The following is a 57,671-nucleotide window of genomic DNA, read 5'->3' as shown; positions in this document are numbered from 1 at the left end:
CACGCTGATTGGCGGCGAAGTCACCGGCGCCCTCTACGACTACGCCATCCCGGCCCTGATCATCACCGTCGCCGTGATCCAGGTCGGAGCGATCGCTCTCTTGGTGGCCGCCAACAGAAGCGCCGATTCGTGATCGAGGCCGCTCTGTCAGCCGTTGGTTGTCGTGAACGCGCACGGGACGACTTTCCCGCAGGCCGCAACGATGCTGACCGCCTCTTATGGACAGTCAGGAGCCGTCACAGTTGCCCACCCCACACAGCAGTCACGATGGCGGCCCGTCAGTGGCATTGCGGCTAGGCCCGCGGGACGTCCCGGCAACGGAAGGCGAGGAACCCGACCAGCACGAGCGCGATTGCGACGATCGCCAGCCCGACAACACTGCCGGGGTCGGCCGTTCCCAGCGGAGGATTCCCGACATGCGTTGTGGGGGCGATGTCGAGCACCCATGGCGGGAGTTTCAGGCCGCGACCGAGGAAGGCGATGAACGTCGCCACGCCATATCCGGCCCACGCGAACCCGAAGCCACGCGGCCACAGGCCGAACAGCGCCAGCGCGAGACCGGCGAGCACCAGTTCCGGAAGCAGGTAGTCCAGGCCGGCGGTCATGATTGCGCCGAATTCGCCGGTGTTGCCTACCGACCACGCGGTCGACAACGCGAGGACCAACGACGAGCCGACGACGATGAGCACCAGCCCGGCAGCGATGACCGCGCCATGGGCGGCCAGCCAGCGGACCCGGAAGAGTGTGCCGGCGAGCCGGGCCTCCAGGCGCTCCTCAGTCTCCTCGACACGAAGGGTGCCGATCGCCTGGACGACGTAGCCGGCGCCGATGACCGCCAGGTAGAGCTGAGTCGCGGCGACGAAGCCGTCCAGCGGCCGGCCGCCTTCGATGCCCATGGCGTCGGCCAGCGCGGGATTGCCTGCCATCGCGTCGAGAAACTGCCGCGCCAGCGCGCCCATCATCCCGGTGAGCAGGAGCCCGCCCGCCAGCCAGCCCGCGGTCGCCGGACGGTGGATCCACACCGCGAAGCCGATCGGCGATCGCCGGAACCGGGTCGCGCGCGCCGGACCCGCGCCGCCACGCAACAGGGCGCTGCCGACGTCACGGCGACCCGCCAGCCACACGGCGGCACCGCCCGAAGCAAGGCCGACGGCGACCGGGACGGCGAGCACCCACCACCGCTGGTCGCCAAACGGTGCCGTCTTTTCCGCCCACCCCAACGGAGACAGCCACGTCAACCAGGTCTTGGTCGTGTCGCCGACCCCGCGCAGGACGTACGCCACGGCCAGCACGATCAGGCTCCACACGTACACCCCGCGAGCGTGCAGCACGAGTTGCGCCAGCAGGGCCGCGAATCCGGCGAACGCGAAGGCCAGCGCACCGAGCGCCGCGCCGTAGAGGATCGCCCCGGACATCGGTACCCCCGAGAAGGCCAGCCCCGCGACGAACAGAACGGACACTGCGAGTATCGCCTCGGTCGCCACGACGAGAGCAGCCAGTGCCGGCTGGTGCCGGGCGATCCGGCCACCGAGGATCGTCTCGAGCCGGCCCGACTCCTCCTCACGTCGCGTCGAGCCGGCGATCAGCGCGATGCCCAGCAGCGGAAGCAGGAACGAGGCCAGGAACCCGAACTCGTCCTGGATCACCCCGCCCAGGCTGTCGATGCCCTCGACGTGGCCGTTGATCGCGGCCAGCGCGCTACCCGAGGTGACCGCGTCCGCGTAGCTGCGGATCTTGGCCGGAGTGTCGTAGAGGCCCGCGATGGCGGCGGCGGTCCCGATCATGCTCGTGGCGAGGACGACCACCCAGACAAGGATGCCGCGGCGGCGCGTACGCCAGACGATCCCGGCCATGGTGGCCAGTCCCGCGCTCACCGCGCGGCCTCGGCAGGCACGTCGGCGGATTCCCTGGCGTCGAGGGCTTCCCCGTAGTTGCGCAGAAACAGCGCATCGAGGCTCGGCGGGGTGACGGTCAGGGTGTGGATCCGCGCGGCGTGCAGCCTGCCGATCACCGCGTCGAGGTGGTCGGCGTCGATCGTGAACCTGGTGTCAACATGTCCGTCGAGCCGCTCGCAGACCCAGTCGGCCACCCCCGCGGCGCGGGCCAGGCCTTCGGATTCCTGGACGGTGACCGCGTGCACCGACGACCGGGTGTGCCGGCGCAGGTCGGCGAGGCTGCCGGTGGTGACGGTCCGGCCTCGGCGAATGATGCTCACCCGGTCGGCCAATACCTCGACCTCACCGAGGATGTGGCTGGACAGCAGCACCGTGACGCCGTCCTCCCGTCGCTCACGCACGCACTGCTGGAATGCCTGCTCCATCAACGGATCGAGCCCGGAGGTGGGCTCGTCCAGGACGAGCAGGTCCGCCTCCGCGGCCAGCGCGGCCACCAGCGCGACCTTCTGGCGGTTGCCCTTGGAATAGTCACGGATCCGCTTCGTCGGATCGAGATCGAAGCGTTCGATCAGGCACCGCCGGCGTTTCTCGTCGACCCCGCCGTGTGTCGCACCGATCACGTCGAGGCACTGCCCGCCGGTCAGGCCCGGCCACAACGCGACATCTCCGGCGACGTAGGCAAGGCGCCCGTGGAGCCTTGCCGCCGCCCGCCAGGGGTCGGCGCCGAACAGTTCGACGTGACCGCTGGTGGCCCGCATCAGCCCGAGCAAGATGCGGATGGTGGTGGACTTACCCGCCCCGTTGGGACCGAGGAAACCGTGCACCTCGCCCGGACACACCGTGAGGTCCAGGCCATCGAGGGCGCGAACCTTTCCGAATGTCTTGGTGAGTTCCCGGATACGGATGACCTGACTCACGACGACTCCTCCCCGGGCGCGGCCACGAACGCACCCCTCGTGTAGACGGCGCTGACCTCTTTGGCCCAGCGGGTGATGCCCTCCGGCGTGAGCGGGTCCACCCCGATCGCGGCGGCGATCTGGTTGCGCAGCAAGACCAGCGCCAGATCGTTGACCAGCAGGAACGCCGCACGAACCGCCGGATCCTCGCCCGGCGTGACGGCGCCGATCTCGGCCATCGCGTCGAGCAGTCGACGAGTGAGGGCGTACCAACGACCGAACAGCGCCGCGCCCGCCGGATCGTTGACCAGCAACAGGCGGCGCAGGTACGCGGGCAACGGCGAGCCATGCGGGAAGGCACGCGCGAACAATTCGGCGAGGGACACGACGTTTCCCCCGGTCAGCGCCTCGGCCAGATCCTGCCCGTCCATCTCGAAGAGCGAATCGAAAGCCTGCGCGGCATAGCTGTCCACCGCAGCCCGCAACCCGTCCTTGCTGCCGAAGTGATGCACCACGAGCGCCGGCGACACGCCAGCCGCCGCAGCGATCTCCCGCACCGTGACGGCGTCGTGCCCGCGCTCGGCGAACAGGCGCAGCGCCGCGTTGCGGACGTTGGCCTTGGCCGTGAGATCACCCTCATCAGCGACTGAACGCATGTTCAGGATATTAAACACTTGAACAGCGTGGGGCAAGCGGATCGCCGAGGTCTCCTTCATCGGGATGACCTGGGCCACCGATGAACCGCTGAGGACCCGGTGCCCTTCCGACCGTCGCGCCGGAAGGGCCACTCCGCCGCGCAAGGGAAACGTGACGATGGCCGAGACGACGACGAGCGCACGGAGAAGTCCCGAATCAAGCCTGCACAAGTGGCCGCGTCGGTGCTGGCCGCCGTCACCACTGCCCTCCTGGGCTCCGCTCTCGGTATCACAGGCACGTGGGTGGGCGCGGCGCTCGCCAGGATCGCGACAACGGTCGGCAGGAGCTGTACCTGCGGGGGCTACGCAAGACGAAGAACCGCTGGCGCACAACAACCGTCAGAAACCCAGCCAGCAGCCACGCGGCCCGCCTCCCTCCGCCCGGCGGTTGACCCGCCCCCGCGCCCGTGGTGGAAAACACGTGGGTCCTGACCGCCGCCGTCAGCGTGTTCGCCTTCGTGATCGGGATGGTGGCCGTCACCGGGTTCGAAGCCCTGACAGGACACGCCCTTTCCGGTGATTCGGGCACCACCGCCGGGTGCCTGTTCGGCGGGACACGGGCCGCCCCGCCGACGACGACGCAGGAGACCGTCACCGTCACGCAGACACCGAGCCCGCCGAGCTCGGCGACGAACCCGACCACCACGCAGCGCGGGACGCCAACCGTCCCCTCACCGGCCTCACCGGCACCGAGCTCCGGCGGCACACCGTCACCGCGCGCGGAACCGCCGCGCCAGGAGTATCGCTGGCACGACTACGACGAACAGCGCACCGACGGCGAGCACGACGGGCGGCGCGAAGTGCGCCCCGAGCGCGAGCAGCAGGCCCGCGGCGAAGGATGCGAGCACGCTGCCGAGTACGACCACGAAACCGGCGGAGGCGGACGGTCTGCCGGTCGCCAGCACCCGGGCCAGGCCTGGATCGTCCCGGGCCAAGCGCTGCTGGATCTCGGCCAGCCTCCGTGTCTCGCCCAAGCGGTCCATGATCAGCGCCCGTCGCGATGCGGCCGGAGGCGTCCCCTGCAACGAGCACATAAGTGCGGGCATCCTCGACGGAGCGCTCAGGCAACCCGAGGTTCGCCGGGGGTACGGGAGGGTCTGGTCGATACCCCGGCCGGTCATGACGTCGCCGCATAAGAAGACCCGCACGGGGCGTTGCTACCCGGGTAGCGGTAATCACCACAGGAAACAGGGCAAAAAATTGTGGGGCGAACGGCTGTCGCCTCCGCGGCACAGCGTCGCTGTCGCAGCGCGGCCGGAGGTCCCCAGGCACGCGACGCCAGGGCCCGGGATGTCGGCACCAGCAACGCGGCCCGCTCCCGCGCGCCGCGCCAACTCCCGGTTCCGGGCGGCGGCCGACGCGTCGTGCGCTTCTGTGGCGAGATGCTCGTGCAGGTCGCACTTGGCCGGGTACCAGGCGGCGATATCGGCCGCCGAAGCGGTCGCGGACGGACGCAGCGTGGCCAAGTGCTGTAGCTCGAGCAGTGTGTTGATCACGGCGTTCTCCCTGGGGTATCTCGCCATCCCATCCGATCACGGCCACGGACGGACAAGGCAGAGCACAAAGCGGGCTCTGCCGCTCCCACGAGAACAGCATTAGGAGGGCCTGCCCGTCCCCGCTCAACCGGGGCGAGGGGGCCGAGCATCCCCGCCTAGGCTTGTCGCCCATGCGGGTCCGTGTGTTGCTTGTCGAGGACGACGAGTTGATCGGCCAGGCGCTGAGCCTGGCCCTCGGCGACGAGGGCTTCGACGTATTCCCGGTGGCCACCGGGGAGGAAGCGCTCAAGCAGGTGGAGGCGACTCCCGTCGATGTCGTGCTCCTCGATCTGATGCTGCCCGGCATGGACGGCCTCACCGTCTGCCGGACGCTGCGGTCACGCGGTGATCTTCCGATCGTCGTGATCACCGCGCGGACCAGTACGGATGACGTCATCGAGGGTCTGGAGGCGGGCGCCGACGACTATGTCACCAAGCCGCTCGTGGCCCGCGAACTTGCCGCCCGGATGCGGGCTCTGCTGCGCCGTCGAGGTCCCGCGCGGGCGACGAGCTTCGAGATCGGCGATCTGCGGGTCGTGCCCGATAAGAACGAGGTGCTGCGCGCGGGAGAGCCGCTCCATCTTACCCGAACCGAGCTCAGCCTGTTGGTCGAGCTCGCGACGGCGGATGGCCGGGTCGTGACCCGGGAGGAGCTGCTGCAGCGTGTGTGGGGGCATGACTATTTCGGCGACACCCGGTTGCTCGACGTCCACATTCGCCGGCTGCGTCGGAAAATCGAACGCAACCCGGACGAGCCTGTCGTGGTGCTGACGGTCCGGGGGCGGGGTTATCGGATCGGCCGGCCGACATGACCAGGTGGCGCCGGGTCTCGCTGCGCTGGCGGGTCGCTGCCGCGTTCGGGTTGGGCTTGCTGGTTCTGGTGAGTGCGCTCGCGGCCGCGACCTGGAAGCTGAGCACGGGCTACATGCTCAGCCAGCGGGAACAGAGCGCGACCTGGCAGGCCGAGGTGAACGTCCGCCTGGTCGATGAGGCGCTTCGCGCCGGCTCGGGTGGGCTCGACGAGCTGCTGACCGGGTTCAGCACCGGCCCGGACTCCACGATCCTGCTGTTCCAGTCCGGTCGCTGGCTCACCAGCGGCCGCCAGGTCGAGCCGTCCGCGCTGCCTGCGGCATTGGTAGCCGAGGCGCGGAAGGGGAGAGCGCTCCGGCAACGGGTCCGAGTCGGTGGGATCCCGGTCCTCGCGGTCGCGCTACCGGTCGCTACGGCGCGCGGGTTCTACGTGGAGCTGTTTCCCCTCACCGAACTCGACCGGACTTTCAAGTTCCTCAGCAGCTTGCTCATCGGTGGCACCCTCGCGTGCGTCGTGCTCGCCGCGGTGCTCGGCTGGTGGACCAGCCGACGGGCGCTGCGCCCGCTGATCGCGCTTACCGCCGCCGCGTCCCGCGTCGCCGCTGGTGACCTGACGGCGCGACTCCCGGACCAGGCCGACCCCGATCTCGCCCCGCTGGCGACCACGTTCAACGCCACGGCCCAGGCGTTGGAGCAGCGAGTGGGGCGGGACGCGCGGTTCGCCGGGGACGTGAGCCATGAGCTGCGTTCCCCGTTAACCACTATGGTCAACGCCGCCGAGGTGCTGGAGCGGCGGCGTGGCGGGCTACCGCCGACCGCTGGGCAGGCGCTGGATCTGCTGTTGGCGGAGGTGCACCGATTTCACCGCATGGTCCTCGACCTGCTGGAGATCTCCCGCGCCCACGAAGAGGACGACGCGCGCAGCCGCGAACTGGTCGATCTGGCCGAATTGGTGCGCCACGTTGTTGATCGCGCGTCCGCGGCCCTGCCGATCGATGTCGACCTGCCGCCGCCACTGGTGTGGGCGGACCGGCGTCGGTTGGACCGCGTCGTAGCCAACCTGCTCGACAACGCCGAGCGCTACGGAGACGGGCCGGTCCGGGTGGCGGTCGCCCGCCGGGACAGCCGGGTACGGATCGAGGTCGACGACGCCGGCCCCGGGGTGCCGCCGGAGCTGCGGGAACGCATCTTCGAGCGGTTCGCCCGCGGAGAACACGCCGGACGCCGGGGTGCGAGCACCGGCAGCGGGCTCGGCCTGGCCATCGTCGCCGAGCACGTGCGACGCGACGACGGCATCGTGTGGGTCGAAGACCGCCCAGGCGGCGGCGCGCGGTTCGTGGTAGAGCTACCGGAGGCAAAGACATGAGACGCTGGATCGCGTTCATCCTGCTCGTCAGTGCCGCGCTGGTGGCCGGGTGCGGGGTGACCACCGAAGACGAGCCAGAGCAGCTGACGGTCTCCCCGCCCGCACCGGCCACCACGCCGACGATCGCCCAACAGCCCGACACCTCCACCACCCCGGTCAACCCGGTCACCCCGACGACCATGGAACCACCCGTCCCCACCGGCCGGTGAACATCGTCAGGCAGTCGTCAGGTTCACCCACCCGGTTATCCACCAAGATGGTCAGCAACGTGGAGTTACCCAGGGGGTTGAGGCGCATGCCCGAAGCGCACCGTCAGGAACAGTTCGTCGCCGAGATCGTGGAGCGGCTCTCGCGTGAGTTCGCCGGAGCCGTGCCGCACGGCCACGTCGAGTCGACGGTGCGCGCGGCGAGACGCGATCTCGAGGGCCAGATCGTCCCTGAGGCGCTCGAAGAAATGCTGCACCATCTGGCTCGCTATCGGCTCTCCCGGATGACGCTCGCCGACGTTTGATCGTGCGCTACGAACAACACTGCCCGGTGGCCAGAGCCACCGAGATTCTCGGCGACTCCTGGACCTTTCTCGTCGTGCACGAACTGTTGTACGGGGACCGGACCGCAGCCGACCTGCAGCAGGCATTACCCGGTCTGGCCGCCGGCGTGCTGTCCACCCGGCTACGCCGGTTGCGCGCCGCGGGTCTGGTCGACGACTCCGTCGAGGCGTCGCGGCACACCCGCTACGCGCTCACCAGCGCCGGCCGCGACCTCGCACCGATCATCGACCACCTGGGCCACTGGGGACGCCGATGGCTGCCCTCGCCCGGATCGCGCGACCTCAAACCCCAACTGCTGGTCCACGACATCTGCCGGCAGATCGAACGATCCCGGTTACCGCCACAGCCAGCAGCCGTCCGGGTCCGGTTCGCCGAGGTGCCACCACCACGCCAATGGTGGATCGTCCTCTCCACCGAGCACGTGTCTGCGCGGCACAGCAAACCTGGGCTTCCCGACGCGATCCGCATCGACTGCACCCTCACCGCGCTGGCCCAGATATGGCTGGGCCACACGAGCTGGCTCGACGCGGTCCGGGAACAGACCGTCCGGTTCACCGGCCCACGCGAGATGGTGCACCAAGCGATCCACTGGATCGGCACAAGCAGATTCTCGCCGGGACGACCGTCGACCGCCGCAGACTGAAAGGCCCGGCGTGCCCACCTTGCTGTCCTGGCTCCTGCCGCGGTTCCTCGGCGCAAGCACTCACGTCCCGCCGCGGCGGTGCTCGCGTTCGTCTTCATCACCAGCTGGCCGTTGATGCTGTTCACCGAACCCGCCAGCGTGATCGTCCGCGCCTCAAACTAGTGGCGGTAGTGTCCCGTGACCGCCTCCACGGTGGGCTACGGCGACCTGTTCCAACATGCGGCGGTGGACGAGCCGTCGCCGGTTGCGTCATCGTGGCCTTGACCACGTTGTTCAGCCGGATCACCACCAAGATCGAAAAGGCTGCGGGACGGCGCATGAGGAGGAGTCACGGTGAGCAGTTACGGGCAACTGTGCCCGGTGGCGAAGGCAGCCGAGCTTCTGGATCAGCGTTGGATGCTGTTGGTGGTCCGTGAACTGGTGGCGGGCAGCACCCGGTTCAACGAGATCCACCGGGGGGTCCCGCAGATGTCGCGCACGCTGCTGTCGCGACGGCTCAGCCAGTTGCGGCAGCACGACGTGGTCAGTCGCCAGGAGACTCCGGACGGCCCGGTGTATCAGCTCACTGACGCCGGCGAGGAGCTGCGCCCGGTCGTGGAGGCGCTCGGCACCTGGGGGGTCCGGTGGCTGCGCTCGCTCGCCGAGGAGGACCGCGACCCGGCATTCCTGGTGTGGGACATGAGCCGCAACGTCAACACGGACGCGCTCCCTGATCACAAGACGGTGCTGGCGTTGACCTTTCCCGACGCCACCGTCTCGTTGCGACACTGGTGGCTGATCCTCTCTCGCGCGGAAGTCGATATCTGTGACGAAGATCCGGGCCTGGACACCGACGTCCACCTGACCGCGCCGCTACGAGTTTTCGTGCCCGTGTGGCGCGGCGATCTGCCCTGGCACGAGGCGGTCGTCGGCGGCGAGCTGGAGCTACAGGGCGCCGGTCCGCTGGTGCGTGCCGTGCCCAGATGGTTCCGGCTCGGCCACTTCGCCGCGATCCCCCGCCCGTAGTGGTCGGGCGCACTAATGCGCATCTACGACCGCTGAGCCGGGGCCTGGGTACAGATTGTTTACTAGTAGCAGCTCTTGCCCGGAGCGCACCGTTGCTAGGACGAGACGCCGACCGGCCCAGCCGTAGGCGCCCGATGACCCTAGCCGCCGCATCTGAGAGTGCTCATCATGGCCGAGTTCGAATCCACCATCACCGTCGACAGACCTGTGGGTGAGGTCTTCGACCTGGTGCGGGATCTGGAGAACGCGCGGTACTTCGATCCCCAGTGCGTGTCCGTGCACCGGACGACGTCCGGCACCATCGGAGTCGGAACCAGCTTCGAGTTCCGCGAACCGGTGCCACCGTTCGGCCGGATCGGGCGCACGGTCTGCACCTACACCGCCCTTGAGGCTCCCGAACGGATCGTGGTCGAGTTCTGTCTCGGCGCGTTCCGGGGAAGCGAGTGCTACCTGCTATCGCCGGATGGCGCAGGTACCCGGCTCACCACCCGGGGGACGGTCCGTGTCCCGCTCCTGCTGCGCCCGTTGTCCTTTGTGGTCGCCAGTCACGGCAAACGGGTCTGGCACGCCCGGTTGCGCTGGATCAAGAACTGGATCGAGGCCGGCGCACCCCGTGACGGCTCCTGGCAACCCCGCGCAGCCACACCCCCGAAGACCACCAGGACCAAGCTGAGGATCGAACAATGACAACCTACGACGTCATCATTGTCGGCGCCCGGTGCGCCGGCTCAGCCACCGCGATGCTGCTGGCCCGCCAGGGTCACCGAGTGCTGCTGGTGGACCGGAGCCGATTCCCCGCAGACACAGTGTCCACACACCTCATCCACTCCCCAGGCGTGGCCGCACTGCACCGCTGGGGGCTGCGGGACAGACTGGTCGCCACCGGCTGCCCACCGATCACGAGATACTCCTTCGACTTCGGCCCGTTCACGCTCTGCGGCACGCCACCCACAAGCAACGGTGCGGCCGCGGCGTACTGCCCGCGCCGAACCGTGCTCGACACACTGCTGATCGAGGCTGCCGCACAGGCAGGGGTGCACGTGCGCGAGGGGTTCACCGTGCACGACCTGATCGTCGAGGACGACCGGGTGGTCGGCGTCCGTGGGGGCGACACTGCCGCCCCAGTCACCGAACGGGCCACCGTCGTGGTCGGTGCCGACGGCGCGCATTCGAGAGTCGCCGAGGCGGTGGGTGCCCCGGCCTACCGCACAGCACCGCAGGCGAGCGTCGCCTACTACGCCTACTGGAGTGGCTTCGACACCGACGCTGCGCAGTGGATGATCAAGCCGGGCAACGGTTTCGCCGCATTCCCCACCCATGACGACCTGACCCTGCTGCTGGTCGCGTGGCCGCACGCCGTGCGCACTCGGGTCAAGCACGACCTGGACTGCAACTACCTGCGAGCACTCAAAGAGATCCACGGCGACCGGCTCGACGGAGCCCGCCGCGAGACGCGCCTCGTCGGCAGCGGCGTCGCGAACCACTTCCGGCGGCCGTTCGGCCCCGGCTGGGCACTGGTGGGTGATGCCGGATACCTGCTGGACCCGGTGACCGCCCAGGGCATGACCGACGCCTTTCTCGACGCCGAACTGTGCGCCGGTGCCATCCACGCCGCGCTCACCAGCGCCCGGCCCTACGACGAGGCGATGACCCACTACCAGCAGCAGCGCGACACCCGCGTCTTCCCCATGTATGAATTCACCGCGGCACTGGCCAGCCTGCAACCACCACCACCGCAACTCGGCCGGCTACTCGCCGGGATGGCAGGCGACCAACAGGCCATGGACAAGTTCGGGGGAGTGTTCGCCGGCACCGTGTCACCCGCAGTCGTCCTCGGCCCACCACCACCGTGACCCGATCAGCGGGATGAAACCCGAGGCCAACCAGAGTCTGACGATAGAGTGCGGGATTCGCGTGACCGTTGTCTCCACGGCGGTGAATGCTCTGTGGTGCGGGCAGCGGCGGACGGGCAGTTCTGCCGGTCTCGTTCACCGGCTGGGCGGGACGGTGGTAGGGGAGTCTTCTCGATCCCCGTTCACGTCCAGACCTCGCCGGTTCCGCGTCGTGGGAGACCGGCATCGACGCTAGAGTCGAAACAGGGTGAGTCCACACATCTCGTGTATACAGCAAAATTTGCTCCATGCAAATATAACCTTTGCAGAATCTGCGCAGTACGGAGCCCGGCCGGGCGACCAGCATCCGGCCGGACTCCTATAGCAGGTCCTGCGGCAGAGTTAGGGAGCAGGACCGGGGACCATCGGGGCCCACGCACAGCATTACCGAGGCCCGGGCCAAGGAACCTTGCGACTACCTTGCGATTCCCGGGCTGGCCGGGGTGCGTGCCCGCGAGCAACGGCGGCGCGATCCGGGGCGCTCGCTGTCGTCGGTCTGCCGCCCGTCGCCGTCGCGGGCCCAGGCACTCAACTGATCCAACATCGCGTGCCCGGCGGACGTCGGTGCCAAATGGGAGAATCGCCCACCGAGGGCGAGGTCGACACTGGTGTCGGAGCGGTCGTCGCGCACCAGCTCGGCGCACGGCACCAGAAAGCTGAGCCTGCGCGCCGCCCGAGGCACCACGGGATCTGACCGACGCAGGCAGCGTTCCGGCCGGGTACAGTGGGTCGTCGCTGGGCAGAGCCGCCTCACCGAATCCCTGGACCGCAACTCGGCCGCGATCCCAGCGGGCTGCATCGGCCGGGAGGTGCCGTTGAGCACATGCACCCGCACGCGTTCGGGCGGCGCCGGGGTGACCTGGTCCAGCGCGGCGTAGCCCAACGGTGCCGTCATGCAGTCGTCGGCTGGTACAACAACGGCCGGCCGCACAGAGCTAACCGGGCGGAGGCAGCTGCACTACAGTCGATCACGGTGCGAGTCGCTGTTCGCGAGCAGCAACATTCGGTTATCAACGATGCGGATTGCGTAACGCCTGGACGGGGAAAGTAACAGCGTTTGCAGCTCTGGCGACGTCCAAGGCAACAACTCAAGCTAGGGCCTCGCGCTCGCGACAGCACGATTTACCATTTTCCGGACGGTTGTCCGGATCGGTGAATGTGTTGGTTGACGGCCCCGTACTGCGGGAGCTGCCGATGCCTGCCATGCGTACCCATGCACCGCTCGCCTTGTGTCTCATATTGGTGGCGGTCGTTTCGCTCGCTGCATGTTCGGAGGGGTTGGCCGACCGTCCGGTGGGAACGAACACGCGAACCAGTGCGCCCGCTACGGGCGGAGTCGTCGGTGACAGCACCGTGCCGGACGCTGTGCCCGTCGTCACGGCGCCGGTGACTGTCGACAACGGCGGGTCCGTCTCGGCCGATGGCGTCACCCTCGCCGTCCCGGCAGGCGTCCTCACGACTGATGGCACGGCCAGCATCGCGGAGACCAGTGGCGGGCAATACGACCTGTCGATCAACGTGCCGTGGTCGGGTCAGGTGCAGGCCACGATCCCCTTGACCAGCCCGGATGATTTGGTCGTACACAACGTGGACGGCGCATGGACGGTCGAAAGCGCTGACTTCGGAGATCAGACGGTTTGGGTCACCCATCTGTCGCCCTTCACATCGCTGTACAACCTCGGGAAGAAGGCAGTCTGTCTGAAGTCTGTGAGCTGGAAGTCGATCGTTTCCTGCCTGATCGGCAAGGGCATCAAGTTTGTGAGCGCGAAGTTTGTCAAGCCCCGGGTTTCGTGGAGACTGGATTAGCTGGTTTCCAGGGTTGCGGTGACCGGGTGGGTCATCGCGTGTAGTGCTTCGTACTCGGCGGGTGGCACGTGCCCGAGCTCGCCGTGCAGGCGCCGGTTGTTGTACCAGTCGATGTACTCGACGGTGGCGATCTCGACGTCGTCGATCCCGCGCCATGGTCCTCGGTTGCGGACGAGTTCGGCCTTGTACAAGGAGTTGAACGCCTCGGCCATGGCATTGTCGTAGGAATCTCCTTTGCTGCCAACGGATGCGACCGCGCTGGCCTCGGCGAGGCGCTGGGTGTAGCGCACCGCCCGGTACTGCACGCCGCGGTCGCTGTGATGAACAAGCCCGGCCAGGCCGGTACCGGCGGCCTGGCGGCGCCAGAGCGCCATCTGCAGCGCGTCCAGCACCAGATCCGTGTAGAGGCTGGTGGCGACCTGCCAGCCCACGATCAAGCGGGAGAAGACATCGAGCACGAACGCCGCGTAGACCCAGCCGGCGGCGGTGCGCACGTAGGTGATGTCGGCTACCCACAGCTCGTTCACGCGCGTGGCCGTGAAGTCACGTTTCACCAGATCACCTGGCCTGCCGGTCTCCGCCGCCGGTCGTGTCGTACGTGGGGAGGTGTCCCGCAGCAGGCCACGCAACCCGATCTCGCGCATGAGCCGTTGGTTCGCCCGGCGCAGCTCACGCACCTCACGTTCCAGCTCGGCGACCCTGGCCGCCTCGGTCGTGGTCGTTCCCGGCCGCGTTCCCTCGTCGGTCTCCGCCTGCTTCACCCACGTCCGCAACGCCTCCGGATGCACGCCGAGCTGGTCGGCGATCCGCTTGATCGCCCCACTCGCTGACGCCGGGTCTCGCCTGGCCTCAACCGCCAAACGCGTCGCCCGCTCACGCAACTCATCCGGGTACTTCCGTGGTGCCGCCATGACTGTGAATCCTCCGGGCGTTCGATTTCTCCATCAAACCCGGGGCGGGACAGTTCGCTCGGCGATTGGCCGGGCTGACGAACGACCCCTGCTTCCAGCACCTCATCGGCGCCAGCGTCGGCAGTGTCGCGCTCAGTATGTTCACCGGGCCCTGCGTCGGGCACGCGGGTGATCCCAGCTACACCTCCGCCGCTGCGCCACCGAACACGGGCAGTCCTGGCGTAAGCCCGACGAGCCGGCCGAATTCCGGTTCGTCCGCGAACGAGCTTCCGCAGACCTCACAGCAACGCCCGGCGCCGCAGAATCCTGTGTTTACGGTCATGAATACCAGCGAAACCCCACCGGACGGCGTGTGGTTCCGGGACAGCCCACACACGGCAGACACCGACCGCGTGACTGGCCACGGTGTATACATGAACGAGCAAGTACGGCTACGGTGCTACGGCTGGGGCGATAGCGTCGGAAAATACAACGACACGCTCTGGTATCGAGCCGACAATGTCACGCGCCCAACCAACGATGGTGTAGCGAATACTGGCTGGCTGAATGCTCATTACGTCAACGATGGTCAAAATGCGAACGTCGTTGATGTAGGGGTGCCACCGTGCTAATCGGAATCCGCACGGCTCAGTCTCAGATCGGAGGGCTCCATTGAAATACGTGAGGACGCTCCTTCCTCGCTGGGTTTCCGTTATGCCGCAAGGTATGTAAGGTTCCAGTACGTCAGCTCGAGCACATCGCGAACAGCCTGCTCGTTCGCTGGCGTCTGTGGCGCGTCCGATGTCGCGCCCACGGACACGAAGTAGCCGTTCGGCGTCTTGGCCATGTAGAGCAGGTTGTTTGTTCCAGCCACCATGACGTCCGCGGTGAGCGGCTTGCCACCGGCGTTGCCGGTAAGCGACGGGTCGAACGTGTCGGTCGGGTTGCTGAACGTGATGGTGCGGCGTGTGATATTCGGGTACTGCTGTGGTAGCGCGCCAAGCACCTGATCGGCATCGCTGCCAGCCGCGAACTCGACGGTCAGGACCGCACCCAGTTGATCGCCGGTGCCGTCCGACGTGGTGACCTCGTAACGGCAGGTCGCCAAGCCCGTACCAGGCTCGATCTCGGTGGCAACGTTCATTTCGGAGAGCTGACCGCCCCCGTAGACGTGCTGGAAGATTCCCGCTACAGTGCCGCGATCGGCCGGATCGCACGCCTTCAGGTTGCCGTACGACTTCTCGGTGGGCACTGGCGCAGCAGACAGCGTATCGGTCTGTTGCTGAGGTGCGGGCGAAGGCACCGGCGGCGCGGCCACAGGAGGCTGCGACTGCAGCAAGTTGCCATGACCGGTTACCCGGATGACGATGATGACGATCAGGCCGACGGTCAGGATGGCCAGCAGCAGCGCGATGCGCCGAACGTATGCACGACCGAGGAACTTTGCCACTTGCCAGCCGAACCGCCCGGTTTGCTTGCCTGCCTGCCTCAGCGCATCCTTTTGGTGCTCGTCCATCGCGGGATGCCCTTTCCATGTTCTGGTGGTGAACGCTACGGTAAACGCGCAGCCGCAGGAGTTTCACCGCGCACGGCAGCGGTGGGAATCCGGTTAGTCGGGGCATCGGGTGAATTTTCCGGGCACTCGTTCCGTCGAAGAAGTCGCCCGATCAAGTGCAAATATTAGCCTGTGCAAGATTACGAATTGGTGTCGAACCGTGGAGATGTCACGAACCATGAATTAGGCCGTAAAAACACCAACGAGAATCATGGTGTGGAGTTTTTGCCTTGACGGCGACCCGACGGCATCTGTGCTTGTCAGAGCGGCTTCGATTGATCGGAAAGGTCAGGGGAGCACGCGTAGGCGGTAGCGTCCGCGCGATCGAAGCGGTACAGGCCGTGAGCGCCGGATGGGCAGCGCTTGTGCTTCACGTCACGTGTCGGCGGTGGTCAGTCCCTCGCATGAGCGGTCGCACCCGTTAGCTCGTCGGGTTGTTCGTGCTGCCAGTGGTTGCGGTGCGGGTGTCGATCACGATGGCCGATCCGGGTGAGCAACTGGTTGAGGTCGTGCCTGGTGGACATTCCAGTCGAATGGGCTTGCCGTGGAGTGGTAGCGGGTACTGAAAGCATGCGTTCGGCGACGGAGAAGTAGATCTCAATCTGGTTCGCCCGCGAGGAGTGTACCGGCAAGTGGACCATGTGGACACTGGAAAACGCGCCGTTCATTCAGGCTGCGGCACCCCGTTGTGACGCGAGGCGCCGTCGTCTACGCCCCAGAACAGCGCGGGCGTCGGCCTAGGGCCCTCGCAGCGGCCGAGCACACGGGCTCTGTGTAGGCGGTAGGCGGCGAGGCAGGCCAGTGTGCGGACACGAGTATATTCGGATTCCACCCGCATCGCCCGGCCCGGACCTGCAGGAAGACGGCGCACGACGGATGTCGGCATTACATTGCCCGTTGGCGGCGAACAGCACGACCCGCGCCCGTAACACCTGCCGATGCTTGGCACGACTGCGTCGCGACAGTGCCTCCAGTGTCTGTCGATCCGCCGGGCATGATCACATACGGGCTCGCGGCCGCCAACTCGCTCATTTCAAGATCGGCCATGGGACCAAGACGGTATCGGGGCAGGATCGTGCTCATGGCCTCCCCACCCGAGTCGACCAAGACGTCGCTACGTCAACGCCTGCTGGCCCGCGCTTGGGAACGCTGGCCGCAACTCGCCACTGTCCACGTGCGTCAACACGGCGCGTACGCTTACATCGCAGGAGAACTCGCCGACGGCACCGCGCTGCCGCTGTTCCGATTGCACAACAACGCATCCGCAAGCAGCTGGAGGTTCGCCATCTACCGCGCCAGCTACCCCTTCGGTACACACCACACGACTTGGGACCCCTTACTGGGCCTGCCATCGAAGGTCTTGTCAGGTTTCTTATTCGAGAACGTAGCCGGAGTCCGAGGTGAGTAACCGGCGGAGAGTCTTGAGGGCGCGATGCTGGGCAACGCGAACGGCGCCAGCGCTTGTACCCATCGCCAGTGCAGTCTCGCCGGGAGAAAGGCCGACGATCAGCCGGAGGACGAGGGCCTCACGCTGGATCTCAGTCAGCACGTTGAGGTGTCGGGCCAGCGTGGACCGCAGCTCGTCGCGCAGGACGCGCTCGTCCGGGCTGGTCGCGCGGTCGGCGGTTTCCGGTAGTGATTCGACTGGTGTCGACTTGTCCCGGTTGCGCGCACGGTAGGCATCAGTGACCTTGTTCCTGGCGATGCCGAACAGGAACCCAGCGAACGCCTGGGCACCGCCGTCGTATCGATGCAAAGCGGCGAACACCGCCAGCAGGATCTCTTGGGCGACGTCGTCTGCCGACTGCACGGCGCTCGTGGTGGCGAGCCGTCCACGGCAGTAGCGGATGATTGCCGGCTGGACGAGGGCAAGTAGCCGTTCGACCGCACGGCGGTCGCCTGTGACGGCGTCGGCCAGCAGGCCATCGTCGATGGCCAGGCGGGGGCGGTTGTTGGCGCTCACTTCAAGGTCACAACTCCCTACCGACCATATGTTGACAGCCAATGCTAAGCATGCGAGCAATTCACAGTCAACACGATTTGATCCTGATGTGCTAGTCTCCCCATGTAAGGATGTGAGGTGGGGATGTCAGGCGAATCGTTGATGACCGCGTCCGATGTCGCGGAGCTCGCTGGTGTGGGTCGCGCGGCGGTCAGCAACTGGCGACGTCGTTACCCCGACTTTCCCGAGCCGGTGAGCGGGGCGGGGGCGAGCCCGAGGTTCTTGTATACCGATGTCGAGCGGTGGCTTCGTCAACGGGGTAGGTTCACGGCGTCGCCTGCGGAGTCGTTGTGGCGGGTGCTGGATGCCGGCAGTGGTGACGCGAACGTACCGGGTGTGGTCGCGCGCCTGGCAGCGTACGTCGCGGGGTTGACAGACGGCGCTGACCTGGGGCCACGGGTGCGGGAGCATGTCGATCGGCTTGACCGGTCGGCGCGCGCCGACGCCGTCGAGCACCTGGTTTCGCGGGTGTTCGAGCGGCAGCAGCGCCAGCATCTCGTGACTCCCCAAGGCCTGGCCGACCTGGTTGTGGCGTTGGCGGGCCCGCTGTCCGGAAGCGTGTTCGACCCCGCATGCGGTCCGGCCACAGTGCTGCGTACTGCGGCGCGACATGGCGCGCGGGTCATCTACGGTCAGGAGATCGACTCGGAGGTGGCCCTGCTCGCCCGTGCGCGCCTGGCGTTCACCTCGTCCAGCGTGGAGTCGCTCGATACTGGGGATTCGCTGCGGACCGACGCTCACCCCGACCTGCAGGCGGACGTGGTGTTGTGCGATCCGCCTTTCGGTTACCGGGACTGGGGACACGACGACCTCGTGATCGACCCGCGCTGGGAATACGGAGTGCCGCCGAAATCCGAGCCGGAACTGGGCTGGCTGCAACACTGTCTCGCGCACACGGCACCGGGTGGCACCGCCGTAATGGTCATGCCGGCCGGTGTCGCCAGCCGCCGGTCTGGGCGCTCGATCCGCAAGGCGCTGTTACGTGCCGGCGCGGTACGGGCGGTGCTGGCACTACCCGCCGGCCTGCTCATGTCGACTGGTATCCCGCTGCACGTGTGGGTGCTGCGCCGCCCTGCGGCGCCGGGCGTGGATCCGGTGCTGCTGGTCGATGCCGGCCACCTAGCGCCGGAACGACGTGGCCGCGCCGACTGGCGGGCGCTCCGCAGCGCCATCCTTGAGCCGTGGCGGGAGTTCTGCCGCACCGGCGTGGTGGACGATGTCGCGGGCAGGCGACGGACCATCGAGGTGATCGACCTCCTCGACGATGACGTCGACCTCACCCCCTCGCGGCATCTACTCCTATCTCCAGTGCCACTCGACGCCGATGATCTGCAGCGGCAGAGCAGCGAGCTGGCCGCCGACCTGCATGTGCTGGCCACGGGTCTACCGGACTCGGTCTGGGCAGGTCGACGCACGACGAGGAGCACCACGACGATCGGTGCTCTCGCGCGCACGGGCGCGGTCGCCCTGCGGCAGGCGACTGGCCGGTTGGAGATCACCGACGACCCTGAGGCAGTGGGGCCGATCGTCGTGACCGGCCGGGACCTCGCCACCGGAGCCGAGCCCTCCACCCGGCTCCTCGAACCCGCGGAGGATGTGATCGAACTGCGCCCGGGTGACGTCGTCGCACCGGCGATCATCGCCGGTGACACGCCGCGTGCGGAGGTGATCGACACCGAGGGGTGGGTGCTCGGCCGCAATGTGTACCTGCTTCGCGTCGACGACGACCGTGTCGATCCGCACTTCCTGGCCGGGCTCCTGCGCACGCGATCCCTGCTCCGCAGCGCGTCGACGTCGTCCGGCTCGCACCGCATCGATGTCCGCCGAGTCGAGGTCCCGGTGCTCGACATTGGCGCCCAGCGCAGCATCGGTGAGCAGCTCCGGCGTGTCCATGCCTTCGGGACGGGCCTCCGGCACCTCGCGACACGCGGCGAGGCCCTCGCCCAGCACCTGACCGACGGTCTCGTAGATGGTGTGGTGGATTGCTCCTCGATCACGAAACCCGGCTGAGCCGTTACAGCGACGGCTCGATAACGACACCATCAGTGACAGGATGACAGCGCAGGAGGTCGCTAGTGCCAGGGAAGTTGGAGGTCGTAGCGGACCGGTTCCGGCTGCTCGGCCCCATCGGCAAGGGCAACATGGGCGAGGTCTACCGGGCCGAGGACCTGCACGCGGCCGTGGACTCGGCGGATCGCGTGGTGGCAGTGAAGCTCATCCTGCGCACCCGCTCCGGGGCGCTGGTCGATTCGCTCGCGGACGACAAGGCCGTGCAGCGGTTCGACCGCGAGGTGCGCATCATGCGCAAACTCGCCCACCCCAACCTGCCCCGCCTCATCGACGGGGGCGGGGATAAGGCCGATCTGCCGTATCTGGCGATGGAGTTCCTCGACGGGCGGACGCTGCGGGACCTGACCGGTGAGCATCCCCAGCTGCCGGCCGCCTGGGTCGCAGCGCTCGGCGCGCAGATCGCGGACGGTCTCGCAGCCGCCCACACCGAGAAGGTCGTGCACCGGGACCTGAAACCGTCGAATGTGATGCTGCTACGTGGCGGACTGGTCAAGATCCTCGACTTCGGTATGGGCCGGATCATCGACGACCGCGAGGGCGGCAAGGTTACCAGTTCGGGGGTCACCGTGGGCACGGCCCGCTACATGGCTCCCGAGCAGTTCCACGTCGCGGCGGTGACCCAGGCAGCGGATCTGTACGCCCTCGGCTGCGTGCTGTTCGAGCTTCTCGCCGGAGTGCCGCCGTTTCACAGCGAGTCTGCCCACGAGTTGGGTTACAAGCACCTCCACGAGGACCCGCCACCGGTGCGTCTGCTTCGTACCGATGTCCCGGAGGGCGTGGCGCGGCTCATCGAACAGCTCCTTGCCAAGGACCCGGCGGATCGGCCGGTCGATGCTGTCGCCGTCCGTGACGCGCTGGTGCCGCTGGCGGTAGGTGAGGCGCGTGTCTCGGGCTGGGAGGAGTTCGATCCCCTGCGGACTCTGGCGAGCCGGCGTTCGCAGGCTCGGGTCCCTGCGGGGGTTGCCGACGAACCGGATGTTTCGACGCGCCGGGCGGGATCCGGTATGGACGTCTTCGCGGTGCATCAGCAGCTCATCGACGACTACCGGTCGTTCACCGAAGGCAGCATGATCATCCGCGACGACCGGATCAGTGCCTTTGTGGACAACGACTTGGACGCGAAGTCCCAGTGGCCTGACCCGTGGGTGTCGCTCAACCCGTTCTTCGCGTCGGGTGGCAGCGTGCTCGAACTGGTCCACGAGGGCGTCTTGCATCCGGAGTGTGCCCGGATCTTCCAGGCGCGCAAGAGCGAAGGCGGCGTGGTCTGTGACGGCCGTCCGCTCACCCTGCACCGGCACCAGCGCGAGGCGATCGCCGTCGCGCACTCTGGTGCGTCCTATGTGCTCACCACGGGCACGGGGTCGGGCAAGTCGCTGTCCTACATCGTGCCGATCGTCGACAAGGTGCTCAAGGACCGTCAACACGAGCCGGCGCGGAAGCGGGTTCGGGCGATCATCGTGTATCCGATGAATGCGCTGGCCAACAGCCAGCTCAAGGAACTGGACAAGTTCCTGCTGGATGGCTACGGCAAGGGACACGAGCCGGTCACCTACGCCCGGTACACCGGACAGGAGAGCGACGAGCGGCGCAAGGAGATCCGGGACAATCCGCCGGACATCCTGCTCACCAACTACGTGATGTTGGAGCTGATGCTGACTCGGCCCGATGACCGTCGCTCCCTGATCAGGATGGCGCAGGGACTGGAGTTCCTCGTTTTTGACGAGTTGCACACCTACCGTGGACGACAGGGCGCCGACGTCGCGCTGCTCATCCGGCGTGTGCGCGAAGCGTGCCGGGCCGAGCGCCTGCAGTGTGTCGGCACGTCCGCCACGATCGCGAGCGAAGGCACCGCCGACGATCAGCGGGCCGTCGTGGCCGACCTCGCGACCACCCTCTTCGGTACCGAGGTCAGTCCGGACAACGTCATCGGCGAGACCCTGGTCCGTGCCACAGAGGAGGCACCAGAGACGGTGCCGGTCGAGCGCCTACGGGCGGCCGAGCCGCCACGAGCCTACGCGGATCTGGTGCAAGACCCCCTCGCCCGCTGGATCGAGACACGCTTCGGTCTGAAGAACGAGTCGGGCCAGTTGAGCCGCCAGCAGCCCGCGAAGATCGAAGAGGCAGTGGTCGAGCTGGCCAAGGACAGTGGACTGTCCGAAGCGGAGTGCGCGGAAGCGATCCGCCGCACGCTGAAGGCTGGTTCGGAGGCCAGGCATCCGGTCACCGAGCGTCCGCTTTTCGCGTTCCGGCTGCACCAGTTCCTGTCCAAAGGTGACACCGTGTACGTGACCTTGGAGGACAAGGCGACACGCCACCGGACCCGGGACTACCAGCGGGTGCAGCCTGGTTCGGACGGCAAGATCCTGCTGCCGCTCGCGTTCTGCCGCGAGTGTGGCCAGGAATACCTGACCGTGTGGCGTACCCAAACCGACGACGGGGTGGTCTATGAGCCACGGCGGGACACGGTCGCCACCGCCGGGCGCGCGGGGGACGGCTACCTGTACCTCGATCCGGACCATCCGTGGCCGCGCCGGTTGGAGGAGGCCATCGACGATCGCCGGTTGCCCGAGTCGTGGCTGGAGTTCGACGACAGCGGGCAGGCATTCGTCCGTAGTTCGTATCAAGCACGGTTGCCCCGGGTCATCACGGTGGACCCGTACGGGCGCGAAGGCCGCGGCGAGCTTCAGGCGGCGTTCGTGCCCTCCCCGTTCCTGTTCTGCCTGCACTGCGGCGTCAGCTACGAGCAGGTGCGAGGCAAGGACTTCGCCAAACTCGCGACCTTGGATCAGGAGGGCCGGTCGTCGGCGACCTCGCTGATCTCGGCCTCGATCGTCCGCTCGCTGAAGGAGGTTCCCCCAGAGGCGCTCGATGCGAAGGCCCGCAAGCTTCTCACGTTTGTCGACAACCGGCAGGACGCGTCGCTGCAGGCCGGGCATTTCAACGATTTCGTCCAGGTCACCCAACTGCGGGGCGCTCTCTACCGGGCCGCCGTCGACGCGGGGGACGAGGGCATCAGCCACGAGGAGCTGGCCTCCCGCGTCAGCGAGGCGCTTGGGCTGGAGCTCGGCGACTACGCTCGAGGCGCAGACCTGGCTCCGTCACTGGCGCGCAATGCCGCCAAGACCCTGCGCGACGTCGTCGCGTTCCGTCTCTACCTGGATCTGCAGCGGGGCTGGCGCGTCACGATGCCCAACCTGGAGCAGACCGGCCTACTGGTGATCGACTACGCCGACCTCGACTGGCTCTCCGGACAGCAGGATCGGTGGTCGGGCGCCCAGCCGGAGGTGGCCGACGCCGACCCGGGCCAGCGGGTGGAGATCATGCGCGTGCTGCTGGATGAGATGCGTCGCGCCCTGGCCATTGATGTGCAGTACTTCCGCGAGGACTTCGACACGCTGCAGCGTGCCAGCGAGGAACGTCTCATCGACCCGTGGGTGCTGTCCCAGAGCGACCGTCCGCGGGTCGGCACGGCCTATCCTCGCCCCTCGCGCCCGGGTGTGGACCGCTCCGGACTGTTCCTCTCCGGCCGCGGCAAGTTCGCCAAGTACTTGCGGCGCCAGCATTTCCGGTCGGGTTTGTCGGTTGACGACACCCAGCAGATCATCGTGGACCTGCTCAAGGTGCTCGCGGCCGCGGGTCTGATCACCGAGGTCGCCGCCACGCCGCAGCGGGCTGGCTGGTCCCGTGGCCCGGTCGGCCCGGCGATCACGGGGTACCGGCTGTCGGCCGCGTCCCTGGTGTGGCGTGCCGGAACGGGTGAGACCGGCTACCACGACCCGCTGAGCCGCACCTATGCCAGCGGCGATGGCCCGCGCGTCAATCCCTTCTTCCGGGACCTCTACCGGAATGCGGCCGGTGCGCTCGGTGGGCTCGCGGCGCGCGAGCATACCGCGCAAGTTCCCCCCGAAGAGCGGGAGAAGCGTGAGGAGGACTTCCGCAACGCCGAGCTGAAACTGCTCTACTGTTCGCCGACGATGGAGCTGGGCGTCGACATCTCCGAACTCAACGCCGTGCTCCTGCGCAACGTGCCCCCGACACCCGCCAACTACGCGCAGCGCAGCGGGCGCGCCGGCCGGTCCGGGCAGCCGGCGCTGGTCACCACGTACTGCGCCACCGGCAACAGCCACGACCAGTACTATTTCCGTCGCTCCGACCGCATGGTCGCGGGCGCGGTCACACCGCCGCGCCTGGACCTGGCCAACGAGGACCTCGTGCGCTCCCACATCCACGCGATCTGGCTCGCCGAGGCCGGGCTCAAGCTCGGCCGCGCGGTCCCGGAGACCGTCGACATTTCCTACGACGAGCAGGCCCGCCGCCCTGATCCCGACCTTCCCCTGCACGACCACATCACCGCGGCACTCGGCGACACCACCGCCCAGCAGCGAGCCGTGACCGCGGCACGAACCGTCTTCTCCGGGCTTCTCGCCGAGTTCGAGAAAACCACGTGGTGGGATGAGGCGTGGATCGAGGACACGATGCGGGCTGCGCCGGAGCGGTTCAACCGGGCGTTCGACCGCTGGCGGGACCTGTTCCGGGCGGCCCTCGCCGACCAGGCTGAACAGAACCGGCGCGTCCTGGACCACACGCTGTCCGAAAAGGACCGGCGTGCCGCGGTCGGGCGCCGCAGAGAGGCCGAGACGCAACTCAACCTGCTGAAGAACGACAGCGTTGACAGCAAGTCGGTGCTGTCGGACTTCAACCCCTACCGCTATCTCGCGAGCGAGGGCTTCCTGCCTGGCTACTCCTTCCCCCGGCTGCCGCTGGCCGCCTACATCCCGACAAGCGCACGCCGGTTCGGCGACGGTGACTACCTGCAGCGGCCCCGGTTCCTCGCCATCCGCGAGTTCGGGCCGGGTGCGCTCATCTACCACGAGGGCGCGCGGTATCAGGTCAAACGGATCCAGCTGCCGCCGGATGTGACCGGTGATGTCGTCACCGCCGACGCCCGCCGGTGTACCCGCTGCGGCTATCACCACGACACGCGGCAGCGGGCGGACCGTTGCGAGGTGTGCGACGAACCGCTGCGCGATACCACCCACGGGTTGCTCCAGCTGCACACCGTCTACACCACGCGCCGCGAACGGATCTCCTCCGACGAGGAGGAGCGCCGCAGGGCGGGCTTCCGGCTCGAAGTCTCCTATCGGTTCCGGGACCACGGGGCGCGCTCCGGCCGCCAGGACGCCCTCGTGGCCGAAGCCGGTGGCGTGCTCGCGACGGTGTCCTATGGCGACTCCGCGACGGTGCGCATCACCAACAAGGGGCGGCTGCGCGCCAACCCGGATGAACCAGACGGGTTCTGGCTCGACCCCACCGACGGGACGTGGATGACCGAACGCGAGGCCGCCGAAGCCTCCGGCGACTCGAGTGAGATGCCGGTGGTCGACGCCGACGGCAACGACAAGCGCCGGAAGAAACGCGTGATCCCGTATGTCGAAGACCGGCGCAACATCCTCGTCCTCACACTCGCCGAACCCGTCGACGAATCCGTCGCGCGCTCATTGATGTATGCGCTGGAACGCGGTATCGAGGCAGCCTTCGAGCTCGAGGACTCCGAGCTGACCAGCGAACTGCTGCCGCCGGACGACGGCCCCCGCGACCGCATGCTGTTCACCGAAGCCGCTGAAGGCGGCGCCGGTGTCCTGCGCCGGATGCAGGCCGAACCGGGTGCGCTTGCCCGTGCCGCCGCGGAGGCCCTGGCGATCTGCCATTTCGACACCGACGGCACCGATCTCGGCGGCCCCCACCCTGATCGCCCCTGCGCCCACGGCTGCTACGACTGCCTGCTCACCTACGGCAACCAGCTGGACCACGGGGTCATCAACCGGCACCTGGTGCGTGACCTGCTGCTGCGCTTCGCCGCGGCACCGACCCGCACCACCGGGCCCGGCGAAACCCGCACCGAGCAACTCGCGCGGCTGACCGCCCAGTCGGACACCCGTCTGGAGGGCAGGCTCATCAGCTGGCTGAAGGAGCACGGCTTGCGGTTGCCCGACGAAGCCCAGACCCTCGTGCGCGAGGCGTACGCCCGACCGGACTTCGTGTACCGGCTGCCCGGCGTCAACGTCGCGGTCTTCGTCGACGGACCCGTTCACGAGCACTCGGCTGTCGCCGAGCGTGACCGTGAAGCGGAGGAACGGCTGCTGGACAGCGGGTGGGACGTTGTCCGATTCCCGCACGACGCCGACTGGTCGGGCATCGTCGAGCAGTTCCAGCGGTACTTCGGGCCCAGCGTGGGCATCTGACAAGGAAAGAGATCACCACAGCGATGCCGACCACCTTCACCCCTGGCTCCCTGGTCTCCGCACGCGGGCGCGACTGGGTCGTCCTGCCCGACAGCGCCGATGACATGCTCGTGCTGCGCCCGCTGGGCGGCGCCGACGACGACATCGCGGCCGTATTCCCGGCCCTCGAAGAAGTACAAGGCGCCGAGTTCGCACGCCCGTCGGCTGATGACCTCGGCGATGCGCTCGCTGCGGGCCTGCTGCGCTCGGCACTGCGGATCGGATTCCGCTCCGGTGCAGGGCCGTTCCGCTCCCTCGCCGGGATCGCCGTCGAACCCCGCGCCTACCAGCTCGTCCCGCTGATGATGGCGTTGCGGCAGCAGACCGTGCGGATGCTGATCTCCGACGACGTCGGCATCGGCAAGACCGTCGAGGCCGGTCTCATCGCGAGCGAACTACTCGCCCAAGGCAGCGCTAGCCGGCTGGCGGTGCTGTGCGCGCCCGCCCTGGCCGAGCAATGGCAGCAGGAGCTACGGACCAAGTTCGGCCTCGACGCGGAACTGGTCCTAGCTTCTACGGTGTCCAAACTGGAGCGAAACCTCGACCTGGGGCAATCACTGTTCGACCGGCACCCGCACGTCGTGGTCTCCACCGACTACATCAAATCCACCCGCCACCGCGACGACTTCGTCAAGCACTGCCCCGACCTGGTCATCGTGGACGAAGCCCACACCTGCGTCGTCGCAGACGAGGGCTCATCGGCACAGAGCCAACTGCGGCACGAGCTGCTCGACCGCATCGCCGCGGACGCCGACCGGCACCTGCTGCTGGTGACCGCGACCCCACACAGCGGCAAGGAGAGTGCCTTCCGCACGCTACTCGGCCTAATCAAACCGGAGCTGGCCACCGCCGACCTCGACTCCGACGCGGGCCGGCGCCTCCTCGCCGCCCATTTCGTCCACCGCCGGCGCGCCGATGTGCGGCAGTTCCTCACCAAGGAGGACGGGCTGCCCGACGACAGCCTGCGCGAGGACACCGTCTTCCCCGCCGACCGCTACTTCAAGGACGAGACCTACCAACTCTCACCCGCCTACCGGGCCCTGCTCGACGACGCCATCGCCTACGCCGGCGAGCGGGTAACCCGAGCGGGCGACCGCGGCAAGCGAGAGGCCCGTATCGCCTGGTGGTCCGCGATCGCGCTGCTGCGTTCCCTGGTCTCCTCGCCGCGAGCCGCGGCGCAGACACTGCGCACCCGGTCCGCCGCGGCTACCGCCGCCACGGTAGAGGAAGCCGACCGGTTGGCTGCCCCTTTGGTCAGGGACTCCACCGACAGCGACACGTTGGAAGGCCTCGATGTCGCCCCGGGTGCGGAGACCGAGGACGTGGGTGCACGGCTCGCCGACCTCGCCGAGCGGGCGGAGCAGCTGGAGGGCACCACCGAGGACCGCAAGCTCGCTGCCCTGATCAAACACCTCAAGACCTTGCTCACGAAGGGCTATCACCCCATCGTGTTCTGCCGCTACATCCCTACCGCCGAGTACGTCGCCGAGCACCTGGATGGTGCACTGGGCAAGAACACCGTCGTCCGAGCGGTTACCGGCACGCTCTCCCCGCAGCAACGCCTGCAACGTATCGAGGAACTCGCCCAGGACGCGGGTGAAGACGCCGCGGCCCGGCACGTGCTCGTAGCCACCGACTGCCTGTCCGAGGGCGTCAACCTCCAGCACCATTTCGACGCGGTCATCCACTACGACCTCGCCTGGAACCCCACCCGGCACGACCAGCGCGAGGGCCGTGTCGACCGGTACGGCCAGAAACGCGACACCGTCCGGGTAGTCACGCTCTACGGCAGCGACAACGGCATCGACGGCAAAGTCCTCGAGGTGCTGATCAAGAAACACCGCCAAATCCGCAAGGATCTGGGCATCTCCGTCTCGGTACCCGACGCCGACTCCGCCGGGGTGACTGATGCGATCGTCGAGTGGCTGCTGATGCGCAACCAGCGTCCGGAGCAAGCCGGCCTCTTCGAGCTGGAGGCGCTCAACCCCCAGGAAGCCGCGCTAGAAGCCGAGTGGAAGTCGGCCGCCGAGCGGGAAAAGACCTCCCGGTCGCGGTTCGCCCAGCGCGCCATCCATCCCGAGGAGGTCGCCCGCGAGGTCGCGGCAGTGCGCGACGTCCTCGGCCGCGCAGGCGAGGTCCGCACCTTCGTCCAGCGCGCGCTCGCCTCGCTGGAGGCCGTCCTGCGCGACGACGGCGCGGGTGGGTTCACCGCGGACCTGAGCGGCACGCCCAGTGGGCTCCGTGACGCGCTCGCCCCGGCCCTTGGAGGCGAGGCTGTCGAAGCCGGGCGCCAGGTGCCACTCCGCAACACGGCCGCGGTGGCGCGCGGTGAGTCCGCTCTGGTCCGCACGGACCCCGTCGTCAGCACCATCGCCGGATACGTCCTCAACGCCGCGCTCGACGGCAAAGCGGACGGGCCGCGCCCGGCCCGCCGCTGTGGCGTCATCCGAACCCGCGGGGTCACTACCCGCACGACCCTGCTGCTGGTCCGCTACCGCTTCCACCTCACCCTGCCCTCCCGCGCGGGAGAACGGCAACTGGTGGCCGAGGACGCGCGGCTGCTCGCCTTCCAGGGCTCGCCCACCGACGCCACCTGGCTGACCTCCGACGAAGCCCTGGCGCTGCCGGACCTGACCGCCGACGAAAACACCGACCCGGCATTCGGCGAACGCACCCTGCGTCGTGTGCTGGACGCGCTGGACGCCACCGGCACGCACCTGGAGTCCTACGGTGAGCAGCTCGCCGTGGAACTCCTGGAGTCCCACCGCCGGGTGCGCAGCGCCTCAGGAGAGATCGTCCGAGGGGTGCGCGTCACCGCCCAGATACCCGCCGACATCCTCGGCGCCTACGTCTACCTACCCGTGTCGGGAGAAGCCGCCTGATGTCCGCCATCGCCCGTCACCAGGTGTTCTCCGCGGTCCACACCATCGGCGCCCTGCTGCCCGCCGACATGCTGGCACGCATCTCCGAAGGCAAGGACGTCGCCGGCTGCCTGCCCTCCGACTACCGCGTCGTCGGCTCCCGCTCGGTCAGCGACGAGGCGGAACGGCACTGGGACTACCTCCGCTCCGTGTGGGCCGACCTCCGGGCGAAGCTGCCGGTCGCGCCTCAAGCGGAGACCCCAACGGACCCCACCGGGCAGGCCGTCAGCCAGTGGCTCGCACCGCTGTTCACCGAACTCGGCTTCGGCGAGCTGACCCCCACCGGCGCCGCCGGCATCACCTCCGATGACGGGACCAAGACCTTCGAGATCAGCCACCGCTGGAACCACGTACCGATCCACCTGACCGGGTGGCACCACTCGCTCGACAAGCGACCCGGCGGCGCGGGCACCGTGCCCCCACAGTCGCTGGTGCAGGAATGCCTCAACCGCACCGAATCCCACCTGTGGGGGATCATCACCAACGGCCGCCAACTGCGGCTATTGCGCGACTCCAGCGCGCTCGCCACTGCCTCCTATATCGAGTTCGACCTCGAAGCCATCTTCGACGGCGAACTGTTCAGCGAGTTCGTCCTGCTCTACCGGCTGCTGCACGTCTCCCGCTTCGCCATCGCCGACGGCGCATCCCCAGCGACCTGCTGGCTCGAGAAGTGGCGCCTCGACGCCATCACCTCCGGCACCCGCGCGCTCGACCAGCTCCGCGACGGGGTCCAGCAGGCGATCACCACGCTAGGCACCGGATTCTTACGCCACCCCGACAACGCCGTGCTGCGTGAAAACCTCGACGTCAACGCCCTGCACAACGCGCTGCTGCGGCTCGTCTACCGCCTGCTGTTCCTCTTCGTCGCCGAAGACCGCGACGCCCTCCACACACCAGACGCGACCGACCTGGCCCGGCAGCGCTATACGCGCTACTTCTCCACCGCCAAGCTGCGCGCCCACGCCCGACGGCGCCGCGGCACCGCGCACGACGACCTCTACCAAGCACTGCGGATCGTCCTCAACGCGCTCGGCGACGAGCACGGGCGACCCGAACTCGGCCTACCCGGTCTCGGCGGCATCTTCGACAGCACGGAAGCCGACGCCCCATTACGCGGTCTAAACCTCTCCAACGAGTACCTGCTGGCAGCCGTGCGCCACCTCGCCCAGGTGCGCGACACCGGCTCCCGCCGCGTGCGCGCGGTGGACTACCAGCACCTGGACGCCGAGGAACTCGGCTCCATCTACGAATCCCTCCTGGAACTCGTCCCCAGGCACAGCGCCCTCGACCGAACCTTCGAACTGCAGACCCTCGCGGGCAACACCCGCAAGACGACTGGCTCCTACTACACCCCGTCGTCACTGATCGAGTGCCTACTGAACTCCACCCTCGATCCAGTGATCGACGACACGGTCAAACGCGGCGAGCAGGCAGCCTCAGCAGCCGACCAGTCCGACCCCGCCGACGCGATCACCAACGAACTGCTATCACTGAAAATCTGCGACCCTGCCTGCGGCTCCGGCCACTTCCTCGTCGCCGCCGCCCGCCGCATCGCCAAACGCGTAGCAGCCGTACGGGAACGCAACCCCGAACCCACACTCGACGCCGTCCGCCACGCCCTCCACCAGGTCATCGCCCGCTGCATCTACGGCGTCGACCTCAACCCCATGGCCGTCGAACTCGCCAAAGTCTCGCTCTGGCTCGAAGCCCTCGAACCCGGCAAACCCTTGAGCTTCCTAGACGCGCACGTCAAATGCGGCAACGCCCTCATCGGCGCCACCCCAGCACTGCTGCGCGGCGGCATCCCAGATGACGCGTTCAAACCGATCGAGGGCGACGACAAGAAGTACGCCAAAGCACTACAGAAGCAAAACAAGAAGGAACGCGAAGGCCAGCGCGGACTGTTCGACCTCAACACCGAGACCAAGGTCTCCAACACCGCGTTTGCCACCGGCCTACAGCAGATCACGGACACGGCGGCTGACACCCTCGCCGACGTGCGCCGCCAGGAATCCGCCTACCGCGACTTCACCGAGTCGACCGAGTACCTGCGGGCCCTGCACGTGGCCGACGCGTGGTGCGCCGCATTCCTCTGGCACAAAACACCCGACGGCCCGCTCCCGGTCACAGAGGAAGTCTTCCGCAACCTGCAAGATCCGGACGCCGACGCGGCACCCCAACGCACCCACAACGAGATCGCCCGCCTGCGCCAGCAGTACCGGTTCTTCCACTGGCACCTGGAATTCCCCGACGTGTTCGCTGTCCCCGAGACGGGCGCGAGGGTGGATGACACCGGCGGCTGGTCCGACGGTTTCGACTGCGTGCTCGGCAACCCGCCGTGGGAGCGCGTCAAACTCCAGGAACAGGAATTCTTCGCCCAGCGCGACGAACAAATCGCCACAGCGAGAAACGCTGCCGCTCGCAAGAGCCTCATCGCAGCGCTCAGGAACGACCCAGACCGAAACGCCCTATACCAGGAGTTCGAAGCCGCCAAGCGCAAGGCCGAAGGTGAAAGCCACTTCCTCCGCATCAGCGGCCGCTACCCGCTCACCGGACGCGGCGATATCAACACCTACGCGGTCTTCGCCGAAACTGATCGCACGTTGACCGGCCCACGCGGCCACATGGGCGTGATCCTGCCCACCGGCATCGCCACCGACGCCACGACCCAGTACTTCTTCAAGGACCTGGTGGCAAACCGGTCGCTGATCTCGATTTACAGCTTCCGTGAGATACGCAGGATCTTCTTAGGAACTGATGACAGGAACCCCTTCTGTCTCCTATCGGTCGCCGGGCCAAGCGTCCCACACGACGTCATTGATTTCGCCTTCTTCCTCGAAGATCCTGGAGAACTAGAGACGGTGGGCAAGGCTTTCTCGTTGACACCCGCGGAGATCACCCTCCTCAACCCGAACACCGGCACTTGCCCGGTGTTCCGCACCCGCCGCGACGCCGAAATCACCCTCGGCATCTACCGCCGCGTCCCCATCCTCATCAAGGAACCCGACGAACGAGGCCAGGGCGGCAGCAACCCCTGGGACGTGTCGTTCATGAGGATGTTCGATATGTCCAACGACTCTCACCTCTTCCACACCCGCGAAGAGCTGGGAGCCGACGGCTGGACCCTCACCGGCAACAGCTTCACCAAAGGCGGCAAGCTCATGCTGCCGCTTTACGAGGCGAAGATGCTCCACCACTACGACCACCGCTGGGGCACCTACGACGAGCACGGAAATACCCGCGACCTCACGCACGGCCAGAAGCAGGACCCGAACGTCGTCGTACTCCCACGCTACTGGGTATCCGAAGACGACATCCCAACCGGCCGACGCGACAAGGACGGCCACGATATCGAGGAAGCCGGGGTCGCCACTCGCCTGACGGCCAAGGGCTGGGACCGTGAGTGGATCATTGGCTTTCGCAAGATTTGCCGAGCAACGGATGAACGGACAATCATTTCCTTTGCCTTCCCAGCCGGAGGCTTGGGCGACTCCGGAAATATAATTCTTCCGTCGTCACGCAAACCGGTCGTACTACTCTATTCAAACACCATATCATTCGCTCTAGATTACATGCTTCGCCAGAAGCTTGGCGGAACCAATCTTAACTTCTTTCAGTTTGCACAGCTTCCGGTTCTCCTTCCCGATAGTCTGCAGATCCACCACCGATTCATCGCCACTCGCGCGCTTGAGCTCGCCTACACGGCTTACGACATGGCGCTCTTTGCTCGCGACCTAGGTGACACTGGCGCCCCGTTCCGGTGGGACGAGGAGCGCCGTACCGTCATCCGCGCCGAGCTCGACGCCCTGTTCTTCCATCTCTACGAGATCTCCCGCGAGGATACCGACTACATCCTCGACACGTTCCCGATCGTCAAGCGCAAGGACGAGGCGAAGCACGGCACCTACCGGACGAAGGAGTTGATCCTCGCGGCCTATGACCGCATGGCGGAGGCTGGTGTCAGCCTCACCAACCCCCTCGTCGACGGCGAGAACTACACGTCCACGCTCACCCCGCCGCCCGGCCACGGTTCCCGTCATCACGAAGTGACCGGCGCAGCCTCCGAGCGACCCTGACGTCGAGCCCGTATCCCGAGTTTCGAGTCGCCTGCCTCTAGGGCGTGTGTCGAAGTTGGCTGTGACGGCTTGACATGAGTTCATGCTGCCGGGTGTGTCGGTGATCAAGAATGAGCGAGGTCTCCGGTAGTTGGTTTAACGACCAAGAAAAACCGGAGACCACCGGAGACCTCGTGACCACCTTAACGGTGACGGGGCGGCACGACCTGACCGACGCGCAGTGGGCGGTGCTCGAACCGCTCTTACCGGCGCCGAGCCGTCCGGGTAGGCCGTCACGCTGGACCAAACGGCAGCTCATCGACGGGATCCGGTGGCGGATCCGGGTCGGAGCGCCGTGGCGGGACATCCCGCCGGACTACGGGTCCTGGTCGGCGGTGTATGCGCTGTTTCGGCGGTGGCAGCGGGACGGGACCTGGGCGGTGCTGCTGACCGCATTGCAGACCATCGCGGACGCGGCAGGCCGGATCACCTGGGACGTGTCGGTGGACTCCACGACTGCGCGGGCGCATCAGCATGCTGCCGGGGCGCGGAAAAGGGGGATCTGCAGGCCGAGCCGCCTGGTGGGGTCAGCGGTGAACCTGCTGATCACGCGCTGGGGCGTTCTCGGGGTGGGCTGACCACGAAGGTGCATCTGGGCTGCGAGCAGGGGCAGAAGCCGTTGTCGATCCTGCTGACCGCGGGGCAGCGTGGGGATAGCCCGCAGTTCATTCCCGTATTGGACGGCATCCGGGTACCACGCAGCGACGGTGGTCGGCCGCGCAGTCGCCCGGATCGGGTCCTGGCTGACAAGGCGTACACCTCGCGCGGCAACCGTGGTTACCTGCGCAGGCGGGGGATCAAGGCGACGATCCCCAGCAAGACCGACCAGGACGCCCACCGGCGCCGGCGCGGGTCCACGGGCGGGCGGCCACCGGCCTTCGATCCCGAGATCTACAAACAGCGTCACGCGGTCGAATGCGGCATCAACCGGCTCAAACGCAATCGTGCCGTGGCTACCCGGTTCGACAAACTTGCCGTGCGCTACGAAGCCACCGTGACCATCGCGGCAATCAACGAATGGCTGTAGCCGACTTCGATACAGCCCCTAGCGGTGCCCCTGGGACTCGGCTGTCCTGTACCAGGTGGAACGGCGCCCTTGGTAACGAACACGTGGTCGTCCGCAGCGCCGGAGATCGCACCACGCAGCGGAGTTCGGCCCTGACCCGCGCGTGTGCAGAATGCAGCGATCCCCACGCCCGATGTCTGGTCGGCGCATCCCGCCGCTGGCCTGCCGCAGGGACACCAGACTCGCCAAGCAGGGCGTCGGCTCGACACCAAGGTCGAGCATCCCTTGCCCGAGATCGGCCAGCAGGTCACGGGCACGCTCAACCAACACCCTAAGCTCGGCCTCGGTATGCGCCGAACCAACGTGCTTGACGATCCGCTGCCGCCCGCCGGCGTACTCAACGCTCTGCACCGCCGTCGTACTGACGCCGTACGAACTCGCCGAATGAACGCCGGGTCACGGTTGCTGTTCGACGCATTGGCCGGCGTCTATGCCGGCCTCGGGTTCGACGTGCTGGGCGATGATACGTTCCGTGATCTGGTGATCGCCCGGACCGTGGAGCCGGCCTCGCTGCTGGATTCCGGACGGGTCCTGGCCGACCTCGGCACGGCGCCGGCGCGTTACTCGACTATGAAACGTACCCTGAGGCGGGTGCCCACGGCCCAGTACCGCGACCAGTTGCGACCGCCTGCTTCGCCCACGCGAGGGCGACCGGGGATGTCTCGCGGTGCCTCTACGACGTCACCGCGCTCTACTTCGAGCCCGAGAACGAGGATACCCTGCGCCGGGTGCGCTTTCCGACCGATCCTGAGCTCTTTAGCCTGCTGAACTGGGCGGGAACGTCGCGAACATGTATGTCACGTGCAGTGGGCTGCGTACACGGCCAGCACGGAGGGAGTTGCGCCCGGCGGGTGTGGTCTGCGTGGCCAGACGGCTTGACCCATCAACTTCGCCTCCAGTTTGTGACCGACGATTACTTCACGGCAGTGCAAATAGAGCATCGACTAGTAGAAATGGATGCAAGCGGTCACGTTACGCATCGACAACATGACCGTTTTGTCAGCTAGGCAACACGTTAACCAGTCCCCAATTTCACCCTTCCAGTGGGCAGCGTGAATAGCTACGTCGGAGCAGGATCATCTGTTGAGGAGCCGTGATCTGGGGCAAACCTAACGTGTTATCAATTTTGCTATTAAACGGGGAACCTTCATGCGAAGATATCGAAGACACCTTGCGTCCATCGCAATGATGGGTGCTATCATATCGACGAGTATGGTCGCCACATCCGAAACAGCATCAGCTTACGACGGGTGTCCCAACTACGACGGTGAGGGTCATTGCTACGCTATTGGGGGCTACGGCCCCATCTTCGGGCAAGACCCAGTATACCTAAACGCTGCATGGTCTCAGTTGCGTGTATACTGTCTCGCGGTCGCTGATCCCAACAATGACTGGGACAACTACGAGATGTGGATGACGACCAATGATAACCAGGGAACAAACCGGGCGCTCTGGACATGGGTGGAATCTGGCTTAACAGATGGGACGCTTTGGTATTCCCCTGGTCAGGAGCAAGGCTTCCTTAACTTTTGGGCGGACGGTCGGCCTGATGGCAGTTATAACGAGCACTACATCGGCCCGGCCTCAACCGATTCCTATAACACGGCCGCATTTTATTGGGTCACAAACACCAACAATTGGGACGTGTACTTCAATAGTGTGAAGGTTGGGACTTCTGCCGACGTAGGAGCATTTGCTGGCGGAGGCGAAAACGGCATCGAGAGTTTGACTCCAAACATGGAGGCCGATGGGGACACCTATGGCTGGTCCTACGCCGACCCGAGCAACAACTGGCACGACGTGAGTAATGATCCATTCTACAACAATAGTAACGGGATATTGACCGGCTATTCTGATGGTCCGACCGTTCATGCTCAGACGGCGCAGGGGTGCAGTTTCCCCTCAAGCGCAACTGCAGCCCCGGCGGATGTGACGGCCGGAACGGCGGCCACGACCGCAGGTCGGTTGGCTCGTGCGCTCGGCGAGTCCCAGCCTGGCGCGATGCAATACGTGAAAACAAGCCGACAGCGTGCTGCGACTGCCACCTCTGGTGAATCGGTTAACTCCGACAACTCGGTGTACGTTGTCCAAATGTCGGGCAAGTTCACCGTTCCTGCGGCGCGTATCCCTAAGGGAGCCAAGGCGCCCACGGGCTCCCGATTGACCGTAACAATCAATTCGACATCTGGGCAGGTCCAAGACTGGAGTATCAGCAACACTGATCACGACTTGGCAAGATTGGGTACAGTATCACCGATTCAGTAACACCCGCGTGGCGGCTGTTCGCAAGGAACAGCCGCCACGCATCCATCGACCCTTTGCTGCCATAACGAGGTCATAGGCTACGATGTCGAATCGATGAAGCCCGGGATTGTAATTCCACGAACGTCAGTGCTACGTGCTCCGTTTGTGGCGTTCCAGCAATTCTCCATATTGATAACCACTTCCACATCTGCCCCTGCGGAGTAACGAAAATGAGCCAAGACCACCGCGGACGGACTCTCCTGACATTTCTCGTTCGTCAACGGTGCGGCATTCAACGCAGAGACCAACTCGGCCAGCGGGCCACGAGATAGATCGCCAAACCGACTGAGTCGCAATTCATTTCGACTCCCGCCCACATCACCGGTTTGTCTCGCAACAGTGTCGTAGCGACAAATCGTTACTACTTCTGGGTCAGCAGGCACGAGAACCTTCTCAATTCCAGGTCGTGCGGGGCCCCGTTTCCATCCGTCCATAGTCTGTGGGCACAAGGTGGCGCGATTCGGAACAGCAAGCTGGGCCCGACTGTTATCCTGTGGTTGCAACGTCAGCAATACGGCCACACCGCTGGCAAGCACGACCGCGGTACCCAGCGCCGCGCTGTACAATTGGCGTCGGCGGCGTTTCGCGCGGACCTTGATCCGCTGTACATCAACGTGAGCGCCAGGCAACTGGTCTGCCACGCTGTGCAGCGCAACTCGTACCTCGTGCTCGGGTCTTTGATCAGTCATGGCAACTCCTTACTGTGCTGTTCGTTACTAATCCGACCACAGTCACGGCTATTCGCTTGCGCAGCGACGATTACGTACTGCTCGGGGTCCGCCTACTTTTGGTCGGATTAGCAACTCGGACTGCCTTCGCCTAATACGTCCATGACCGCACGCAGCGTCGACAGCCCTTTCGCGGTCTGACTCTTCACGGTTCCGACGGCACACCCCAACGCCTCTGCGGTTTGTCTCTCGGATAGATCGAGGTAAAACCGCAGCACAACAGTGGCTCGCTGCCTCGGCGGCAACCGCGCCAGAGCATCCATCAGAGTCAGTCGATCGAGTGTCACGTCCTGGTCCCCCTGAGCGGTGCCCGCGCCCTGGAGGTCGGCAGTTGGGCGTTCTGTTGCCCAGCGCCGACGACGGATACCGAGGTACGCCCTCATCAGCACCCGATAGACGTAGCCGTCAAGATTCTCCACGTGGCGCACGCGCTCCCAGCGCTGCCAGACACGCTCCAGCGCTATCTGAACCAAGTCCTGTGCCAAGTGTGAATCACCAGTGATGAGGTAGGCGGCACGAACGAGCAGGTCCTGTCGGCCTTGTACGTACTCCTCGAACCCTCGCGGTTCGACCATTCGCACACCTCCCCTCGCCGCGTCGCTGCCCAGTCAGATGCCGGAACGCCGTCATAAGGTTGCCTCACGCGCGAAGTTTCCGGGCTACGCCCGCTGCGCAGCGCGACCATCGCGAGGAGCTGGATGCCCGGCTCGTCAGCGACCGTGTCGCCGCCAAAATCGTCGGCGAGCGCAGAAGACCAATCTGCTCGACCTGGCGGTTCCGTAATGCGATCGCCTACCGAACAACAAAACTCATGTGAACGTCTGAAGTTCGCATGCACGGCTGAGCCGGGCGCTCTCGGTCGTGCGCAGAGGAGTTCGGGGCGGTGTGCGATGCCGAAGTTGCCTGCACGACCGTCACTTCGGCCAGGATCGTTTACACGGCGGGAGTTGCCAGGTAGTCGAGAGTCGGGTGGTGACGGCCGCGATTGACGATCACGGGCGATCGCCAGTCATTCGCTGGTCCAGTTCCTGCAACCCCAACTCGACTCCGTCGCGGTCACGCATCTGGTAGTACGCCCGTCGACCGCCGCGGGTGGAAGGTCCGGACTTCGTTAGCAGGCCATAGGTGACGAGCGTGCGCAGGCCAGGTCGCCACTCACGAGCTCCCGTCAGCTTTTCCAGCTCGCTCAGCACCCAGGCCCCTGCGAACTCGCCGTCGAAGCCCTCGGCCGCGCCAGCGGCTTGACAGGCCGCGCGCAGGACCGGAATCCAGTCTGGACGCTCGCTTGCCAGGCGCATGACCGCACGGACAGTCTCATCGTGATTATCCATGTAGACACTGTACTCTGGATTATCCACTTACTCAAGATAATCGCGAAGCACCATGTTCGCCAGTAGCTCCGTCGTCACCCTGGCGGCAACGGTGAGCGTGATCGGCCGCTTCGCCCACGGTCGGTCGAATCGGCTGGGCCAGCGAAAATGGCGGACGGGACATGGGCACCCCGCGAAGTGCGGCGTAGCGCGAGAACACGCGCAATGCCGCTCGCGGTCACCGTCGCGACCAGCCACTGGCCCCCCAGGGTTTGCTGATCGTGACGCGACAGAGGAGCATCAGGATCCCGACCGAACTTCAGTAGGATTCGCCGAGCCGTACCAGAAGCTCTCCGGATTCATCCAGCAACATTCCTGTCCGCTGATCGTCTTGATGGCCGTTAACTATTCGGGTTGACGGCTGGGGGATGCCACGACGGGGAAGAACACGTACGGGGCGTCCGCACCGCGGTGACAGACGGCCACGAGACGATGGGGTGGCGCCACGTCCTCACGAATGTGGTGCCAGTCAGGTAGGCGCGCGGTTGCCGACGGCGTGGCCAACCTAACCGGACATAACGGGCGCCACGGCGGCGATCGCTAACAGTTCCGCAACAGCGCGTCTTGGCGGGCGCGGACCGGTGTCTCTCGAGTGACGGTGTGTCGATCATCGGGACGCGAGAGAGATGACTGAATCTGGCCGAGATGGCGCTGGGCAACGCTCGGGCCATCCGGAGCGACGGTGGTGGCTGCGCCGCGCCGCCCTGAGTGGTGCCGTTGCGCTGCTCGTGTTCGCTGTCATCACCGTCGCCGGTGTCGGCAAGAGCGAGCACACCAGCGTGGAGAAGTACGGCGGGGCGGTTCCCAAGCAGACGGCCACGCCCAGCCAGAGCCGCCCCACGACGACGCCGCTCTCACCCACGACCGCCTCCACCGGCACGCCGGGGGCCGCCTCGACGGCTTCGCCGTCGCCGGAGGTCCACAACGGCCGCGACAGCGACACCGTGACCACCAACTGGCCGCGAAACTCGGGTTCGTGACATTCGACTGCCGTCACTGCGTGGGCGACGTCGAAGTGGCAACCGATGGTTCGGTACCGGTGCTGATCAGCACGACAGGCCCCTACCTCGGTACCCGGTGGATCAACATCTACGACGGCTCGCGCACCACCACCTTTGCCATCACGGCCGCAGGACCTTGGAAATTGACGATCAAGGGCTTGCGCTCACTGGCGACGCACACGACCACCGCATCCGGCAGCGGTGATGCAGTCGTGTTTCTCGCCGGCAAAGTCCACAAAGCAGTGATCGACAACGATGGGACCCGCACGTTCAACGTCAACGCGCTGTCGGCCTCCGCCGGGCTCGACGTCCCCGTGCACACGACCGGCCGGTTCCACGGCACGGTAGCACTCCGTGGCCCCGTGCTCGTGCAAGTGATCTCCAATGGCAAGTGGAGCATCCACGGCTCGTCACCCTCGAGCGCTGTTGACAGCTAATCCTCTCATCGAGATGACGTGCCCACCAAACCGGTGTTGTAGGCGACCGTGGCGAGACTGGTGTAGCCGAGGGCGCCGTCTTGGGCGCTGTTGCAGGACTGGAACACCGCCAGGTTGAACTTCGCCATCTGGCTCTCGTATGGATAGTTGACCAAGGTGACCTGGCGGCACGGGAATCCGGCCGAGCACACCGTGGCCGGCCCCTGGAACTGGGCGGCACTCGGATCGCCGAGGAGCCCCGTCATCGTGGTGCTGTTTGGATCAGACCCGGCGAAGGCCGAGGACACCGCGGTGCACGCGGTTGCTGTCGCGCACACTACGAGGGCGTGCCAGGCGTGGTAGAAGATCGCGTCGGTGCCTTCCTGCGATAGCGGCGGGGTCGCGTCGGTGTTGGTGAACCCGCTGGCCGCATACCCGCGGCGTTCAAGGCGTTCATGCAGTAGCTGGCGGCGTAGCGGGTATCCAGCCCGTCGAAATAGTTGCCGTCCACGCACGACGCCGTGGGCACCGTGCTCGCCACCGCCGGCGCAGCGGTTGCTGGCAGCCACGCTCCCAGCACCGCGGCGACCAGGACCACAACGCGACGGACTCTTCGTCTCTTCAACCCGGAACCTCCCGACACCGTGTTCATCGCCGCAGGGAAACGGCGCTGTCGTTCTCTCTACGGTTGCCGGGGCGGTCGTCAGTCGGTCGCGATGAAAAAAGTTTGGCCGGGCTACAGGCCGGGCGCAGGCGCCACGTCTGTGGCGACGTCAGGCTGGACGGGTACGACGGCCGACGGCATCACCGTGCCGACGACCGTCGCCCGGGCCGGGGCGGTCACCGGTAACGTCACCACTGGGGCCGGAGGCAGTGCCGGAAGGCTCGAGGAGGGTGGCGGTCCAGGTGCTGCCGCGGCCGACGTGCTCTCGAGTCGCGGAACCGGCGCTGCGGCTGGCGGAAGGTCCTGCTGTCGCGGTGCGCCCTCCGCCGACGTCGTCGACACCGTAGGGCGCGCCGGCCCAGCCGCCGTCAGCTGATCGTTCGCAGGTGTTGTGAGGCCGGTGCCGTTGGCTACAGCCGGCACGAGGAGCGTGCCCACCGTGACCAGGACCGCCACCGCGCTCGTCGATGCGAGCATCACCGGCTGGGCGGTGACGTACCGGCCCGCCCGGGTGATCACGGTCCGGCCGAACACGAGCACCGTCGCGGCGAGCGTCCCCAACAGTGTCCGCATCGTGACACGGGCCCGCGCCAGCAACGACTCCGCGGTAGTGCGTGTCACCGCCAGGCGGGCCGCAACCTCCGGCACCGACAGCCCCTGAGCCCGCAACCGCAGGGCATCGGCCTGTCGCGCCGGCAACTCGCCAACGCCCTCACGGCCCACGCCGCGTGTGCCCGGTCGCACACTTGCTCGTCCGCCGACGGGTCCACCGGGGCCGCCGTCACCGCAGCGGCCCGCGACGTCCAGCGCAGTTCCACGGCGCGGGCACGGTGCAGGTCCACGCACAATCGAACAGTGACGGCGGTCAGCCAGGCACCGACACGGCCGTCCTCGAGATTGGCGAACCGGGCGGCGCGCACCAGCGCTTCGGACACCACATCCTCCGCGTCATGGATGTTGCCCACACGCCGCGCGGCAATCCGAACCAACTCCGGCCTGTGTCGCCACACCAGCTCCCACCGCCGCGGCGACACGCCCACCGGGGGTCTCGCACCGTCCGCGTCACCCCCATCAGACATGCACTCAATCTCCCCAGCAGCGCCCATATCGCAACGATCCCGACCTATGCGCCGTTTCGAACCGACCGGCGAACCCGTTAGCCACATAGCTGGGCAACCACCCGGACGGCCCCGCGAACACCACCCGAACAGCCCAGTCCCCTGCATATCGTCACAGCCTCCTTTGCCGGCGGCTTCAAGGACAAGCGCGCGCTGGCCCTGGCGAAGACGTTCCGCAAGGCCGGGGTGCTCACCGAACTCGGGGAGCACCGGTGATTCGGTCAACAGGTCAAACGCTCATTTATTCTTGAGCAGGTGCTCGAAGTCGGCGCGCGCGGCCGCGAGATCGACAGGGCCTCCAGCCAACTCGGCGAGCAACTTGTCAATGGGCCAGGTGGCGCAGTACCCGAAACGGGCACTGAAGAGGCCCAATTCAGTTATCTGGTACGAGTCTGTGAAGTCGAGCAATGCATAGCCGATCAGCTGGTAGAGATCCTTTCTCTCCAGCGAGCACCACCGGGTTCCGTCGGGCCGCTTGCTCCCCAGCCCAGTCTTGAGGTCCAGCAGCAGGCCGCTGGCGATCAGGTCAGCATCGGCACCCCCGATCAGGCGCGACCCGGCGAACCAGGGGCCGAGCGCCCACAGCCCTGCGCGGGCGGCGAGCTGCGGGATCAGGATTGCCTCAAAGACCTCGCGAAGTTGGGCGAGTTGTTCCAGCGCGGCTGGAGAAGCCAGCGACAGCAACTCATCGACGGTCACAGCCGGCTGCTGACGTGACGAGTCGGCATCGGCGCGGTAAAATGGCGCGAGCGGGCTGTTCATCAGCGCCCTGGAGCCAGCGCGATACACCTCGGTGAGTAGGGCAAGTGCCCAGCAACCACGCATCAGCAGTTCAGGGTCACTGTCGTTGCCCACGACCGGGCCTGTGAAGGCGACGGGCTGCTCTGGCGCGCCGGGGTCGGCCACGGCAACCAGATCCGCAATTTCGGCCAGCACCAGCTCATACGCATCACCGGGGGCGACTCCGATCCCTCCGGTGTAGGGGCGGGGCGCAGCACCAAGCCTCGTCGCCAAATCAGCAACGGCGCGCACCATCTTCGGCCCGACGTACCTGGCGGCACCAGCCATCGCTAGGTGGACGTCCGGTTCGGGGTGCAGAAGAAACCGCAAGAGCCAGTCGGCGGCCGTTCCGACCGTGCCCGCGTTGGCGCCATTGCTGGATATCCGGAGCGGCCCGGCAGCCTCGCGGTACTGACGCGCGACTTCTTTGGTGTTACCGAAGCGGTCCGCCAGGAAGCGATACACCGGCGACTTCGGGTTTTGAATCTCTCGCGTCAGGGCTCGCATGTCGTCAGCTTCGTCAGTAGCGCGGGTTTGCGCGCCGAACGCTACGGCAGGGCACCGACACAAATACGCGCGCACGTTGCCAGCTGGTTCTGCTACGAACAAGCTCGTTGAACGCGTCGTCAGGCGCTTACCCCTTCTACGCCAGGTCTTCGGCAAGTGCCGGGACTTTGGCAAACACGCCCACGGCCGAGCGGACTCAACGAGATCGGGGTGCTCCCCGACGATAGTTCAGCACCCCACCGGTGGCGCGCCCGTGGCGCAGTCGCGCCAAGGGCGCCCAACACCTCGCAGATCAGCACCGCGATCCCTTCGCCCGCCTTCCGGAGTGCTGGGTTCCCCATGGCGGACACCCCCGAAATGTCACACATCGCTCATACACTCCCCCACATGACAGAAGGTGCTAGCGAAGGGTCCACCCGGCTCGGACGACTCGAACCCGTGCCCCTGCGCGAGGTGTGGCTGCACGAGGCGCGAGATTTCACGCCGTGGCTGCTCGCCAACGCGGATGCGCTCGGTGAAGCGCTCGACATGGACCTGGCGATCGCGGCCGCCGAGCATCCGGTGGGCGACTTCTCCCTTGACCTCGTGGGCACCGACCTCCGCACCGACGAGCGCGTCATCATCGAGAACCAGCTCGAGGCGACGGACCACTCGCACCTGGGCCAGCTGCTCACATACGCTGCCGGGACCGACGCAGTCAACGTCGTGTGGGTCGCCAAGGAGTTCCGTGAGGAGCATCGCGCCGCCTTGGACTGGCTCAATGCCCGTACCGATCCTGACACGCGGTTCTTCGGCATCGAGGTCTCGGCGGTGCGCATCGGCGGCTCACTGCCTGCGCCCTTGTTCCGGGTCACGGCGCAACCCAACGATTGGGGTAAATCCGTGCGGACACGAACCCACTCTCACGACGGGAACACGACAGATCGCAATCTGCTGTATGCCGAGTTCTGGGACCGCTATCTCGACGCATTACGCGAAGCTGGACTGCCCTGGACCCGTGCTCGCAAGGGACCACAACAAAATTGGCTCCCCGCGCCCAGCGGTGTCTCGTACGTCGACTTCACGGTCTCGTTCGGCCGGCAAGGACCACTCTCCGAGATCTACTTCGGCCATCCCGAGCCCGAAGTCAACACCAAGCGGTTCAACCAGATCATGGTGGCACGCGAGAAACTGGAGACGACGTATGGCACAACGCTGTCGTTCGAGCCGCTGGACGGGCGGAAAGGTTGCCGAATCGGCGACCGGCGAGCGGGCTCGATCATCAACCAGCCGGAGTGGCCGACCTACATCGAGTGGTTCATCGACAGCCAGCGGCGGCTTCGTAGCGCGGTAGCCGCCGTCGGCGGCATCCCGTAAGAGCCGACACCGCACGACGCGGGCGAAACCAGCGACAAGCGGCTCGATGCCGATCATCGCCGCCAGGACGATACCCAAGACACCCACAAAGGAGCCGAACAACGTGTCGACCGCTTACTCCCTCAGTGAACCGACCGCAGAGACCTACGTACTGCAGCATCAGCTCCTCGACCGTTGCGTCTCCGGTGGCTGGCGCGACGAGTCGGTCGAAGCGTTGCGACAGTACTTCCACGAAGATGGCCCAGCTGGGAGCTTGTACAGCGGGAGGCGTTTCGAACGCCTGGCCGGGGGCGGAGACGCGCCTGACGTTCTGAACGTCGTCACGCCCGCCGACGTGCTGGCACTGAGCTTCCTGAGCATCGCCGACCGGCTGCCTGCGGTCACCATCGACGTCACCGAAACCCACGCCGACGAGATCACGAAGCTCCTCGTCCAGATCCCGACGAACCTGGCCATGCCCGAGGCCCCCTGGGAGCTCTACGCCCCGGGATCACCGGCTGCCGACCTCTGGGCGCTGCTCTGCCGCTGCGGCGGCCACTACCGCTGGGTGACGGCTACCAAACTCCTGGCCCGCAAGCGACCGCACCTGTTGCCGGTCTACGACAACGAGGTCGCCAAACTACTCGACCAACCCAGCAGCTTCTGGGCCTGCCTGTGGACCTGGTTCCACGACAACCCGAGCCGACAGGAAGCCCTGGCCAAGCTGCGCGACGAGGCCGGCGAGATCGACGACATCAGCCTGCTGCGCTGCATGGACGTGGTGCTATGGATGCGGGCCACCAAGTCGGGTCGATAACGCACGCCGCGCACCAAGCTTCGTCACCTTGACCAACCCGCGCATAGCACCGCCACGGCACGATATTCGAGACCCTACGTCACCGGCCTCGCGCTCTATCGCGTCAGCAGGCAGCCCAAGCATCCGGGGCCGAGCCGCGAACCCGCTTCCGGCCAGCAGTCGGCACCCTCCCGACGGCACGACGGTGAATACACGGGCGTCGGGCGCTGGGGCCAGTGCGAGTACCGAACGACATCGTGGTACTGGGGCCCGAAAATGTCAGGCGTTCTTCCAAACCTTACCGACATAACGGAGGACGCCGACGAAACGCCCGCCGGCCGCGGATATGGCGATCGATGGCCGGTGAACCAGCTAATAGCGGAGACCATGATCACGTGTTCCGACACCAGATGCAGGCAGAACCTGCTACCTGTCACCGACACCACCCACCGGGGCTTGACGGCATCGACCGCCGTTGCCTTGCGGACATTTCCGACCCGATCACGGCGCTCGGTACGCGGTCACCGCCGCGCCGCAGGGGTGCTGGTCACGGCTGCCGCGACGGCTCTCCAAGAAATCGAGTGCGGGTCCAGATGCCATTCGGCCATCAGCCCGTAAAGAGTGGCGGTGAACAGGCGGGCCGCGAGGGCGGGGTCGGTGGTGCCGGTCCATTCGCCAGCCGCAATACCTGCTCGGAACAGGTCTTCAAGTTGCTCGTGAGTACGGGTGTTAGAGGCACGGACGGCGGTGGCGATCTCGGGGTGGTAGGCGGCGAGCGTGCGGGCCTCCATCAGTACCCGGCAAGTGTCGGGCTGGTCGACGACATGCGCTCCCACTGTCGTCGCGACGGTGTGTAGCACACGACGCGGGGACCGTCGCTCGTGTTCGGGCAGCGCGTCGAGGGCGGCGTCGACCCGGTCGGCGAGCCCGCAGTCCCACTCGGCGTAGAGGGCGAGGAACAACGCCTGCTTGCTCGGGAAGTACAGGTACGGGGTGCCTTTGGACACGCCGGCCTCAGTGGCGACGTCGGCCATCGTCGTGGCGTGGTAGCCGGCGCGGGCGAAACAGCGCACGGCGGCGGCGACGATCTGGGCGCGGCGCGCGGAGCGTGTGGTGTCGGCGAGCCTCGGCATGACGATGTTCTACCGCAACGCCCGCCGCCCGGTCCGCGCCGCCACCACCGCCTCCAGGGCGTAGCCTGCACCGAGGATCACCAGGAAGGCCGCTGACTCCATGGTCACATCGAACCAGGACAGGCCCGCACGAGGCATGACGGCGGCGGTCAGACCGAACGTGCCCAGTGGTGTCCATCCCCACCCGGTGACCACACAGTGAGTTTCCCGGCAGTGCCAGAAGTTCAGCACACAGTAGGTCCCAAGGAACAATACCCACGCACTCGCAACGGCCAGTCCGGCGCGTTCGGGCAGCGCACCGCCCAGGGCGAATGAGCCGACGGTCAGGACGACGGTGACCCAACCGCGCGTCAGGTGCTCGACAACGCGGATATATGACGCGACCCACCGGCCGGGACCAGCGGTGTCCCCTACCGGTAGAGCGCAAGCCCGCCTTCGCCTCGCCGGTGTTTCCGTCCGAACAAACGATTCTCGATCCATCAGCCCTCCAAGATGACTGACCAGACAGTCATTTTAGGTTGCACTGGAGGCACCGTCAACGCTGAGTTGGTCGAGCACGCCAAGGGTCAGCCCGAAGTCCGCAGTTACCGCCGATCTTGCGAGCGGACCCGCCGCCCCGCACACCGGAATCGACGGCGGCACACACCCTCCTCCCGACTCCGGCCACATTCCTGACGCACCCACATACTCCGGCCGTCATCGACGAACCCGTGCCCGCTCCCCGGCGCGAGTGCCGACCAGAGTTCCCGGCGCGCCGACCGTAAAGATTCCGTAAAGATCCCCGCGAAGCAACCCGCCACCGCATTCTCCTCCGCCACAACGTCGGCACCGGTTCGGCACTTCACCGCAGATTTGCTCTGTGCAATCATTGCTCTGTGCATAAGAGGGTCGGCGACGATGTAGCATTCGAAGAGCTCGAACAGCGCTTGTCCGATGACCTCTTGGAGGCCGTCCAGGATAGCTTGCGCGCCTGCTCTCCACTGCCCGCGCGCCGGTTCGCCGAGAGGGTGCTCGTGGCCGACCAGTCCGTCTCCCGTGAGTCGCCCGATGCTGCGGCGCTTGGACTGTCCGTGGCCTTTCTGACCCTGACGCGGTGGATCACTGCGGCGACGGCCACTGCGGGCGTGACCAAGCCCGAACGGAGGGCAGTTGATTGGGCGCATGAGGTTCTTGGCCCCACCTGTGGCCGGGCGGCCGCCCGCGCCGCAACCCTCGTCGGTTTCCGCGATGCCCCGAGCCGGCTCGCTCTGCTCGACGACCTGGCTGACGAACTTTTGCCGGCGTTGATCTGGCTCGCGGCGGGACTCGTGGCCGAGTACGGCCACGGCGACCCGTCCTGGCTGCGACATGACGCCTGACCGGTTCGCCACGGGCTGGTGCTCACTGCGGGTGTGGCACCGCGATCTGGTGGTCTTCGACGAATACGTCGTAGCATCCAGAGTTGCAGAAGGCGTAGCGAGTCCCGTCGTAGTCGAGGGTGGCGTCGGCATGCTCGAACGGCACTGTCATCCCGCAGGTCGGGTCCAGGCCGGTTCCCGGTGGGAGATCACTGGGCGAGCGCGGGGCGTCTCGGTGTGGTTTCGTGATGATCCTGACCAGGTCGGCCTCGCCCAGTGGCCGGCCCATCGTCCCAGCCACGCCGTCGGGCAACCCCAGCACGTGAATCCAGCAGGCTGGTTCGTCATACAACCGGGACGGCTGCTGGTCGATATCGGCGAGCACCTTCGTGAACGCCTTCACCAGATGTGGGCCCATCTCCGCGCGCCAGTTTTCCGGCACCGTGACTCGGATCAGGTACGGGGGCGGCGTCCCCGGTGCCAGTGCGTGCCCGGCCGTGTACCAGTCGGTCGTCTCGCGAAAGAGCACATGGCACAGAGACCGTCCGGCGTCGATCACGGCTTCGGGCGCGCCGCTGTCACCGGCCTGCATCACGTCGGTCACCAGCCGATCACCCAGCACGTGGCGCTGATCCGCGGTCAACGCGCCCGGTGGATAGAGGACCTCGACGAACATCATGGGCTTCGCTCCCCTCGTGGGTTCCGTTGAGGACGATCCTCGCCCTCAACGTGAAGCTCGCGCATCGGACGGCGGGAGGCAATCGCTGGGCGACCCCGGAAGCAGGTCGATTCGGGTCCTACTTCGCTGGTAGTAGTGCGATCCACTACCGCCGGAGAACGCCGCCGACGAACAGGGCGGGCTATGGTTCGCCCATGGAACACGACCGGGGTGGCCGGCGCCCGCGCGCGATGTGGCGCTCGCGGTCGGCGTCGCCGCGCTCGCGGTGACCGACGCCGCCCTCGGGTCCCACCGGCCGGACGTCCTGGACTACGGGCTGCTGCTGGCGGGCACGCTGGTCATCGCTGGTCGCCAGCGCGCGCCACGCACGGTGCTGCTGGTGTCGGTGGTGCTCGTGCTCGCCTACACCGCGCGGGCCGAGCCGGGCCCGATCGCGACGGTGCCCGTGCTCATCGCGGTGTACACCGTGGTCGCCGCCGGGCACCGGCGGCTCGCGACCGCGGTGACGGTGCCGCTGGTGGTCATCGCCGTGCTATCCGATCTCGCGAAGTCCAGCGGGCCCGCTGGGCAGGCCGTCCAGGCCGCGATCCTTCCAGTGGGCTGGTTCGTCGCCGCCTTCGTGCTCGGCGAGGCCAGCCGCCACCGTCGCGCGTACCTCACCGAGGCGCGGCGGCGGGCCGACGAGGCCGAGCGCACCCGTGAGGCGGTCGCGCTGCGCCGCGCCGACGAGGAGCGATTGCGGATCGCGCGGGAGCTGCACGATTCGCTCACCCACACCATCTCGGTGATCAAGGTCCAAGCCGGTGTCGCCGTGCATCTGGCGCGTAAGCACGGCGAGGAGGTCCCGCAAGCTCTGGTGGCCGTGGAAGAAGCGAGCCAGGAGGCGATGCGGGAGCTGCGCGCCACGCTGGAGGTCCTGCGCGAACCAGGCCAAGACGGCACATCCGGGCTCGACCGGTTGCCGGCCCTCGTGGAACGGTCGGCGACCGCGGGGCCGCCGGCGACCTTGAAGGTCGAGGGGCAGCCGTGCCCGCTGCCGCCCGAGGTCGACCGTGCCGCGTACCGGATCGTGCAGGAGGCTCTCACCAACGTCGCCAAGCATGCCGGCGCGACGACCGCCTGGGTCAACGTCACCTACAACCCTGGCGCACTGACCGTACGGATCGAGGACAACGGGACCGCAGCGGCCGACAGTCGTGTCGCGCCGGGAATGGGGCTGGCCGGTATGCGCGAGCGGGTGAGCGCGCTCGGCGGGCGGCTGGTCGCCGCACCGCGCCCCGGCGGTGGGTTCGCAGTGGAAGCCGCGCTGCCGCTGGAGGAGGCGCGGTGATCCGGGTGCTGCTCGTGGACGACCAGCCGCTCATCCGGGCCGGGTTCCGCGCACTCCTCGAGGCCGAAGACGACATCGAGGTCATCGGCGAGGCGGCCGACGGAGCCGCCGGCACCGACCTTGCCGCGCGGCACAAACCGGGCGTGGCGCTGATCGACATCCAGATGCCCACGGTGGACGGGATCGAGGCGACCCGGCGGATCGCGGCGGACCCTCAACTCGGCGAGGTACACGTCGTGATCCTCACCAACTACGGCCTCGACGAGTACGTGTTCGACGCCTTACGCGCCGGGGCTGCCGGGTTCCTCGTCAAGGACATCGAACCCGCCGACCTCATCACCGCGGTGCGGATCGCGGCCCGCGGTGAGGCACTCCTGTCGCCGGCGATCACCAGGAAACTCATCAGCACGTTCATCGCACGCCCACCGCAACCGGCGTGTCACGGGACGCTGGACGTCCTGACACCACGGGAACGTGAGGTCGTCGCCCTGGTCGCCCGTGGCCTGTCCAACAGCGACATCGCCGAACACATGGTGATCAGCCCGACCACCGCGAAAACCCACGTCAGCCGCGCCATGCAAAAGCTGGCCGCCCGCGACCGCGCCCAACTGGTCGTCCTGGCCTACGAAACCGGGCTCGTCCAGCCGGGGCAGCCATAGCGCCGGAGAACACTGACAGCACCCCTGGACAAAGTTTGCATCATGCTTCCATCATCGAAACGCCTCATATGGGCTATTCGACGACGGGAGTTGAGCGCGGTGCGGAACCCGGGCAGCGACCGGACACCGCTGGAACTCGAATACGCCTGCTGGCGCGCCGTCATCGAAGGACGCGCACTCGAGGTCTACCGCCACGTCATGGCGTCCGACGCTCGCGTCTTCCTGCCTGAACGGTACTTCCACCGGCGCGAAGCCCTCGCGGAATGGGTGACCACGCTCGAGTGGCACCAGTTCAGATTCACCGGCGAGCGAATGCTGCCGATCACCGAATCGATCACGCTAGCCACCTACGATGCCGTCGCCGACCAAGCCGACTCCACGGTGCCGTTGCGCTGTTCCAGTCTCTACGTGTGGCGCGAATCCAGGTGGCAACTGACCTTGCACCAGCGCAGACCCCTCGCAGCCACCACAGGCGGCTGAGGATCTCAGTGAGCCTTTGAGGATGCTGATCGTGCGCGAACTGCTGCACGGCGACCGGACACCGATCATGCTGGCGCAAGCCCGCCCGGGGCCGGCCCAACGAGCGCGGTCCGGGTCGGTCGCGGCGGCTGTGCGCCGCCGGGCTGGCCGAAGAATCCGCCAGAGTGTCGCGGTGCACCCGGTGGCCATCCAAATTGGATTCGCCGCGGTGCCACCGCCGCGCCACTGGTGGCAGGTGGTGGCCGCTGAGGTGTCGGCGCGGCCCGTCAATCCCGGGCTCCCCGAGTCGATTCGGATCGACTACGCTTTCCGCGCTGGGGTGTGCTGACATCAGCTCGTCGGCGCCGGGGACGGCGGTGGCAGCGACATGCTGGTCATCGGGTACGGGCCAGGCGGGGACGACGGAATGACGAACGACTCCCGCGGCGGTGTGACCGTCGGCGGCAGCGGTGGGTAGGAAAGTGGCGCGAAAGTCGGAGCTGGCGGAGGAATCGGCGTGGCTAGCGGTGGGAACGTTGGGCTAGCCAGCGGGGGCGTCACCAACCCGGTGCCAGGGGGCAGCGGCTGGGCATAGGTCGTCGTGGGGAGCGCTGGTTGGAGGACGGCTGGCGGCACGCCGCTGTTCAGAACCACACCGAGGTTCTTCCAATCATCCTGCCATTGACTGATTTTGTCGTTAACCACCACGACGCTCCACACCCCCAGCAGGGCGGCACCGAAGGCGAAAATCAGTCCGATTATCGGTAGGGAAAACCGAACCGCAGGGTCCTGACCGGCGTGGTACACGCCGAATGCACCGAACGTCAATGCGACGATCCCGCACACAATCGCAAGAATGCCGAGGATGGGGATCAGGCCGAGTACCTTGCCCAGCGATCCAAAGGCCCTGGTCTTAAGGCCGATGATCGGGATGGCGCCGAGAACGACCCCAACGCCCCCAACCGTGAGGGCGGTAACACCAACACCATTGTGCCGACCGCCGAGGAGGACCGGTTCGCCCGGCATAGTTGTCGTCACCGGCAGAGACTAAACGGAACGGATTGTGTGGATCAACTAAACGTTGGATCACGATCCACCGCCTCAGCGAGCCAACCCGCCTGCTTCGGCGCGCCGCCGCTGCCGCCAAGAGAGATCGCCGCCTGGTCATGCCAGTTGGGCGCTCAGGCCACTCGCACCAGCTGCCGGGTCGCCGCCGTCTTGTCATATGGCGGCATGACGTGCGTTACACCACTGTCAGCAAGGCTCCATTCGGTAACGATGATCGGCGTGAAGCCCGCGACAAACGGCCATGTACACCTTTTCGGACTGAATTCTCGTGACTGTCCGTCACAAAACGGCAGGGTAAAGGCGGCCCTGGAGCCGCTACCTGGAACACGTACGAGGCCCAGTCGCGTGAGCGGTGATCAGCCACTGCCCCTTCTCGACCTTGGTCACCGTGAACACCCCGAGCGCCGGGCCGCCGCTGATCGTGAAGTCGCACGAGTCGATAGCGATGGTGGTTGCGTTCGGGTCGTACTGCTCCGGGAAAATCGACTCGGCGTAGTCGTTCACGTTCGTGACCTGACTGTGCAGTCCGAGCACCGCCTGGCGACAGTCGGGGTAGCCGACGTCGCGAGCGAAGGTGTCCTGCGTCGCGGTGTCGAAACGCCCGCAGGCCTGGTCGGGCTGGTCCTGCCCAATCGTTTCGTAGACCGCTCGAACCGCTTCGTACGGTTGCGTCGTCAGAATCTTGTTGGCGTGGTACGTACCGCCGCCAGTCTCGGTGCCTTTGTCACAGCCCTGGATCACCTGGTCGGCTTCCTGGCGAATCTTCAGGGCCCGCTGTTCGCCGGTCAGCGCGAGCACGTCTTGCCGCTGGTTGCCATAGGTGGGGTCGAGGCTGGTCGGCTGCCCGGTGTCGAGATAGCGGGCGACGGTCTGCCCCTGCGCCGCGCAGGCGGGCGACTGGGCTTCAATCAATTGGTATGTCGACGGGGCAGTCGTACTGCTGGCGGTGGTGAGGTTCGGTGAGGTGCAGGCGGCGCAGAGCGCAATGATCGCCGCTGCAACCAGCATGACTTTGCGCACGGTGCTCCCGACTCTTGCGGCCACTTCGGCCTGGCAGATCGTAGTCGTTGCCTTATGCGCCGCTTCCGCCACCTGCAGTTGAACACTACTTGCCCTACGAGCTCGCAAGCACCTGGAAATCAACGGTCTTTTCACCCGGCTGCACCCCATGTGGTGGTGACAATTCCGGTAAACGTGTAGCCGCATCTGTTGTGATCGGAAGTCCTCATCGGTGAGACCGAGACTGCGAAAACTCGACCCCGCCCGAACCAGATGAGGCACCACCGTTTCGCGAGGCGCACCGAACCGACCACGCAGCCAAATCCCGGATCGTCGCACCGGCCCCGCAACGGGCCCACAACTCGGCCCGCAGCGCCGGCCTAACCGAGGTTTGAGGCTTCTCAAGTGCGCCCAGGTTACCGGCCCCAATGGTCGGTTAGCCGCCTCCCGGCACTCTACTCACGCCACGGCCTGAGCAGGGATTTCGCGGCTGGGGTGAGGTCGCATGTGAGGGTGGTGGAACGGAGGATCCTCTCGATCCCCGTTCATGAGCGGACCTTGTCCATTCCGTGTCGCTAGTGACCGCCATCGACCGTAGAGCTGGGAACAGCGCGAGACCACATATCTCATGCGTACAGCAAGAGTTGTTCTAGGCAAATATTGGTCCCGTGGACCTGGCGGCGGCGCGGCGGAGTCCGGCCGGGCGACCGAGCACCGGCCGGACTCCTGTGGCAGGTCCTGCGGCAGATTTGGGAGGCAGGACCGGGACCATCGGGGTCCCCGGACATCATTCCCGATCGCCAGGCTGGGGAACCTTACGACTATCTTGCGATTGTCGGAGGCCTCAGCACTGACCAGGGTGTGCGTCCGCGAATAACTGCCGCGCGATCCGGGGTATGTCGCTGTCGTCGGTCTGCTGCCCGTCGACGTCGCGGCCCCTGCCTCTCAACTGATCCAGCACTGTGTGGCCGGCCGGGGTGGGTGCCAGGCGGGAGAATCGCTCACCGAGGGCGAGGGCGACCGTGGTATCGGATCGGTCGTCGCGGACCAGCTGGGCGCATGGCACCAGGAAGCTGAGCGTGCGTGCCGCCGAGGCGCCACGCGTACCGAATCGGATCTGACCGACGCAGGTCAACGTGCCGGCCGGGTACACCGTGTCCTCGCTGGGCGCAGCCGCCTCGCCGAATCCCCAGGACCGCAACTCGGCCGCGACACCAGTGGCCAGCATCGGTCGGGAGGTGGCGTTGACCACGCGCACTCGCACGCGTCCGGGTGGCGCTGGGGTGACCTGGTCCAGCGCCGTGTAGCCCACCGGTGCACCGGACTGAACCGTCGCAGGTTCGGGACAGCGAACCTGGGCGTTGACATCGTGCGCGCGACGGAACGTCTTCGCCCACACGATTCCGGCCACCACGACCAGCACGGTGATGAACACCAGCGCCGGCAGCGGCTTGCGGCGCCGATATTCCCGCCGCACGCGACGTCTGTCGTTCATACGCAGTCGTCACGAGAGGACTGGCGGTGTTCAGTCGAGGCGAGGCGGGCGAGCATGGCGTTGTAGGCGCACAGGGCGTCCTCGTCGTTGTCGATGTCCTGTGTGGATGCTGGGTCGTGGCCGAGTGCGGAGAGGCGGGCGGCTTCCAGCCACGGGCCGAGGTCGTTGCCTCGGTCGGGGGCGTTGACCCAGCGAGTGATGACGATGATCGCCACAGCGGCCATGAGCACGTCGCCACCGACCCACATCGCCGCGCCACCCCAGTGCAGATCCTCCACCAGGCCCGGCCCCCAGGTACGGCCGATCGCGGCGTAGGCGGGGAACGGTTCATAGGGCGTCATGAGCAGGGCGACGCCGACAACGGTGTCTACCACCATGCCGGCGAACACCATGATCAAGCCGAGCAACGGGGACAGGGCTGCCCGTGCGGGCGGGTCGCCGAGCACGGGCAGCAAAAGGAGATAGCCACTGGCGAGGTAGAGAACTTCCTCAACGGCGTGCAGGCCGGGATGGGTCAGCGCGCCCTGCAGGAAGGGGGTGAGGTGCGTGCCCGCGACGACCGCGGCGTAGAGCGCGAACGCGACGAAGGGATGGGTCACGACGCCCGTGATCCGGCTGCGCCCCACCGCCGCGAGCACGCGCCGGGCCCGACCCGCGGTGGCGGCACGCAGCAGCGACAGCGGCCGCCCGAAGATCACGAGCACGGGCGCGACGGCGATGAGCAGCAGATGCTGGGCCATGTGCATGGAGAACAGCACGCCGCTGTAGGCGTTGACGCTGCCGCCCACCGCGACACCGATCACCACGAGTCCAGCGAGAAAGCACGCCGTGCGCCACGTCGGCCACCGGTCCGCGCGATGAACGCCCCACAGGTACAGCACTACCGCCAGGCCGAGAAGGACGGCCGCCGCGACGGGCATGTCCCAGACAGTCACCAGCGTGTGCCACGTAAGGGGGGTGCTCACACCATGATTATTGCACTGAGCAACACTTGGTCCATGCGGTACGAGTTCGCGGCTGGCAGGAACGGCGCATGACATCCGTGGTGGAGACCCGGTCGGTGGAGCTGGCGATCGGGGGGATGACCTGCGCGGCGTGCGCGGCGCGGGTGGAGCGAAGGCTCAATAAGCTCGACGGGGTCAGCGCGCGGGTCAACTTCGCCACGGAGCGGGCCACGGTCGAGGCCGCCGTGCCTGTCGAGCGGCTGGTGGAGCAGGTGGAGGCCGCGGGCTACTCGGCGACGCCGCTGCGGCGCGACGACGCCGATCCCGCCGACCGGCAGGCCGCCGAGCGCGTCCGTGGCCTGTGGCGGCGGCTGGTGGTGGCGCTGCTGGTGGGTGTGCCGATGGCGGACCTGTCGTTCACGTTGGCGCTGGTGCCGTCGCTGCGGTTCCCCGGCTGGCCGTGGCTGGTGCTGGCGCTGACGGCGCCGGTGGTGGGCTGGTGCGCCTGGCCGTTTCACCGCAAGGCCATCGTGGCAGCGCGGCACGGCGGCAGCTCGATGGACACGCTGGTGTCGCTGGGGATCATCGCGGCGACCTGCTGGTCGGTCTACACGATGTTCTGGCACGGCACGGCGAGCCAGCCAACCGACGGAGTGTGGGGCCTGGTCTTGCGGCCGGGCGGGTCGATCTACCTGGATGTCGCGGTCGGGGTGACGATCTTCGTGCTGGCCGGGCGGCTGTTCGAGGCGAAGGCCAAGCGGAGTGCAGGCGGGGCGTTGCGCGCGCTGGCCGCGCTCGGCGCGAATGATGTCGCCGTGCTAGGCGAGGACGGCGCCGAGCGCCGGATCCCGGTGGACGCGTTGCGGGTGGGTGACCGGTTCGTGGTGCGGCCAGGCGAGACGATCGCCACCGACGGCGAGGTCACCGACGGCGCGTGCGCGGTGGATGCCAGCTCAATGACCGGCGAGTCGATCCCCGCAGAGACCGGACCGGGCGACCCGGTGGTCGGGGGCACGATCGCACTGGGCGGACGGCTGGTCGTGCGCGCTACCCGGGTCGGCGCGGACACACAGCTGGCCCAACTGGTTCACCTGGTGGAGCGCGCGCAGAACGAGAAGGCCGCGGTGCAGCGGCTGGCGGACCGGGTGTCCGGGGTATTCGTCCCGGTCGTGATCACACTCGCGGTGGGCACGTTCGCGGTCTGGCTGGGGCTGGCGGGGTCGCCGGAACGGGCATTCAGCGCCGGGCTCGCGGTGCTGATCATCGCGTGCCCGTGCGCGCTCGGCCTGGCCACGCCGACGGCGCTGATGGTCGCGTCCGGGCGCGGCGCGCAGCTGGGCGTGTTTCTCAAGAGCCTGCAGGCGCTGGAATCGGCCCGGGCGATCGACACCGTGGTGCTGGACAAGACCGGCACGCTGACCACCGGTCAGCTCACGCTCGCCGGTCTGGAGGTCACCGCCGCGGCGACACGAGAGCAGGTGCTGCGGGAGGCTGGGGCGGTCGAGCACGCGTCGGAGCACGTAATCGCGCAAGCGGTCGCCGCAGCGGCCCGCGCCGAGTGCGGCGAACTTCCTGTCGTGACGGGGTTCCGAGCGCTGCCCGGCCTTGGCGCGAGTGGTGTGGTGGAGGGCCGCGACATCCTCGTCGGATCAGTCCGGCTGCTCGCTGACCACGGCATCAGCCTGCCTGCTGATCTCGTAGAGACTCGCGAGAAGTGGGAGGCTGCCGGGCGCACCTGCGTGGCCGTGGCCGCCGACGGGGCGGCGGCCGGGCTGATCGCGGTCGCCGACACGGTGCGGCCCCATGCCGCACAGGCGGTGGCCGACCTGCACGCGTTGGGGTTGCGCACGGTGCTGCTCACCGGCGACAACGCGGCCACCGCCCGCGCGGTCGCCGCCGAGGTCGGCATCGACGACGTGGTCGCCGAGGTGCTGCCCGCGGACAAGGCCGCGGCGATCGAACGGTTGCGACACGAGGGTCGCGTCGTGGCGATGGTGGGCGACGGGGTCAACGACGCACCGGCGCTCGCCCGTGCCGATCTCGGGTTGGCGTTGGTCACCGGCACTGATGTGGCGCTGGGCGCGGCGGATGTGATCCTGGTGCGCACCGAGCTGGACGTGGTGCCGTGCGCGATCCGGCTCGCCCGCGCCACGTTGCGCACCATCCGCGGCAACCTGTGGTGGGCCTTCGGCTACAACGTCGCCGCCCTGCCGATCGCGGCACTGGGTCTGCTCAACCCGCTCATCGCGGGAGCGGCGATGGCATTCTCGTCGCTGTTCGTGGTGTCCAACAGCCTGCGGTTGCGCCGGTTCGGCGCCGCGCGGTGATCTCGTCCGGTACCCGATCCGTCCACCACAGAAAGCGAAGGACCCCGATGACGCTGTCCGATACGCTCGCCCGCCTCGGCGGCCGCGCCTTGCGGACCCGGCGGTTCGTCCGCGCGCCGATCAGCCTCTACCGGGCCGGCCTCGGCTTCCTGTTCGGCACCCGGCTGCTCATGCTGGAACACGTCGGCCGCCGTACCGGAGCGCTGCGCTATGTCGTGCTGGAGGTCG

The 57,671-nt window shown here is 67.0% G+C and carries 50 protein-coding genes (2 of these 50 only partly in view); 27 read left to right on the top strand and 23 right to left on the bottom strand.

Annotated features, from left to right (window positions below):
• On the top strand, positions 1 to 133 hold the 3' portion of the coding sequence (locus VHD82_RS22620; RefSeq protein ID WP_325707280.1) for an MFS transporter. 293 nt of this gene lie to the left of the window's left edge; the window shows 133 of its 426 coding nt (coding positions 294-426); the start codon falls outside the window, past its left edge; the stop codon is at positions 131 to 133.
• Positions 134 to 293: 160 nt separating this feature from the next.
• Here VHD82_RS22620 and VHD82_RS22615 read toward each other — a convergent pair whose 3' ends face one another.
• The 5 genes from VHD82_RS22615 to VHD82_RS22595 form a co-directional block, all read right to left on the bottom strand.
• Positions 294 to 1,874, bottom strand: coding sequence for a hypothetical protein (locus tag VHD82_RS22615; RefSeq protein ID WP_325707277.1), 1,581 nt, complete (start codon positions 1,872 to 1,874; stop codon positions 294 to 296).
• Positions 1,871 to 2,812 carry an ABC transporter ATP-binding protein gene (locus VHD82_RS22610; protein ID WP_325707274.1) on the bottom strand — a complete coding sequence of 314 codons (942 nt, stop codon included), beginning with the start codon at positions 2,810 to 2,812 and terminating at the stop codon, positions 1,871 to 1,873. The genes VHD82_RS22615 and VHD82_RS22610 overlap by 4 nt, the downstream gene beginning before the upstream one ends.
• The gene (locus VHD82_RS22605; RefSeq protein WP_325707271.1) at positions 2,809 to 3,525 is read right to left on the bottom strand and encodes a TetR/AcrR family transcriptional regulator; all 717 of its coding nucleotides are present in this window, start codon (positions 3,523 to 3,525) and stop codon (positions 2,809 to 2,811) included. Before VHD82_RS22605 ends, VHD82_RS22610 begins: the two co-directional genes overlap by 4 nt.
• A 671-nt stretch (positions 3,526 to 4,196) precedes the next feature.
• Positions 4,197 to 4,460, bottom strand: a complete 264-nt coding sequence (locus VHD82_RS22600; protein ID WP_325707268.1) for a DUF3040 domain-containing protein — start codon at positions 4,458 to 4,460, stop codon at positions 4,197 to 4,199.
• Positions 4,461 to 4,661: 201 nt separating this feature from the next.
• Positions 4,662 to 4,982 (bottom strand): hypothetical protein, encoded by a 321-nt coding sequence (locus tag VHD82_RS22595; RefSeq protein WP_325707265.1) that lies wholly within the window; start codon positions 4,980 to 4,982, stop codon positions 4,662 to 4,664.
• Positions 4,983 to 5,152: 170 nt separating this feature from the next.
• Here VHD82_RS22595 and VHD82_RS22590 point away from each other — a divergent pair, with 170 nt between their 5' ends.
• The 8 genes from VHD82_RS22590 to VHD82_RS22555 all read left to right on the top strand — a co-directional run bounded on the left by VHD82_RS22590 (position 5,153) and on the right by VHD82_RS22555 (position 11,249).
• Positions 5,153 to 5,833 (top strand): response regulator transcription factor, encoded by a 681-nt coding sequence (locus VHD82_RS22590; protein ID WP_325707262.1) that lies wholly within the window; start codon positions 5,153 to 5,155, stop codon positions 5,831 to 5,833.
• On the top strand, positions 5,830 to 7,197 hold the full coding sequence (locus VHD82_RS22585) for a HAMP domain-containing sensor histidine kinase (protein WP_325707259.1): 1,368 nt from the start codon (positions 5,830 to 5,832) through the stop codon (positions 7,195 to 7,197). The genes VHD82_RS22590 and VHD82_RS22585 overlap by 4 nt, the downstream gene beginning before the upstream one ends.
• Positions 7,194 to 7,406, top strand: coding sequence for a hypothetical protein (locus tag VHD82_RS22580; RefSeq protein WP_325707256.1), 213 nt, complete (start codon positions 7,194 to 7,196; stop codon positions 7,404 to 7,406). Before VHD82_RS22585 ends, VHD82_RS22580 begins: the two co-directional genes overlap by 4 nt.
• An 86-nt stretch (positions 7,407 to 7,492) precedes the next feature.
• Complete coding sequence (locus VHD82_RS22575; RefSeq protein WP_325707253.1) at positions 7,493 to 7,708, top strand: three-helix bundle dimerization domain-containing protein; 216 nt, start codon at positions 7,493 to 7,495, stop codon at positions 7,706 to 7,708.
• Between the two features lie 26 nt (positions 7,709 to 7,734).
• Positions 7,735 to 8,391 (top strand): helix-turn-helix domain-containing protein, encoded by a 657-nt coding sequence (locus VHD82_RS22570; protein WP_325707250.1) that lies wholly within the window; start codon positions 7,735 to 7,737, stop codon positions 8,389 to 8,391.
• A gap of 333 nt (positions 8,392 to 8,724) precedes the next feature.
• Positions 8,725 to 9,396: a helix-turn-helix domain-containing protein gene (locus VHD82_RS22565; protein WP_325707247.1), complete on the top strand. Its 672-nt coding sequence runs from the start codon at positions 8,725 to 8,727 to the stop codon at positions 9,394 to 9,396.
• A 168-nt stretch (positions 9,397 to 9,564) separates the two neighbouring features.
• Positions 9,565 to 10,083: an SRPBCC family protein gene (locus tag VHD82_RS22560; protein WP_325707244.1), complete on the top strand. Its 519-nt coding sequence runs from the start codon at positions 9,565 to 9,567 to the stop codon at positions 10,081 to 10,083.
• Positions 10,080 to 11,249: an NAD(P)/FAD-dependent oxidoreductase gene (locus VHD82_RS22555; RefSeq protein ID WP_325707241.1), complete on the top strand. Its 1,170-nt coding sequence runs from the start codon at positions 10,080 to 10,082 to the stop codon at positions 11,247 to 11,249. Before VHD82_RS22560 ends, VHD82_RS22555 begins: the two co-directional genes overlap by 4 nt.
• 454 nt (positions 11,250 to 11,703) lie before the next feature.
• On the opposite strand, the gene VHD82_RS22550 is transcribed toward VHD82_RS22555, so the two are convergent.
• The gene (locus VHD82_RS22550) at positions 11,704 to 12,183 is read right to left on the bottom strand and encodes a LytR C-terminal domain-containing protein (RefSeq protein ID WP_325707238.1); all 480 of its coding nucleotides are present in this window, start codon (positions 12,181 to 12,183) and stop codon (positions 11,704 to 11,706) included.
• Positions 12,184 to 12,482: 299 nt separating this feature from the next.
• Between VHD82_RS22550 and VHD82_RS22545 the strand changes: the two genes are divergently transcribed.
• Entirely contained in the window at positions 12,483 to 13,094 is a 612-nt protein-coding gene (locus VHD82_RS22545) for a hypothetical protein (protein WP_325707235.1), read from the top strand.
• Here VHD82_RS22545 and VHD82_RS22540 read toward each other — a convergent pair.
• The 3 genes from VHD82_RS22540 to VHD82_RS22530 form a co-directional block, all read right to left on the bottom strand.
• Complete coding sequence (locus tag VHD82_RS22540; protein WP_325707232.1) at positions 13,091 to 14,005, bottom strand: IS3 family transposase; 915 nt, start codon at positions 14,003 to 14,005, stop codon at positions 13,091 to 13,093. The two genes, VHD82_RS22545 and VHD82_RS22540, sit on opposite strands and share 4 nt — an antisense overlap.
• A gap of 691 nt (positions 14,006 to 14,696) precedes the next feature.
• The gene (locus tag VHD82_RS22535; RefSeq protein ID WP_325707229.1) at positions 14,697 to 15,500 is read right to left on the bottom strand and encodes a hypothetical protein; all 804 of its coding nucleotides are present in this window, start codon (positions 15,498 to 15,500) and stop codon (positions 14,697 to 14,699) included.
• A 1,411-nt stretch (positions 15,501 to 16,911) separates the two neighbouring features.
• Positions 16,912 to 17,502 carry a sigma-70 family RNA polymerase sigma factor gene (locus VHD82_RS22530; protein WP_325707227.1) on the bottom strand — a complete coding sequence of 197 codons (591 nt, stop codon included), beginning with the start codon at positions 17,500 to 17,502 and terminating at the stop codon, positions 16,912 to 16,914.
• Between the two features lie 408 nt (positions 17,503 to 17,910).
• On the opposite strand from VHD82_RS22530, the gene VHD82_RS22525 reads away from it, so the two are divergent.
• The 6 genes from VHD82_RS22525 to VHD82_RS22500 all read left to right on the top strand — a co-directional run bounded on the left by VHD82_RS22525 (position 17,911) and on the right by VHD82_RS22500 (position 36,259).
• Positions 17,911 to 19,551, top strand: a complete 1,641-nt coding sequence (locus VHD82_RS22525) for an N-6 DNA methylase (RefSeq protein WP_325707224.1) — start codon at positions 17,911 to 17,913, stop codon at positions 19,549 to 19,551.
• A gap of 65 nt (positions 19,552 to 19,616) precedes the next feature.
• A complete protein-coding gene (locus VHD82_RS22520; RefSeq protein ID WP_325707221.1) occupies positions 19,617 to 25,853 on the top strand; it encodes a protein kinase domain-containing protein in 6,237 nt (2,078 codons plus the stop codon).
• A 23-nt stretch (positions 25,854 to 25,876) separates the two neighbouring features.
• Positions 25,877 to 28,774, top strand: coding sequence for a DEAD/DEAH box helicase (locus VHD82_RS22515; RefSeq protein WP_325707218.1), 2,898 nt, complete (start codon positions 25,877 to 25,879; stop codon positions 28,772 to 28,774).
• A complete protein-coding gene (locus tag VHD82_RS22510) occupies positions 28,774 to 32,889 on the top strand; it encodes an Eco57I restriction-modification methylase domain-containing protein (RefSeq protein WP_325707215.1) in 4,116 nt (1,371 codons plus the stop codon). The genes VHD82_RS22515 and VHD82_RS22510 overlap by 1 nt, the downstream gene beginning before the upstream one ends.
• Positions 32,890 to 33,077: 188 nt before the next feature.
• A protein-coding gene (locus tag VHD82_RS22505; RefSeq protein ID WP_325707543.1) for an IS5 family transposase occupies positions 33,078 to 33,955 on the top strand; the annotation gives its coding sequence in 2 pieces (ribosomal slippage) (positions 33,078 to 33,462 and positions 33,462 to 33,955; 879 coding nt in all).
• A 1,452-nt stretch (positions 33,956 to 35,407) separates the two neighbouring features.
• The gene (locus tag VHD82_RS22500) at positions 35,408 to 36,259 is read left to right on the top strand and encodes a hypothetical protein (RefSeq protein WP_325707212.1); all 852 of its coding nucleotides are present in this window, start codon (positions 35,408 to 35,410) and stop codon (positions 36,257 to 36,259) included.
• Between the two features lie 77 nt (positions 36,260 to 36,336).
• Here the strand turns inward: VHD82_RS22500 and VHD82_RS22495 are convergent, their stop codons facing one another.
• The 3 genes from VHD82_RS22495 to VHD82_RS22485 form a co-directional block, all read right to left on the bottom strand.
• Entirely contained in the window at positions 36,337 to 36,987 is a 651-nt protein-coding gene (locus VHD82_RS22495) for a hypothetical protein (RefSeq protein ID WP_325707209.1), read from the bottom strand.
• Positions 36,988 to 37,094: 107 nt separating this feature from the next.
• Complete coding sequence (locus VHD82_RS22490; protein ID WP_325707206.1) at positions 37,095 to 37,601, bottom strand: SigE family RNA polymerase sigma factor; 507 nt, start codon at positions 37,599 to 37,601, stop codon at positions 37,095 to 37,097.
• Positions 37,602 to 38,018: 417 nt separating this feature from the next.
• Positions 38,019 to 38,384: a hypothetical protein gene (locus VHD82_RS22485; RefSeq protein ID WP_325707203.1), complete on the bottom strand. Its 366-nt coding sequence runs from the start codon at positions 38,382 to 38,384 to the stop codon at positions 38,019 to 38,021.
• Between the two features lie 638 nt (positions 38,385 to 39,022).
• Between VHD82_RS22485 and VHD82_RS22480 the strand changes: the two genes are divergently transcribed.
• Complete coding sequence (locus tag VHD82_RS22480) at positions 39,023 to 39,376, top strand: hypothetical protein (RefSeq protein WP_325707200.1); 354 nt, start codon at positions 39,023 to 39,025, stop codon at positions 39,374 to 39,376.
• 20 nt (positions 39,377 to 39,396) lie between these two features.
• Positions 39,397 to 39,834, top strand: a complete 438-nt coding sequence (locus tag VHD82_RS22475) for a hypothetical protein (protein WP_325707197.1) — start codon at positions 39,397 to 39,399, stop codon at positions 39,832 to 39,834.
• Between the two features lie 5 nt (positions 39,835 to 39,839).
• On the opposite strand, the gene VHD82_RS22470 is transcribed toward VHD82_RS22475, so the two are convergent.
• The 4 genes from VHD82_RS22470 to VHD82_RS22460 all read right to left on the bottom strand — a co-directional run bounded on the left by VHD82_RS22470 (position 39,840) and on the right by VHD82_RS22460 (position 42,882).
• Positions 39,840 to 40,382, bottom strand: a complete 543-nt coding sequence (locus VHD82_RS22470; protein WP_325707195.1) for a hypothetical protein — start codon at positions 40,380 to 40,382, stop codon at positions 39,840 to 39,842.
• A 167-nt stretch (positions 40,383 to 40,549) separates the two neighbouring features.
• Positions 40,550 to 41,125, bottom strand: coding sequence for a hypothetical protein (locus VHD82_RS36885; protein WP_414637563.1), 576 nt, complete (start codon positions 41,123 to 41,125; stop codon positions 40,550 to 40,552).
• Positions 41,095 to 41,556, bottom strand: coding sequence for an RNA polymerase sigma factor (locus VHD82_RS36880; RefSeq protein WP_414637562.1), 462 nt, complete (start codon positions 41,554 to 41,556; stop codon positions 41,095 to 41,097). The genes VHD82_RS36885 and VHD82_RS36880 overlap by 31 nt, the downstream gene beginning before the upstream one ends.
• Before the next feature lie 276 nt (positions 41,557 to 41,832).
• Entirely contained in the window at positions 41,833 to 42,882 is a 1,050-nt protein-coding gene (locus tag VHD82_RS22460) for a hypothetical protein (RefSeq protein WP_325707190.1), read from the bottom strand.
• Positions 42,883 to 43,320: 438 nt separating this feature from the next.
• Here VHD82_RS22460 and VHD82_RS22455 point away from each other — a divergent pair, with 438 nt between their 5' ends.
• Together VHD82_RS22455 and VHD82_RS22450 are read left to right on the top strand one after the other, a co-directional pair.
• On the top strand, positions 43,321 to 44,238 hold the full coding sequence (locus tag VHD82_RS22455) for a DUF4268 domain-containing protein (protein ID WP_325707188.1): 918 nt from the start codon (positions 43,321 to 43,323) through the stop codon (positions 44,236 to 44,238).
• A 46-nt stretch (positions 44,239 to 44,284) separates the two neighbouring features.
• On the top strand, positions 44,285 to 45,034 hold the full coding sequence (locus VHD82_RS22450) for a DUF6308 family protein (RefSeq protein ID WP_325707185.1): 750 nt from the start codon (positions 44,285 to 44,287) through the stop codon (positions 45,032 to 45,034).
• A 500-nt stretch (positions 45,035 to 45,534) separates the two neighbouring features.
• Here the strand turns inward: VHD82_RS22450 and VHD82_RS22445 are convergent, their stop codons facing one another.
• Positions 45,535 to 46,146, bottom strand: coding sequence for a TetR/AcrR family transcriptional regulator (locus tag VHD82_RS22445; RefSeq protein ID WP_325707179.1), 612 nt, complete (start codon positions 46,144 to 46,146; stop codon positions 45,535 to 45,537).
• 9 nt (positions 46,147 to 46,155) lie between these two features.
• Positions 46,156 to 46,341 (bottom strand): hypothetical protein, encoded by a 186-nt coding sequence (locus VHD82_RS22440; protein ID WP_325707176.1) that lies wholly within the window; start codon positions 46,339 to 46,341, stop codon positions 46,156 to 46,158.
• Positions 46,342 to 47,021: 680 nt separating this feature from the next.
• On the opposite strand from VHD82_RS22440, the gene VHD82_RS22435 reads away from it, so the two are divergent.
• Positions 47,022 to 47,504, top strand: coding sequence for a hypothetical protein (locus VHD82_RS22435; protein WP_325707174.1), 483 nt, complete (start codon positions 47,022 to 47,024; stop codon positions 47,502 to 47,504).
• Between the two features lie 22 nt (positions 47,505 to 47,526).
• Here the strand turns inward: VHD82_RS22435 and VHD82_RS22430 are convergent, their stop codons facing one another.
• Positions 47,527 to 48,162: a YHS domain-containing protein gene (locus VHD82_RS22430; protein ID WP_325707171.1), complete on the bottom strand. Its 636-nt coding sequence runs from the start codon at positions 48,160 to 48,162 to the stop codon at positions 47,527 to 47,529.
• A gap of 232 nt (positions 48,163 to 48,394) precedes the next feature.
• On the opposite strand from VHD82_RS22430, the gene VHD82_RS22425 reads away from it, so the two are divergent.
• From VHD82_RS22425 to VHD82_RS22410, 4 genes are all read left to right on the top strand, one after another.
• Positions 48,395 to 49,492: a sensor histidine kinase gene (locus tag VHD82_RS22425; RefSeq protein ID WP_325707168.1), complete on the top strand. Its 1,098-nt coding sequence runs from the start codon at positions 48,395 to 48,397 to the stop codon at positions 49,490 to 49,492.
• Positions 49,489 to 50,151: a response regulator transcription factor gene (locus tag VHD82_RS22420; protein WP_325707165.1), complete on the top strand. Its 663-nt coding sequence runs from the start codon at positions 49,489 to 49,491 to the stop codon at positions 50,149 to 50,151. Before VHD82_RS22425 ends, VHD82_RS22420 begins: the two co-directional genes overlap by 4 nt.
• A gap of 90 nt (positions 50,152 to 50,241) precedes the next feature.
• Entirely contained in the window at positions 50,242 to 50,631 is a 390-nt protein-coding gene (locus VHD82_RS22415) for a hypothetical protein (protein ID WP_325707161.1), read from the top strand.
• 22 nt (positions 50,632 to 50,653) lie between these two features.
• On the top strand, positions 50,654 to 50,959 hold the full coding sequence (locus VHD82_RS22410) for a hypothetical protein (RefSeq protein ID WP_325707158.1): 306 nt from the start codon (positions 50,654 to 50,656) through the stop codon (positions 50,957 to 50,959).
• A 2-nt stretch (positions 50,960 to 50,961) separates the two neighbouring features.
• Here the strand turns inward: VHD82_RS22410 and VHD82_RS22405 are convergent, their stop codons facing one another.
• The 4 genes from VHD82_RS22405 to VHD82_RS22390 form a co-directional block, all read right to left on the bottom strand.
• Positions 50,962 to 51,648, bottom strand: a complete 687-nt coding sequence (locus VHD82_RS22405; protein WP_325707156.1) for a hypothetical protein — start codon at positions 51,646 to 51,648, stop codon at positions 50,962 to 50,964.
• A gap of 345 nt (positions 51,649 to 51,993) precedes the next feature.
• A complete protein-coding gene (locus VHD82_RS22400) occupies positions 51,994 to 52,698 on the bottom strand; it encodes a hypothetical protein (protein ID WP_325707153.1) in 705 nt (234 codons plus the stop codon).
• A gap of 823 nt (positions 52,699 to 53,521) precedes the next feature.
• Positions 53,522 to 54,172 carry an envelope integrity protein Cei gene (cei, locus tag VHD82_RS22395; protein ID WP_325707150.1) on the bottom strand — a complete coding sequence of 217 codons (651 nt, stop codon included), beginning with the start codon at positions 54,170 to 54,172 and terminating at the stop codon, positions 53,522 to 53,524.
• A complete protein-coding gene (locus VHD82_RS22390; protein ID WP_325707147.1) occupies positions 54,169 to 55,137 on the bottom strand; it encodes a cytochrome c oxidase assembly protein in 969 nt (322 codons plus the stop codon). Before VHD82_RS22390 ends, cei begins: the two co-directional genes overlap by 4 nt.
• Before the next feature lie 68 nt (positions 55,138 to 55,205).
• Here VHD82_RS22390 and VHD82_RS22385 point away from each other — a divergent pair, with 68 nt between their 5' ends.
• Both VHD82_RS22385 and VHD82_RS22380 read left to right on the top strand, forming a co-directional pair.
• The gene (locus tag VHD82_RS22385; RefSeq protein WP_325707144.1) at positions 55,206 to 57,443 is read left to right on the top strand and encodes a heavy metal translocating P-type ATPase; all 2,238 of its coding nucleotides are present in this window, start codon (positions 55,206 to 55,208) and stop codon (positions 57,441 to 57,443) included.
• A gap of 47 nt (positions 57,444 to 57,490) precedes the next feature.
• A protein-coding gene (locus VHD82_RS22380) for a nitroreductase family deazaflavin-dependent oxidoreductase (RefSeq protein ID WP_325707141.1) crosses the window boundary here: on the top strand, positions 57,491 to 57,671 show its 5' end (the start). The gene runs 284 nt beyond the window's last position; the window shows 181 of its 465 coding nt (coding positions 1-181); its start codon is at positions 57,491 to 57,493; the stop codon falls past the right edge of the window.

The sequence above is a fragment of the Amycolatopsis sp. genome, from assembly GCF_035546795.1.
In the GTDB taxonomy this organism is placed as follows: Bacteria; Actinomycetota; Actinomycetes; order Mycobacteriales; family Pseudonocardiaceae; genus Amycolatopsis_E.
Note: the sequence above shows the minus strand (reverse complement) of the source record. Positions and strands in the feature narration are given on the sequence as shown.

Bases quoted from the DNA above. Each gene is read 5' to 3' on its own strand.
- VHD82_RS22590 (WP_325707262.1), top strand. From the start codon at position 5,153: ATGCGGGTCCGTGTGTTGCTTGTCGAGGACGACGAGTTGATCGGCCAG.
- VHD82_RS22585 (WP_325707259.1), top strand. From the start codon at position 5,830: ATGACCAGGTGGCGCCGGGTCTCGCTGCGCTGGCGGGTCGCTGCCGCG.
- VHD82_RS22580 (WP_325707256.1), top strand. From the start codon at position 7,194: ATGAGACGCTGGATCGCGTTCATCCTGCTCGTCAGTGCCGCGCTGGTG.
- VHD82_RS22575 (WP_325707253.1), top strand. From the start codon at position 7,493: ATGCCCGAAGCGCACCGTCAGGAACAGTTCGTCGCCGAGATCGTGGAG.
- VHD82_RS22560 (WP_325707244.1), top strand. From the start codon at position 9,565: ATGGCCGAGTTCGAATCCACCATCACCGTCGACAGACCTGTGGGTGAG.
- VHD82_RS22555 (WP_325707241.1), top strand. From the start codon at position 10,080: ATGACAACCTACGACGTCATCATTGTCGGCGCCCGGTGCGCCGGCTCA.
- VHD82_RS22550 (WP_325707238.1), bottom strand. From the start codon at position 12,183: ATGACGGCACCGTTGGGCTACGCCGCGCTGGACCAGGTCACCCCGGCG.
- VHD82_RS22545 (WP_325707235.1), top strand. From the start codon at position 12,483: ATGCCTGCCATGCGTACCCATGCACCGCTCGCCTTGTGTCTCATATTG.
- VHD82_RS22540 (WP_325707232.1), bottom strand. From the start codon at position 14,005: ATGGCGGCACCACGGAAGTACCCGGATGAGTTGCGTGAGCGGGCGACG.
- VHD82_RS22535 (WP_325707229.1), bottom strand. From the start codon at position 15,500: ATGGACGAGCACCAAAAGGATGCGCTGAGGCAGGCAGGCAAGCAAACC.
- VHD82_RS22515 (WP_325707218.1), top strand. From the start codon at position 25,877: ATGCCGACCACCTTCACCCCTGGCTCCCTGGTCTCCGCACGCGGGCGC.
- VHD82_RS22510 (WP_325707215.1), top strand. From the start codon at position 28,774: ATGTCCGCCATCGCCCGTCACCAGGTGTTCTCCGCGGTCCACACCATC.
- VHD82_RS22500 (WP_325707212.1), top strand. From the start codon at position 35,408: ATGACGACCAATGATAACCAGGGAACAAACCGGGCGCTCTGGACATGG.
- VHD82_RS22495 (WP_325707209.1), bottom strand. From the start codon at position 36,987: ATGACTGATCAAAGACCCGAGCACGAGGTACGAGTTGCGCTGCACAGC.
- VHD82_RS22490 (WP_325707206.1), bottom strand. From the start codon at position 37,601: ATGGTCGAACCGCGAGGGTTCGAGGAGTACGTACAAGGCCGACAGGAC.
- VHD82_RS22480 (WP_325707200.1), top strand. From the start codon at position 39,023: ATGACTGAATCTGGCCGAGATGGCGCTGGGCAACGCTCGGGCCATCCG.
- VHD82_RS36880 (WP_414637562.1), bottom strand. From the start codon at position 41,556: ATGTCTGATGGGGGTGACGCGGACGGTGCGAGACCCCCGGTGGGCGTG.
- VHD82_RS22460 (WP_325707190.1), bottom strand. From the start codon at position 42,882: ATGCGAGCCCTGACGCGAGAGATTCAAAACCCGAAGTCGCCGGTGTAT.
- VHD82_RS22450 (WP_325707185.1), top strand. From the start codon at position 44,285: ATGCCGATCATCGCCGCCAGGACGATACCCAAGACACCCACAAAGGAG.
- VHD82_RS22445 (WP_325707179.1), bottom strand. From the start codon at position 46,146: ATGCCGAGGCTCGCCGACACCACACGCTCCGCGCGCCGCGCCCAGATC.
- VHD82_RS22430 (WP_325707171.1), bottom strand. From the start codon at position 48,162: ATGATGTTCGTCGAGGTCCTCTATCCACCGGGCGCGTTGACCGCGGAT.
- VHD82_RS22410 (WP_325707158.1), top strand. From the start codon at position 50,654: ATGCTGATCGTGCGCGAACTGCTGCACGGCGACCGGACACCGATCATG.
- cei (WP_325707150.1), bottom strand. From the start codon at position 54,172: ATGAACGACAGACGTCGCGTGCGGCGGGAATATCGGCGCCGCAAGCCG.
- VHD82_RS22385 (WP_325707144.1), top strand. From the start codon at position 55,206: ATGACATCCGTGGTGGAGACCCGGTCGGTGGAGCTGGCGATCGGGGGG.